We start from the raw sequence: 57,671 nt of genomic DNA, 5'->3' as shown, positions 1-57,671 counted from the left end.
TCGTGGCCTTTGTCGTGGGTGGCTCCAATTCGGTCGTGGGACCGGTGGTTGGGTCACGCATGGCCACGGCGACGCCGGAGCAGCGGGCAGCCTATTACGGGGTGATGAACACGCTGGCCCGGTCCGGCAAGGGCGCAATGGCGACCCTTCTCATCACCGGGCCGCTGGTCATGTTTCTCAAATATGGCGGGCTCGACGGCGCTTCGATCTGGTTCTGGATCAAGATGGTGCTGGTGGCCGTGATGCTGGCGAGCATCATCTATGGCGGCATCCAGTCCAAGAAGTCTTTCGCCGGCGATGTGGCAGCGGGGCAGAAGGCGGGCGTGGCGCATCGCATCACCGGCCTTGCCTTCCTCGGCGTGTTGCTCTCGGCGGTGTTGGCGTTCAACTGAACGCTGCCCGCCGCACAGTGGAAGAAAAGTAACGCAATTTGCCCCTTCGGTCTTGCACCGGGGGGCAGATTCGCGCATTGTTTGTGACATCGACCAGCGTACCAGAGCGTACTCATGCAGCGCCGCCGCGCCCAAGCCATTGCGATTGCACAGACTCAGGAGCGGAACCGCGCCCTGATGATTGCTGCTGGCCTGCTGCTGCTTCCGGCCGCTCTTCTTCTCCTTCTTATCAGCCCCTGATCACCGGCAGCTCGAACAGTCGAGCGGGTCGTCAGGGGAATGCGCCATAAACCGAACAAAGTGATTGTCCGGTCCAGCGAGCCATTGCCTCGGGGCCGATAGGAAAAGAACCAAATGTCTGCTTCTGCCACCAATTCCAACAAAGAACGCGTCTTCATCTTTGACACCACGCTGCGTGACGGCGAGCAATCGCCCGGCGCCACGATGACGCTCGAGGAAAAACTGCAGGTTGCCGAGACGCTGGACGAAATGGGCGTCGACATCATCGAGGCCGGCTTCCCCATTGCTTCCAACGGTGACTTCGAGGCCGTGGTCGCGGTGGCCAAGCAGGTCAAGAACGCCACCGTGGCGGGCCTGGCCCGTGCCATCAGCGCTGATATCGACCGCGCCGGCGAGGCGGTGCGCCATGCTCGCAAGGGCCGCATCCATACCTTCGTTTCGACCTCGCCGATCCATCTGGCCCACCAGATGAAGAAGACCGAGGACGAGGTGATCGAGATCATCGCCCGCACCGTGGCGCAGGCGCGCAACCTCGTCGACGACGTCGAATGGTCGGCCATGGACGCCACCCGCACGCCGCTGGAATTCTTGAAGCGCTGCGTCGATACCGCCATCAAGGCCGGTGCGACCACGATCAACCTGCCCGATACGGTCGGCTATGCCGTGCCGGAAGAGCATTTCCGCATGTTCAAGACCATTATCGAGAGCGTGCCAAACGCCGATAAGGCGATCTTCTCGGTGCATTGCCACGATGACCTGGGCATGGCCGTGGCCAATTCGCTGGCCGGCGTGGCCGGCGGCGCACGGCAGATCGAGTGCACGATCAATGGCCTGGGGGAACGCGCTGGCAATGCGGCGCTGGAAGAAGTGGTGATGGCGCTGCGCACGCGTGGCGATGCCATGCCCTATTTCACCGAGATCGACTCGACCCAGCTCAGCCGCGCCAGCCGCGTAGTCTCGGCAGCGTCGAACTTCCCGGTGCAGTACAACAAGGCCATCGTGGGCAAGAATGCCTTCGCCCATGAAAGCGGCATCCATCAGGACGGCATGCTCAAAAATGCCGAGACCTATGAAATCATGACCCCGGCCAGCGTCGGCATCAAGGAAACCACCCTGGTCATGGGCAAGCATTCGGGCCGCGCCGCCTTCAAGGACAAGCTCAAGGAACTGGGCTACGAATTGGGCGACAACGCTTTCCAGGAAGCCTTCCAGCGCTTCAAGGACCTGGCCGACCGCAAGAAGCACGTCTACGACGCCGACATTATCGCGCTGGTCGATGACGAAGTCGGTTCGGTGGGCGATCGCATCCGGCTGGTGGACATGGAAGTCGTTTCCAAGACCGGCGGGGTGCACAAATGCAACCTGGTGGTGACCATCGATGGCGAGGAAACCAGCGTGTCCTATGAGGGGACCGGCTCTGTTGACGCCATTTTCAACGCCATCAAGGCGGCCTCGGGCCAGGACCCGCATCTGGTGCTCTATGCTGTGGACGGTGTGACCGGTGGTACCGACGCCCAGGCGAGCGCCCACGTGCGTCTGGAAATGAACGGCCGCATCGCTTCGGGCAATGCCGCCGAGCCCGATACGCTGGTGGCCTCGGCCCGTGCCTATCTCAACGCCCTCAATCGCGTGATGATCGAACGCGGCGCCTCGGCACAGGGTGCGCTGGCCGGCTAAGAGTGGGACTGAAGCCAGGCGGTCTTTGGCCGCCTGACACGCTTGCGACAGGTCTGGGGGGCGGATGCAGTACGAGCTGATTGAAGTTACCGAGCCTTCGGACTGGGCCAGTTTTCACGCCATTCGACGCGCCGAGCTGTTCGAGGCGAAGGGGCGGTTCGGGATCTACAACGACAATCACCCGGATGACGTCGCCGATTGGGCGCACCCGTTTCTTCTGAGAGGTGACGGGCGTCCTCTCGGCACCAGTCGTCTTGATGATTTCGGCGATGGCCGCGGGGCCATTCGGCTCGTTGCCATCACCGCTCGTGAGCAACGCCACGGCCATGGCCGTGTCATGGAGGATATGGTCAGCGCGCGGGCGCGAGCCATCGGGTTGCACACTCTGCTGGTCAATGCAGCCGAAGACGCCGTCGGGTTTTACGAGAGGACAGGCTGGGAAGTCTTCGAGTGGGATCGTGCCGAACTCGTGAATATCGCCCAGTCTTGCATCCAGATGCGTAAGCTGCTCTAGCCTAGCCCGTCTCGTGGGGGCGCAGCATGGTGAGTTGGGGTGAATTTCGCGGAGTACTTCTGGCGGCGAGCGGGGGGCTCCTGCTCGTCTTTGCCGTGATTGCCCTGCAGCTCAACCTGCCCGGTGCGCAACTCCTGCAATCCCTCAGATTTCACTTCATTGCCGCTGGCTTTGTTCTGGCGGTGCTGTTGGCACTGAGCGGGGCGCGATGGCGGGGTTTGGCCATGGGCGTGCTCGTCATCGGGATGGCGGCCCATTCGGCAACCTATCTCGTCGAGTTCCAGCAGCGGCGCGTGGATCATGCCGCTGCGCCACTGGCTCAGTTCCGCTTCCTCAGCTTCAATGTGCTCAATGGCAATCGGCGCATTGAGGAACTGGTGGAGACTGTCATCGCCGATCCGCCCGATATTGCCCTGTTCATGGAGAGCCGGGCCATCCAGCCCTACCTCGACCGGCTGGCCGAGGTGTTCCCGTATCGCCTTGGCTGCGAAAGTACGGGGCCCTGCGACACATCCCTGCATTCGCGTTTTCCCCTGGAGGACGGCGAACTGGCGGTGCTCTCGCCCCTGTGGGCAAACCGGTATGTCTCGGCGCGGGTGACGGTGGACGGCCAGAAGGTCAACATAGTCGGCCTGCACCTGGCCAAGCCCTATTATGATGACCTGGCGCAGTGGGAGCTTTGGTCAATCAGCCAGCGGATGAGCAGAATGGAAGGACCGGTCGTGGTGGCGGGCGATTTCAATGCTGCCTCCTGGTCCGACCCGGTCGCTGAATTCGGCCGCGTCCAGAACCTCGCACCCGGCCCTACACAACCGGCCACCTGGCCGGTTCGTCTCAATGCACTGGGCGTGCCGATCGACAATGTCTTCACGCGCGGCAGTGCGCAGATCATGAGCCTGGAGGCAGGCGACAATCTGGGCTCGAACCACCGGCCGCTCTGGGCCGAGATCGGCCTTTACGGCTTGGACTGAACCGCTTTCAGGGCGCGCGGCAGGGCGTCTTCGAGAATGTCGAGTGCAGCGTCTGGCCCGGCGCTGATCCTTATATGCTGGTCGAGCCCCGGTGCAGCCGGCTTGCGCACGAATACGCCCTCTTCAGCCAGCGCCCCGAGCAGCGCAACGGCATAGGCGCCGTCGCGTCCGCAATCGACTGCCACGAAATTGGTGGCCGAGGGCAGGGCGCGCAGGCCATTGGCCTCCACGATGCGGGAAATGCGCTGGCGGGCAGCGGCGATGGCCGCGACGGCCTCTGCCAGATAGGCCTGATCGCGAAGGGCAGCGAGCGCCGCGACCTGGCCTGCCTTGTTGACCCCGAAATGGTTCCGCACGCGGTTGAAGGCGCCGATCAGCCTGTGGTGGCCGATGGCGTAGCCGCAGCGCAGGCCCGCCAGCCCATAGGCCTTGGAGAAGGTGCGCAGGCGCAGCAGGTTGGGGCGTGTCGTGTCGAGGGGCAGCGGGGTATCGGGGGCGGTCTCCAGATAGGCTTCGTCGAGCACGATCAGGCAGGTTTCCGGCACGGCATCAATAAAACGCGCTATGTCTTCCGCCGGCCAGAAAGAGCCCATCGGATTGTCCGGATTGGCGAGATAGACCATTTTTGCATTGGTCTCGCGCGCCTTGGCCGCCAGGGCGACAGGGTCCTCGTGGACGCCGGCATAGGGCACGAAGCGCAGGTCGCCACCGAAACCGACCACGTGATAGTTGAAAGTGGGATAGGCCCCGAGCGAAGTCACGACAATGTCGCCCGGTGCGATGAACAGGCGCACCATCAGGCCCATGAGGCCGTCGATACCTTCGCTGATGGTCACCTCGTCCATGCCGATGCCGAGATGGGTGGCCAAAGCTTGCCGCAGGTCGTGGTTTTCCGGGTCCGGATAGGTCCAGAATTCGGGTGCAGCCTGGCGCAGGGCGGCGATGACCTTTGGACTGGGGCCGAATCCCGACTCGTTGGCGCCGATCCGTGCCCTGGTCGCGATGCCCGTGCGCCTCTCGATGGCCTCGGGGCCGACGAAGGGCACGGTTTCGGGCAAGGCGTCGACAATCGGGGTGAATGACGGGTGAGACACGGGTGGGCCCTGGCTGGATGATTCCTGGCGATAGTAGCCGGATGGAGTGTGCATGACAGCCCAAAGCGAACCGGTGCCGGACCCTGCAAAAGCTGTTTTGCACAGCCCCCAGTTTCATCCCGGTGCGCGGAGACCAGCGTATCCGGCCCTTTCCGGGCGCCCCGCCGGCCTGCGCAATTTGAAGCAAATGCCGGTCAAGCCGGCAAGGTGTCGAGAACTACGACAGAGCACCTTGGGGATGCGCCGACATCAGGCGATTCTGCGATCACCCTCACTCAAGGAGACAGCGCGTGCCCCCTACCTACGTGCTTGCGCGTGACCATCTGCAACGTGCCGCGACCATACTTCAGGGATCGGACCAGCGATCGCGCCAACTGCGTCACATCATCGAGCGGACGATCGGGCTGATGGATGAAGCTCGCGCCGAACCATCCCCGCCGCCCACCAATGTCGTGGAGCTCGCCGACTACCGGCACAGATAGCGACTTGTGACGCCCGGCCCCGGCCGGGCGCTCGCTCGTTGTTTTCCTGGCCTCTCGCCAAAGTTATCCACATAAAGTGACTTTGGGTGCTGGACAGCGGAAAATCCCCCGGGTATAGAGGCGCCACTTTGGTGACGGCGGTTCACGAACCGCCCTCGGGTGCATAGCTCAGATGGTAGAGCAGCTGACTCTTAATCAGCGGGTCCAAGGTTCGAGCCCTTGTGCACCCACCAAAGTCTTCCAATTAAATCAGTGATTTAAAGGCCTTACCGTATGGTATGGTTTTGCGCGTTTTAGGCGCAGTTCAGCTCGGTATTGGCTGTGTAGGTGCGGACATGGCGGCCGCCGCAGGGGCGGCTTTCGCTGCCGGTCTGGTGCCACTCTCGTCTCCCAGAACCCTGCGCGTAAAGGCGTTGAATGACATGGACAGCATGGCTTCCATAGTCAGGTAGGCGCGGATCATCCGGAAGACGATGTAGCTCGGCAGGTAGAGCAGGGCTTCGAAGCGCAGGTTCACCAGAATGGCTATGACCGCTGTGACAAGCGGCGCACCCAGCAGCAGGGCCAGCACGGCGGCGAGCCTGATGGCGCTGTTGGGGTCCGGATCGACGAGCATGAAGTTCAGGGCAAACAGCAGCATCGGCACGGTCATGGCGCGGCGAACGGTATTGGCCAGCATGAAGGGCACGATGACCCGCCCGCGCACGGATCGGGCGCCGGGCCGGGTGATATGCCTGTTGCGTGCGGTGGCGTGAAAGATCGAGCGGAACCAGCGCAGGCGCTGTTCACGCAGATGCGCGAAGTTGCGGGGCACTTCGGAGACAAAGGTCGCGTCCGGATCGACCATCACGCGGTAGCCCGCCTCGCCGATCCTGAGGGCAACGTCGGTATCCTCACCGTTCATGCCATGGGCGAACCCGCCGACTTCCCGCACCGCTTCGGTCCGATAGCAGGCGAACATGCCGGGCACGCCAAAGATGATGTCGCAGGCCCCGAAGGCGACCTGGTCGTAACCGAGCTTAAGGACGATCTCGATGTAGCGTGGTCCGTCAAATGTGCCGCCGCCCGGTGGCAGGGCGACCCCGCCGACGGCTCCGACATGCTCATGCCCGAAATGCCGAAAGGCAAGACGGAGGGCATCCTTGTTGAGCAGCGTGTCGGCGTCGACGCGGGCGAAGAATTCTGTCTGCACTTCCGCCAGTCCCCGGTTGAGAGCCCAGGACTTTCCGGCCTTCTGTTCCTCGACGATCCGGCACGTCATGTGCTTGCAATCGGCAAAGGCCGCCCGGGCCCGCTCCACGGTGGCGTCGGTGGAGTTGTTGTCGATAACGAGCAACGTGACTGTCCCCCCATAGGCGACAGAAGCGTCATCTATTGCCTCGATATTGGCGGCGATTGAACGCTCCTCGTTATAGGCGGGGATGATGACCGTGATATCGGGTGCGAAGTGCGGCACGCGCCGGAACAGGGCCTGTATTGCCGCGTATATGTTGAGCAGGAAGAACAGCAAGGGAACGAGCAGGAAGACCCCGACGCTGACACCACCCAGAAGGGCCATGTTGCGCATCTGGCTGACAACGCTCAAGTGCATATGGCCGATCCAGATCGCCAGGGCGGCCGAAACGGCTATGGCCGTGGCAACGGTCAGGAGAGAGACGACCTTGTAGCGCCCGCGCATCGGACTGCCTTGGGCTTTGGGCATGTCGGCGCAGCGAAGCAGCCCAGAGGCGAAAATCATGAACCCCGCCAGCCCGGAAACGATGTCCATGACGTGGAGGGGGACCGACATGCCCGTGGTCCAGATCAGAAGCGAGTTGCACAGATCGGTCATGGCGCAGAACAACAGAAAGCGAATCAGCAGATCCGCGGCAAAGCACAGGCGCACAAGCCAGGGTGCGGCGATCGCCGAGGCAAAGGCGATGAAGAAACTCATGACCATAATGCGCAGTGGCAGCACGTAAACGCCTGTATAGTCGGAGAAATAGAGGTCGTGCTCGGGCATGGCAGCGACCACCGTCGGAAGATAATTGAAGAGCAGGAGGAGGCCGAAGGACACGACCGAAAAGACCGCGATCACCTGCGCCCCCGGCGCAAAGCCCAGGAAGTGGGACAGAGCGGGCGGACTGGAGTCGGCGGAGACGAATTGATCCGGATTCAGCTCGCCCTGCAGCACGTCGCGATGGTCAGCGGCTACCATGAGACGGCCAGCCCCACGGTTTCACCTGCAGGCAGTACAAGGCCATCCGATCCGGCAGCCAGGACAAGCGGGTCGCCCGTGTCGTCGGCGCCTGGGAAGATATAGTGGGTGTTCCCACCCGGCGTGGCCCCTGCCAGGTTCTGCGCCTCGACGATCCTGATCGTGGCATCCCCGGCCTCCGTGAAGCTGACCGGAACGTCGAGGGGAAGGATCAGGTCGAGCAGGCCCTCGCCACGCGTGGTCGCCGAGATGCCTTGCTCGGTTTCAGCGCTGATGCCGATCGTATTGGCAGCGGCGAGTGCAGCCACGATGGTCTGTTCTTCAGTCATGGGCGCCGAGGCTGCCAACAGCTCCGACTCTGGCAGCAATTGGGCTGCAGCTTCCGGGCCGGCGCGACAGATGCCCTGGTTGGGCGAATTGTCCACCAGCGTGATCGTCAGCATGTTGACCAGTCCCTGGGCTTCTATCGGCAAGTCGATGTCGAGCACGAGGCTGTCGGACGTGCCGGGATAGTACGCAGAATGGATCATCTGACCATTGAGCAGCACGCGCAGTGTCCATTGATTCCCGCCCATCAATTGGCTGGTACGCAAGGCCAGGTGCAGTTGCTGCGGCGGCAGCCCGTCCGGCAGGTCAGCCAGCTTGTAGGACAAATCCCAGTGCGTTGATCCGCGAAAGGTATGGGTGAGGGTATCTGTTGTCAGGGCTCCAACCGGTAACGGCCAATCGTAGCTATAGGGAGCGGGCAGGGTGGCGGACTTCAGACGGCCGATCTCGGCAACGCCGCCAATGCCGCCAACTACGATCTGTCCGGAGGCCGAGACGTCGAGTGGTGTCGTTTCATCGGGCACGAGCAGCATGGTCTGGCTGAGCTCGGGCGGCGTCGGTTCGGCGGTAACGTCCTGCCGCGAGAGGAACTGGGTCGCCCAGGCAGAAAGGGCAATGTCGGTCGTGCCATCGAGGGGCAGGGGATCAGGCTCCAGCACCACGCGCGCGTCGATATCCGACAGCGGCTCACTCAATTGCAGCATGACCGCGCTGGTGGGCAGGATTTCCACTGCGGCACCCAGATTGGTGACGTTGTTGGGACAAACCTGCCCGGAATTGGTCGTGCCATTGCCCACGAGATTCACCGTGACTGCACCCAGGGCCAAGTCAGAGGGCAGGAGGTCATAGGTCAGGAGGTGCTCTGTTTCGCCGGTCTCGAGGACAATGGCATCCCGTTTGCGATTGTTGATCAGGATCTCGACCAGGCCATCGCCATGATCGATGAGATCGGTCGCAAGATTGAGCTGTAACTGCCCGCCGGTGACCTTCGCTGTGGGCGGAATTGGGAAGACCATGCTGGCCTGCGAGGGAAAGCCCTCAAGGCCGATCCAAGTCCCGAGGTGAGGCCTGAAGATCTGAACGACAGTTTCGCTCTCCTCGATGCGTGGCACGGCGGCGTCGGCATCGGGCGGTATCAGTCCCAGCGCGCGCCCGACCCCTTCTGAAAATTGGGGGTTGCTGAACAGCAGCGCCAGGAAGGTGATGCCAAAGGTGACGATGGCGAAGGCGATGAGCCGAATGACTTCACGCATCATGGAAGTCCTTTACGACGCCAGGCCGGTTCTGCCGCGTCCAGGTGGAACGGGCGGCAACCACGGCCGGATTGTAGCGGTCCTTGAAGCGCTCGACGATTTCCATCGTCTCGTTGAACAGCTGGTGGTCCAGGAGAATGGGCGAGAGGCCCAGGGCCCTGAAGGCAGCGTTGGAGACGGTGAGATCGTTCTCGGCGGCTTCCTTGCGCGGATTGTCGACATTGGCGATACAGGCGCCGGTCATGGCCGCGATCATCTCGGCCAGATCGCGCACGCGCCGGGTTTCGGCAATCTGGTTGAAGATCTTCACCCGTTCACCGCGCTGAGGTGGATTCTCGATGGCGAGGCGGATGCAGCGCACCGTGTCCTGAATGTTGATGAAGGCGCGGGTCTGCCCACCGGTGCCATGTACGGTCAGCGCGTGGCCCACCACAGCCTGCACCAGAAATCGATTGAGTACGGTGCCGTAGTCGCCATCGTAATCGAAACGATTGATCAGGGCAGGGTGGAGGCGGGTTTCCTCGGTCTGCGTACCCCAGACGATGCCCTGATGCAGGTCGGTTATGCGCAGCTCGTCATTGCGCGCATAGAACTGGAACATCAGCTGATCCATGGATTTGGTCATGTGGTAGACCGATCCGGGAGCAGTGGGAAAGAGGATGGAACGCGGATATTCCTCGCCATCAGGACCTTTCACGGTGACGTCCAGATAACCTTCCGGGATTTCGAGGCCTGAGCCGTCATAGCCATAGACGCCCATGGTGCCGAGATGGACCACGTGGATGTCGCGGTTGAGCTCGACGATGGCGACCAGCAGATTGTGCGTACCGCGGATATTGTTGTCGACCGTGTAGCGCTTGTGGGTCGGGTTGGTCATCGAATAGGGCGCGGCGCGCTGTTCGGCAAAATGGACGATGGCGTCCGGGCCAAAGGCATGGATGGCGTCGCGCAGGTCCGCATATTCGTTGGCAATGTCGAGATGGAAGTGGTCGATGGTCTGGCCGGTGACTTCGTTCCAGGCCTGAATGCGCTCTGCGATGGACACGATCGGCGTCAGGCTCGCGGCGCCCATTTCATCATCAATGTGTCGCCGCGAGAGGTTGTCGATAATTCCGACACGATACCCATTGGCTGCCAGATGCAGGGTGGTTGGCCAGCCGCAAAAGCCGTCACCGCCCAGAATGAGGACAGATTTCATGCACGTCTCTCCTGCTCGGAAAGAAATGCCGCGTTTGGCAACGCCGTAGGGGAGATGAGGTTGCATGAACGCTCAGAAGTGACCTGACCAATTTGTCACCTGGTGGATGTGATCCGGAGAGGTTGGCCGGAATATTGAGGACGCGTTCCGCCGAGAGTATCTTGAGGCTGGTTCCACTCTGAATGCCCCATCAGAAAGGGAAACCCGTTTGACCCACCATCACGACGATGATCATGCCCATGATCTGGGCTTTGCCCATGACCTGCCCAGAATGCTGGGCAGGCGAAAATTGCTGGCCCTGATGGGCGGCGTCGGTCTTGTCTCCCTCACAGGCGGAGCGGCTGCGGCACTCGAATGCGTCGCCTTGCCCTGGGAAACAGCCGGACCCTATCCGGCCGATGGCAGCAATGTGAAGGACGGCCAGGTCGTCAATGCGCTGACGCAGGAAGGGGTCATAAGGCAGGATCTTCGGACTTCGTTCGGCACGCTGACCCCGATGGCGGATGGATTGCAGCTGGATCTGGAGCTGACTCTCGTCAATGCCGATGGCTGTACGCCGCTGGCCAGCCACGCCATCTACCTCTGGCACTGCGACACGGTGGGCAAATACTCGCTTTATGACCTGACCGAGGCCAACTACCTGCGCGGCGTTGGCGTCGCGGATGCAGACGGGAAAGTGACCTTCACCACCATTTTCCCGGGTTGCTATGACGGGCGTTGGCCGCATATCCATTTCGAGGTTTTCGAGAGCGTCGAGGCGGCGGTGAGCGGGGAGGCGTCGATACTCACCGCCCAGATCGCGCTGCCGGAGGCGGAGAGTGCTGCCGTCTATGCAGCCGATGCCCGCTATTCGAACGGCACCCAGAATCTGGGCCGCATCACCATCGCGACCGACAATGTGTTTGCGGACAATAGCGACGAAGAGATCGCCCAGCAGACGCTGGCCCTGAGCGGCGATCCGGCATCGGGCTATGTCGGGACCGTGACCATCGCTGTCGACCTCACGGCCGAGCGGAGTGCCGGTGGCATGATGGCGCCGCCCGATGGCATGGGGCCGGGTGGGCCGCCTCCGGGCGGACTCCCGCCGGGCGGGGAGCCGCCGGCGCAACCACCACAGACCTGATCGGGCTGGAAGGGGCGACCGCCGGGCGGCCCCTTTGCTGCCAGCCTGGCGCCAATCTGGCGCAAGCGAGGTTCAGGCCCCACGAAACTGGAACTTTCGGCAAGTTTGATGTCTTGCCCCCTTGATGTGCCTCACGGGCAGCAGTAGCAGCGTCTTCACGACTTCGTTATGCGCATGCGCAAGGACTGCTCCCATGTTCGGCATAGATCCGAGTTTCTTCTCTTCCCTCCTTCAGGTCATCATGATTGACCTCGTGCTGGCGGGCGACAATGCCGTGGTCATCGGCCTTGCCGCGGCGGGTCTGGCGCCCGACCTGCGCCGACGCGCCATTCTCATCGGCATCCTGGCGGCGACTGTGCTGCGCATCTGCTTTGCGCTGGTCACCACGCAGCTGCTCTCGCTCGGCGGCGGCCTCCTGATCGCGGGCGGCCTGCTGCTGCTCTGGGTCTGCTGGAAGATGTATCGCGAGCTGACCGTCAGCCACGAGGAAGAGGAAGAGGCCACCGAGGCCCTGTCCGATGCAGATCACAATGCCGACGGCACGGTGGCTGGCAAGGCCCCGAAGAAAACACTCCGCCAGGCCGTTACCCAGATCATCATCGCCGACGTGTCGATGTCGCTGGACAATGTGCTGGCCGTGGCCGGTGCGGCGCAGCACCATTTCGAGGCGCTGGTATTCGGCCTGGCCCTGTCGGTCGTGCTGATGGGCGTCGCGGCAACCTTCATTGCCCGTCTGCTGCACCGCTACCGCTGGATTGCCTGGATCGGGCTCATCATGATCCTCTTCGTGGCCATCCGCATGTTCCTCGAGGGTCTGGGCGCCTTCGTCGCCATCCCGGAAATTCCATTCCTCTACACGCCGCATGTGGCAGCGGAAGCCGCTGCCGCGGCCCACTAGGCGTTCGATCAGGTTTCCCGCGAAGCTCCAACATCGCGGGGAACCGGGCCTGGCGGCACAAACTTTTGGTAACCAAGGCCGAAGGTTTGCGGACACGCCAGCGGTCGGGATAGGGATTTGCTCACTTCACGTGATTAGTTTTCGGCCAAGCGTATCCAGCCGGAAGCATGTCCATGTCCGCCACCGCAGGATTTTCCATCACCGCAGCGAGCGTCTCTTCGCCCACAGGCCGCAGCGTCGCGCCGGCACTGATCGCGCGCAAGGTTGACGGGCAGGAATGGGATACAGTCGTCTCCCGCTTTGACGGCGTCTGCCAGGAACAACTCTTCGCCTTTGCCACCATTCGCTGGCCGGGGGTACAACCCGAGCCGCGGCTGTTCGAACGCCAGGGGCGGTTTGTCGGCGGGGCACTGGTCATGGTGCAGCGCCTGCCGCTGGGGCTGACGAGCATCGCGGTCATCAAATGGGGCCCGATCCTCGCCGATGCCAGGGCGCCGGATGCGGCTGCTCTGCACGCCGGCATGATCGAAGCGCTGGTGGCCGAATATGCCATCGAACGCGGCATGATGCTCTCGGTGCTGCCGCATGCTGCGCCCAGCGAGCATAATCAGGACTATCTGACCCTGCGGGCGCGCGGGTTCAAGCGCGGTGCCGTGCTCCGCTTTCCGAGCCGCTACATGGTCAACCTGCGCCTGTCCGACGACGCGCAGCGCAAGAGCTTTGATCAGACCTGGCGCCGGCAACTGGGCAAGGCTGAGAAAGCCGAGCTTTCCTTTGAACATGCGGGAGCCGAGCGCATCGGCGAGTTCAAGACGCTCTATGCCGCCATGAGCGACCGCAAGAACTTCCCCGACCATTCGGCCTTCGAGACGCTGGACGCCCTGATGGCACTGGACCAGCCCTTGCGGCCGGAGCTGTTCTTCGTGCGCCATGCCGGCGAGGTGGTCGCCGGGGCTGTAGTCTTCAAGGCCGGCGACCGGACCGTTTACCTCTATGGGGCGACCAATGACCGGGCCCTGCCACTGCGGGCCGGCTATTTCATGCACTGGCACATCATTCGCTGGCTGCGTGATCATACCAGCGCGAGCTGGTACGATCTGGGCGGAACTGACGGGTTCCAGGGGCTGCACCAGTTCAAGAAGGGCATGGTGGGGACCAAGGGCCAGATTCGCCCGGTGCCGCCGGTGGCCAATTATGCGACTCGCCCGCTGGCCTTCCTGCTGGGTTCTGCCGCCTTCGCGGCCCGCGAGCTACTGGCCGACCTGCGTCGCCGCATCGATGCCGTGCGTCCGTCCCGCGCGAAGCCCGATCAGACGCCGATCCCGCTGCCGCGGGACTTTCAATGAGTTTCGCGCGACGCCTGGCATCGCAATCGACCGTCATTTTCGCCGGCCGCCTGTTTGGCGCTGGCCTCATCTTCCTCGCGCAGGCCTTCATCGCCCAGGCATGGGGGCCTTCCATCCTGGGCGACTATCTGATCGTCGTCGCCACGGTGAACCTGATTGCGCTGGCCATGCCGCTGGGCTTCCAGACCATCGGCACCTATTTTGCCGCCGAGTACCGCGCGCGCGGTGATCGACGCCAGCTCAAGGCTTTCCTGACCCGCGCCTATGGTCATGTCGGATTGGTCTTTGTCGTGACGCTGGCGGCCGGCCCACTTGTGCTCGGGGCTCTTGGTCAGGACGGGCAGGTGCTGTCGGTCTATTTCATTCCGGTGGCGCTGCTCGCGCTGGCGACGGCCCTGGTCTATGTCAATGGCGCGGTTCTGGTGGGGCTCAAGCGCCCGTTTGCGGGCTTCTTTGCCGACGGGATCTTCAGGCCAATGTTGGTTCTGGCAACGGTCCTCGGCTGTGCGGCGCTGATGGGCGCGCCCGAGGCGGCTTTCGGCGGCATGCTTTGGATCACGGCCGCCGGCTATGTTGTCATCGCGCTGGTGCATCTGGGCCTTGTGCTGTTCACGCTGCCGCGTGTCGAGGACACGGCCAAGGCACGCGTGGCAGATGTGCCGCGCTGGTGGCGCTTTGCGGCGCCGTGGGTGCTGATCACGCTCGCCACCGACTTCTTCTTCGACATTGACCTGTTGTTGCTTGCCAACCTGCTAAACCGCGAGGAGCTGGCGATCTTTGGCGTGTGCACGCGCATCTTCGCGCTGGTGTCCTTCGGCGTTGCTGCCGTCTATGCGGTGATCCTGCCAGACATGTTCGAGAGCGAAGCCAAGGCCGACCGCGCCGCCTTCCATCGCAAAGTGGGCGAGGCCAATCTGGCGGCGAGCCTGGTGTCGGTTGCGCTGTTTGCCATCGTCGCAGTGGGCGCGCCCTTCGCGCTCCTGCTCTTCGGCCCGAGCTTTACGGCGGGGGCGCTGCCGCTGGCCATCCTGTGTCTGGCGCTGGTGGTTCGCTCAGCCATGGGTCCGGCCTCCATGGTGCTGTCCATTCATGATCGGCCCTGGGCCAGCCTGCCAGCTGTTCTGTTGGCGGTCGCTGCGCTGGTTGCTGGCAATGTGCTGCTGGTGCCGATGCTGCATCTGGTGGGCGCGGCCCTGTCGGCGCTCATCGCCATCACCGTATGGTCCGGCGGCCTCTGGCTGATCGCCCTGCGCAGGACCGGCGTCGATGTGTCGATCCTGCAGTGGTTCAAGACCAGGAGGCTGGTGCCGGCGGAGTAGGGGATCAGACCCCCACCAGCTCCTTCAGCCGGTTCTTGAACCGACCGAGGCGGCCGACATAGCCGCTGTCATAAGCTACGTCGGGTCGCGTGTAGAACTTCTCGATGAGCAGGTAGTCCTGGCCGAAAATGTGCTGCTCCAGCAGCGCCGTCTCGCGATAGCCGTAGCGCTTGAGCAGCATGCGGGCCACGTCGTTTTCGGGGCGCACAAAGGTATAGGCCTTGTGGAAGCGGGTATTGTCCCAATGCTCGTCGAACTGGCGCATGCCATACATGCCCAGCTTGGTCTGGCGGTGGCTGGGGAACACCCAGCTCCAGTAGCGGAAGATGGCGCCGCATTCAGGGCCGGACACCATGGCGCCGCCCGGCACGCCATCGGCGCACATCAGCATGATATGCCAGGAATCAATGGCCATGAGACCCTTGAGAAAGGCTTTGTTGAGCCGCTCGGATTCGTGCTGCTTGAAGCGATCATTATAGTGGGGCGAGTTGAGAATGACGTCGCTCAACTCGCGGTGGACAAGGTCGAGATCGGCGGGCGTTGCCGCCCGAATGGTCATTTCCGCCATGATGCGATGCTCCTCGCGAGCGTTTTGCACAGGCAAATCCTAGCGGAATCGAGTTAACGGGCGGTGCCCTGCCATTTGGGCAATCGCCCTTGCCGGAAATGCAACCGAGTTGGGGAAGGCGGCACTTGCCGCCGTGGGACCGGAACACTAGAACGGTTCCTGGGAGAGATAAGGGAGGATGACGATGAGCGAACAGCTCACATTCCAGCCAAGCGCGGCCGCGATCGCGCACACCCATACGACGGCTGAGCAGTATGACGCGCTTTATCAGCGCTCGATCAAGGACCCGGATGGGTTCTGGGCGGAACAGGCCAAGCGCCTCGACTGGGTGACGTTCCCCACCAAGATCAAGAACACCACGTTTGCTTACCCCGATGTCTCGATCAAATGGTTCGAGGACGGTGTGCTCAACGTGGCCGCCAACTGCATCGACCGGCACCTCGCCGAGCGTGGCGATGACATTGCCATCATATGGGAACCCGACAATCCCAACGACAAGGCCGAATACATCTCCTATCGCACCTTGCACGAAAAGGTGTGCCGCTGCGCCAATGTGCTGAAGTCGCTGGGCGTGCGGAAGGGCGACCGCGTCACCATCTACCTGCCCATGATTCCCCAGGCTGCCTATGCCATGCTCGCCTGCGCCCGTATCGGCGCGGTGCATTCGGTGGTGTTTGGCGGCTTCTCGCCCGACTCGCTGGCGGGCCGCATCAATGACTGCGACTCGGCCGTGGTCATCACCGCCGACGAAGGTCGTCGCGGCGGCAAGACCGTGCCGCTCAAGGCCAATGTCGACAAGGCGCTGGAAGATTGTCCGGGCGTGCAGAAGGTGCTCGTCGTACACAATACCGGTGCTGACGTCGCCATGAAGGGCAGCCGCGACGTGTGGTGGCACGAGGTCGCCGCGGGCGTCGAGCCGTTCAACGACCCCGAGCCGATGAATGCGGAAGACCCGCTGTTCATCCTCTATACGTCCGGCTCAACCGGCAAGCCCAAGGGCGTGCTGCATACCCAGGGCGGCTATCTCACCTACGCTTCGCTGACGCACGAACTGAGCTTCGACTACCGCAGGGGCGAGGTGTTCTGGTGTACGGCCGACGTGGGCTGGATCACCGGCCACAGCTATATCGTCTACGGGCCGCTGGCCAATGGCGCGACCACGGTCATGTTCGAGGGTATTCCCTCCTGGCCCGACGCCAGCCGCTTCTGGCAGGTGGTGGAACGCCACAAGGTCAACATCTTCCACACTGCCCCCACCGCGATCCGCTCGCTGATGGGTGCGGGCCCGGAATTCGTCGACAAGCATGACATGCCCTCGCTGCGCCTGCTGGGCACCGTGGGCGAGCCGATCAATCCCGAAGCGTGGATGTGGTATCACACCAAGGTGGGCAAGGGCCGTTGCGGTATTGTCGATGCCTGGTGGCAGACCGAGACGGGCGGCCACATGATCGCGCCATTCCCCGGCGCCATTCCGACCAAGCCGGGCTCGGCGACCAAGCCTTTCTTCGGCATCCAGCCCGAAGTGCTCTCGCCCGAAGGCAAGGTCCAGGAGCAGACCAAGGCCGAAGGCGTGCTCGTCATCAAGGACAGCTGGCCGGCCCAGGCGCGCACCATCTGGGGCGACCATGGCCGGTTCGTCTCGACCTATTTCGAGACCTACAAGGGCAACTATTTCACTGGCGACGGCTGCCGTCGCGATGAGGACGGCTATTACTGGATTACCGGCCGTGTCGACGACGTGCTCAACGTATCCGGTCATCGCCTGGGCACGGCCGAGGTCGAGAGCGCTCTGGTGGCCCATCCAAAAGTGTCCGAGGCGGCGGTCGTCGGCTTTCCGCACGACATCAAGGGGCAGGGCATCTATTGCTACGTCACCCTGATGGCCGGCGAGACCTATGACGATGCGCTGCGCGGTGAGCTGCGCAACTGGGTCCGCAAGGAAATCGGCCCCATTGCCTCGCCGGATTTCATCCAGTGGGCGCCGGGCCTGCCCAAGACCCGTTCCGGCAAGATCATGCGGCGCATCCTGCGCAAGGTGGCCGAGAACGATTTTGCTGCGCTGGGCGACACCTCGACCCTGGCCGATCCGGCGGTGGTCGATGACCTCATCGCCAACCGGCAGAACAAGCCGGCTTGAGGCCGCTGCACGAGCGAGCAGAAAAAACGGGCGGTGGCACCACGGTTCCACCGCCCGTCAAGTTTGGTGAGGGCGCTGACGAAGGTTGAAGACGCCGCGCCCATGCTCACCATTGCCGCAGATTTGCGCAGCAACCGGTGTCCCGCATGACGCATTTGGGTCATGAATCATTGTCTCGCCGCGTTTTGATGGTCTAGTGGCCGTTCCGCTTCACATCGCTGGGTGTTCGCTTGCTTCGATTTGCGCTGATTTCCGCCGCTACAATTCTGTCCGTCACCACGCTTCAGGCCCAGACTCTGGAGGAAAAGGCGGGGCAGATGATCATCGTCGGGTTCGAAGGCGACAGCACGGGCGATGCCGGGGTCAAGGCAGTGACCGAGGACCTTGCTGCCGGGCGACTGGGGGGCGTGATGTTCCTCAAGAAGAACGTTGCCAGCCTCGATGCGGTCCGTAGCCTCAATGCGCAGTTCCAGGAGGCGAGCCCGGACCTGCCGCCCTTCATCACCATCGACCAGGAAGGCGGCGCCGTCGAACGGCTGACCAAGGATGTCGGCTTTTCCGAGGTTCCCAGTGCCGCCAGCATTGCCAGTCGCAATAGCCCCGAAGAGGCTGAGGCGATCTACGCCAATATGGCTGCGGGGCTGGCTGATAATGGCTTCACCGTCAATTTCGGACCGGTTGCGGACCTCAACACCAACCCTGACAACCAGATCATTGCAAGGTTCGGCCGCTCCTATTCGGCCGACCCGGCCGAGGTCACCGCCTTTGACACTGCCTTTATCGAAGGTCATCGCGCCGCCGGAGTTGCCACGTCGCTCAAGCATTTTCCTGGCCATGGTTCATCCACGGCCGACAGCCATGAGGGCTTTGTCGACATCACCGATACCTGGGATGCGGTGGAACTGGAGCCCTACAAGGCGCTTGTTGATGCCGACATGGTCGACATGGTGATGGTGGGGCACCTCTTCCACTCGGACTATACCGACGCGGACGAGCAGACCCCCGCATCCCTCTCCCCGCAATGGATCGACGGCGTGCTGCGCACGGACCTCGGCTATGACGGCGTGGTCATCAGCGACGACCTCGAAATGGGCGCTATCCGCGAGCATTTCGACCTAGAGCAAACTGTCACCAAGGCGGTACGGGCAGGCATGGATATCCTGCTCTTCTCCAACACGGCCGACTACCGGACCAGTCTGGCTGACGAAGTCCTTGCCATCCTGCTGGCCGAGGCAGAGGCCGATCCGGCTTTCGCCGCCCGCATCGAGGAGAGCTACGAGCGGATCGTGGCCCTCAAGTCGCGGCTGGACTGATCCGGCTTTCCCCGGCTTTCTTGGGTCCGATATTTCCTAAGCTGCGCTTGGCAGATAAGATGCGCGCCTGGAGCGGGTGATTACTCGATTGAGTGATCATCGCGCTCTATCTGTTTGTCGAGCCTGTTCTTTTCAGAAATCCGGTGGCTGAAGCCCCGGATCATGCTCAAGTCGGAGGCCGAAGGCTGATGTCGGAAGACCGCGAAGTGCGGCGCGTTCGGGCGCTGTTCCTGTCCGACGTGCATCTGGGCATGAAGCCGGTCCGTAGCGCCCAGCTGGCCGATTTCCTCCGGTCCCACGACGCCGACACCATCTACCTGGTAGGCGACATCCTCGATGGCTGGCGCCTCGCCAAGCAGTGGCACTGGCCGGCCCAATATAACGAACTCATCCAGCTCATGCTGGACAAGGCCGCTGCCGGCACACGCATTGTCTATCTGCCGGGCAATCACGACGAGTTTCTGCGCGAGTATCTGGGCACCTATTTCGGCGAGATCGAGCTGGTGGATCGCACCATCCACACCTCGGCGACCGGCAAGACCTATCTCGTGATCCATGGCGACCAGTTCGACGTCGTGGTCATGAATGCCAAGTGGCTCGCCCATGTGGGGGACTGGGCCTACAACGCCGCCCTGCGCGTCAATATCGCAATCAACTGGGTGCGCCGCCGCGTCGGCCTGCAGTACTGGTCGCTGAGCGCCTGGGCCAAGCAGAAGGTCAAGAATGCGGTATCGGTGATCGGCCGCTTCGAGGAGGCGCTGGTGCATGAGGCCAAGGAAGTGGGGGTGGATGGCGTCATCTGCGGCCATATCCACTTTGCCGACATCCACGACCGGCTGGGCATCCAGTACATCAATACCGGCGACTGGGTGGAGAGCTGCACGGCCATTGCCGAGAATTATGATGGCCACTTCGAGCTGATCAAGTGGACCGAAATGGTCACAGCCGAGCCGCGCAAGTCCAAATTGCGCCGTGCAGCCGAGCAGTAAAGTCGTCGGCTGAGTGACGCCACCGGCGTAGCGCGCCAGGGAAACCACCGCGCTGCAGTCCGTTTCCGAGCGGGTTCCTGCAACGTTGCGGCAACGCCGATCGGCAAAAGCATTCCAGGGGCATAATTACCCTTGCTTCGGTCGCAATTGCGAGTCAGTGGAAGGAACGCGGCGCGCTTCCCTGCGCCGGGAGTCCTTTTCAATGCCACCGGCCTTGTCGCGCTTGGATACACCCGAGCGGCGCGCTTCCCTTTACCAGTTCACGGTCTACCTTCCCGGTGGCGTCGCCTCGGTCTTCCTCGGAATCTGGCTGAGCGAGCATGGCATTCCGGCCGATCAGATCGGTATCATCAACGCTCTGCCGACCCTGGCCTTGCTGCTGCTCAACATGATCGTCGGTCGTGTCGCCGACCGCGCCGATGACTGGCGCAGCGCGCTCATCGTCATTTCCATCATTTCCGCACTGGCACCGCTGCCGCTGTACTTCGTATCGGAGTTCTGGGGCATCCTGCTGATCTGGTGCTTGTGCGCCACCAGCAATGGCCTCGTGGCGCCAGTCATCGACGCCGCCACGGTTCGCATGACCCGGCGCAATGGCACCGATTTCGGCGTCATCCGTGCCTGGGCAACGGTGGGCTATATCGTGGGGGCGGGTGGCCTGGGGCTCTTCCTCAACTTCCTCGGTTCGGCGGCATTCGTTTCACTCTATGTCGCCATGGTGGTGCTGCGGGCGGCGCTGGCATTCCTGCTGCCGCGCTTCCGCGCCCCGTCGCCGCAGGTCACCCTGGCCGATGTGGCCCCGGAATCGGCTGCGCCAAGCAAGCTGCGCGACGCGCTCAAGCCCTGGTTCGTGCTGCCGCTGCTGGCCTTTGCGCTGGTCAATTCGTCCAATGCCATCATCGGAAGCTTTGGCGCGCTTCTCTGGCATGCCAATGGCATTCCCAACTACTTCCTCGGACCCTTGCTGGGCTTTGCCGCCGTCGGGGAGGCGGTGCTGATGTTTGCCTGGCGGCGCTTCGGCGGGAGGGTCACGGCGCGCAACATGATTTTGGCCGGGGCGATCGCGGGGCTCATCCGCTTCACCATCATGGCCTTCAATCCGCCCGTGGAAGTGTTGTTCATGACCCAGCTGTTGCATGCTTTCAGCTTCGGCATGGGCTATTTCGGCGTGGTGCACTTCATCGCCAACTGGACCAACGAAGCCAATGCCGCCGAGGCGCAGGGCTTTGCCAACATGCTCAACCAGGCCATGGCGATGACCGCACTGGTTGTGTTCGGCGTCCTGGTGGAGTTTTTCGGTGCACAAGCCTTCTACTATTCCACCGTGACGTCGCTCCTCGCGGTGGGCTGCGTGCTGCTCTCGCTCAAGCTCCGGCCGCCCAAGGCTCTCACCTAGATGCGTTATCCGGGCGCCGCAGGCCGGCCCCGACTGTTTCCCGAGGGCATTTTCATGTCTCTGGCCGCACTTGCAAAGCCGACGCCAACGACGCGGGCGACCGCGTTCTACTTTACTTTTTTCATGGCGCCGGGCGCCTCGGTGGTTTTCCTGCCGATCTGGCTGAGCGAAAAGGGCATCACGCCCGAGCAGATCGGCATCATCAATGCCGTGCCGGTCTTCGTCATCCTACTGTTCAACCTGTTCATCGGCCGCATCGCCGACCGCGCCAGCGACTGGCGGCAGGTTATCCTCATCGGCGCGCTGATCGGCGGTATCGTCCCGATCGGCCTGTTCTTCGTCAATGAATTCTGGGGCATCCTGCTGTTCTGGACGCTAACGGCCCTGCCGGGCGGGGCCATCGGGCCGGTGCTGGATGCAGCCTGCATGCGGCTCGCAAAGCGCACCGGCGGCGACTACGGCTTCATGCGGGCCTTTGGCACCGTTGGCTACATGGTGTTCAATGGCCTCACCGGCTTTCTCGTCGTCTGGTTCGGCTCTGCGATTTTCGTGCCGCTGTTTGTCGGCCTCGCCGTGTTGCGCGCCCTCGTTGCCCTGCAATTGCCACCCTTCCGGGCACCTGCCGAGCAGGTCACGATTGCAGCAGCGACCGCGTCACGCGCCGCCACTTCGCTCAAGGACATCGCCAAGCCCTGGTTCATCCTGCCCCTGTTCGGCTTCTGCATGGTGTTCGGCACCCATTTCGTGCTGAACGCCTTCGCTCCGCTCTTCTGGAAGCAGCAGGACATTTCCGAAGCGATCATCGGTCCCCTGATTGCCCTCGGCGCTTTCTCCGAGGCCTTCATCATGTTCGTGTGGCGGCGCTTCGGCGGGCGGGTGACGGCGCGCAACCTGATCCTGGTCTCGGCGCTGGTGTCGGTGCTGCGCTGGTTCGCGATGGGCTTTGCGCCTGACGTGGCCATGCTGGTCCTGCTACAGGCCACGCATGGCGTCACCTTTGCCCTCGGCTTCATGGGCTGCGTGCACTTCATCGCCAACTGGACCGACGAGGCCATTGCCGCCGAAACGCAGAGCCTCTTCGTGGTGGGTCAGCAGGTGCTGTCGATCATCGCGGTGACCGGGTTTGGCTGGCTGGTGCCCATCATGGGCGAGAAGGGCTATTTCGTTTCCTCGGCCTTCGCGCTCCTGGGGGCCTTCTGCATCTGGCTCTCGCTGCGGATGCAGCCGCCGAAGGCCGGCTGAGGTCAGACAGATCGGACTTCGGCCAGCCGGGCGACGGCATAATCATCCTTCCAGCAGACGGCGGCTTCCCAGGCGGCCGCGGCCTGCTCGGCGCTGTCACGGGCTTCGCCCGCGAGCCTGGCTGCATTGTGGGGCAGGGCGAGGTCGAGAGCAGGCACATCCACATGGGCCTCGTCCCAGTCGATCAGCGTGACGCGATCGGCCGTCATGATGATATTGGCCGGGTTTGCCGGATTCCCATGCACCACGGCTTGGTCGTGGCCGGCGAGCCGGGCCCAGGCGTTGCGGCAGCGCGCGACGGCCTCTGATGGCATGGCGGTGAGGTCGATCCGTGTGCCCTTGTCCTCGGTGAGCAGATCGGTCGAGGCGCGCCAGCCGGGGCGCTGCGGCCAGCCCCGTGTCAGGCGATGCAGCTCCCGCAGGGTTTTTGCCACGCGCTGCCAGTCGGCTGCGGTGTCGGGAGGATGGCCTTCGACAAAGGACATGACCACGATGCCGCCGGCGAACAGCCTGCCATCCAGGGTTGGAATCGGTCTCGGCACAGGAAAGCCCTGGCGGTCGAGATAAGTGAGCAGGTCGGTCTCCCAGGCAAGGTCCGCGTCGCTGCGCGTGCCACGGCGCGCCACGGCTATTTTCCCGTTGAGGCGTATGCTCCACACGTCATTGGAGGAGCCGCCCGTCAGCCTGTCGATGCGGGTGACATCCGTGCCCCAATGGCCAAGTGTTTCCCATCCCATGCCTAAACTCCCGCCGCATTGCGGATTAGCCTAGCGTCGCCTGCGACAGGCCACAACGGCGCAATGCAAAAGGCCCCGGATCGCTCCGGGGCCTTTGGTTGTCGTCAGTTTTCGATCAGCTCAGGCGGCCGCTGGCATGGGCCAGGGTCGTGTAGACCTTGCCCTTGTCGGAGAGCAGATATTCGCGAGTTTCGCCGGCCGGGTTGGGACCCGCGGCGGCGCGCTTCAGCAACTGCTCGAACTCGGCCATATAGGCCTGGGCGGTACGGGCGAAGTCGGGTTCGCGCTGGATGCGCTTGCGCACTTCGTCATAGGTGCCCTGGCCGGTGAGCGTGTAGATGCGGCGGGTGAAGACATTGCTCTCGCCAGCCTGATAGCGGGCCCAGGCTTCGCCCAGGGCTGCGTCGTCGATGGCGCGGGCAATCTCTTCGCTGAGGCCGGACAGGGCCGGTGGCTGGGCCCCACCGGCCTGCTTGGCCGAAGCATTGCGCAGCACGTCGCGCAGCCAGCCGCTGCCATCGGCTTCCGCCGGCTGGCGCGGGGCAGGGGCAGGAGCGGCGGCCTGCACCGGTGCCGGCGCGGGGGCGCGGGCAGGGGCGGGCTGTTCGGCTACAGGGGCGCTGCGGATCGGATCGACCAGGGTCTGGCGGGCCGGCTCGGGGCGATAGGCTTCCCGTGCGGGTTCGGCACGCTGTTCCTGGCGCGGCGGCTGGTAGGCTGGCGGCTCAGGCTGGCGCGGCGCGCGCTGCGGCGCACGGCGGTCGGTAAGGTCGTGGCTCGCCGGCTGCGAGCGCACGATGGCGTTGAGCTCGGAGAGGGCCTCGATCTGCTCGGCCACGACGCGGCGCATGGCGGCGGCGCTGGCGCGGGTCTCTTCAGGCAGCTCGTTGACGCCACGAGCCAGTTCGGCGCGGGTGGCTTCGAGTTCGCTGCCCACTTCCCGAGCCGTCTCGCGCATGGCGCGGGCGGTGTCGGCGAAGCGCTGGGTGGCTTCCTCGATGGCACGCTGCATTTCCATGGCCATGCGCTGCTGGGCATCCTGCAGGGCCTGGCTGGCCCGGCGGCCTTCGGCATCGGCGGTCTCGTGGAATTCGCCGAGCTTGCCGGTAACTTCCCCGGTGGTCTCGTCGAGGGCACGGCGCAGCTGGCCGGTATTGGAGGCAATGGCGCTGCGCACCGAGCTGGTCGAGTCTGAAATGGTGTCGGCCAGCGAGCTGGTGGTGGAGGTCAGCACGTCGGTGACGCTGCCGGCGGTAGACGACAGCACTTCGCTGACGCGGGCGGCATTGTCTTCGAGGGCCGAATTGACCTGCTCGGTCTGGTCGGAAAGCGCCATTCGCACCTGGGCCGATGTCTGGCTGAGGGCTGCCGCGGCGGCATCGGCCGCGCGCTGAACGACATTGTCCATCTGCGAGACATTGCTGTTGAGCGCCGTGGCGAAGCGCTCATTGGTGGCATAGAGCGCGTCGTTGACGCTCGAAGCGTTCTTTTCGAGGGCCTCGGTGACCGAATTGGTGGTGAGGGCCAGCGCGTCGGTGACAGTGTGGGTCGTGGCGTTGAGCGCCTCGTCCATGGCGCGGCGCGCACCGATCAGGCGGCGTTCGGTATCGTTGACGGTGTCGGCAATCGACTGGGCGAACAGGCGCATGCGGCCATCAATATCGTCGGCACGGGCGGCAAAGCTCTGGGCCAGCGCATCCATGGCATCACGACGGTCCTCGAGATTTTCGAGAGCGGTCGCGCTCGACGCGTCGAGCGACTGGGCAGCCTGGTTGAGGCCGGCAGCCTCGGTGTCGAGACGGCCGAGGATGGAACCGAATTCCTCGACCATGCTGCGGATCGAGCTCTGCAGCGCACCCACATGCTGGGTGACCATGGTGCCGGCCTGTTCGGTCTGGCCCATGGCTTCGCGCATGGTGTTCGAATAGGTGGCAGTCTGCTGGGCGACGCTGGTTTCCAGGCTCGCCAGGTTGGCGGTCGATGCGTCGAGGACGCGCTGCAGCAGCAGGTTCGAGTCGTTGAGCTTGTTGAGCGCGTTGGTGACGTCGGTGAGGATGCGGGTGGTCGAAACCGACATGATGGCTTCAGCCTCGCGAGCATTCTCGCCCAAGGCATCGCGCAGCAGGTTGCCATGGCTGGCCAGTGCCGTCTGCAGTTCCGTCGACTTGGACGTCACCAGTTCGGCGAACTGGCTGGTATGCTGTTCGACCGAGCGATTGATGGTTTCGAGGCGGCTCTCGATGGCGTCGGCGGCGTTGACGGCGCGGACCGAAACCAGCTGGTCGATATTGGTGGCAGCCAGGCGGATCTGTTCGAGCGCGCCGCGCACGGCCGCGTCCATGCGGTTTGCGGTGTTTTCGACATCAGCCGAGATGACACCGGTCGCAGCGGTGATGCGGGTGGCAATAGTTTCCTCGATGCGGTCAGCGCCCGCCTCGAGATCGGCCATGGACTGGGTGATCGAGGTGCTGATCGAGGCGTTGAGCGCGGCGAGACGCTCGGCGGTGATGTCGGCACGGGCGGTGATGGCCTCGGGCAGGGTGCCCAGGCGCTGGTCGACCATGTCGGCAATGGCCTTGCGGGCCGAATTGACGCCGGTCTCGATGAGTTCTGCAGCCTGGCGGGCGCTTTCACCAACGGTGAGGCTGGCGCTTTCAATGCGGGCGGCGACGCCGGCTTCGGCATCGGAAATGCGGGCAATGGCGTTGTCGAGGCCGACCCCGAGCGTCTCGTTGACGTCGCCAACCTTGCCGGCAACGCGGAGCGACATGTCGTCGAGCCGGGCTTCCATATTGGTGGTGACCTGGCGCAGCGAGGCTTCGATGCTGTCGCGGGCGCGGGAGCCGTGCTGATCGAGGGTCTCGGCCAGTTCGTTGGTATGCAGGCTGATGGTTTCGCCCATCGATGTCGTGTGCGTGGCCAGGGTATCGGACAGGGCCTGGGTGCGGGCGCCCAGGGCTTCGGACAGCTGCTGGGTGCGGGTGTTGACCGCCATGGCCAGTTCCTGCGTCCGCGCATCGAGCTGGTTGACCAGGTCGCCGCCAGTGGTCTCGATCTGGCTGGCGAGAGCAGCCGAGCGCTCGTCGAGCTGGCCCGACAGGGTCGCAGTGCGGTCGTCGATCTGGCTCGAGAGGTTCAGGGTGCGCTCGTCCAGTGCATTGGCGAGGAAGCTGGTGCGTTCTTCGAGCACGCTGGTCAGCGTGCCAGTGCTCTCGGACAGGGTGCTGGCCAGGGTCGAGGTGCGCTCGTCGAGACGGCTTACTAGAGTGCCGGTGCGCTCGTCGATCTGGCTGGCGAAGTCACCGGTGCGGGTTTCCAGTTCCAGCGACAGGGCGTTGGTCCGCTCGGAAATCGTGTCCGCGAGGCGCTGGGTGCGCCCGGCAATGGCCTGGTCAAATGTCTGCGTGCCGGTGAGCAGTGTGTCGCCCAGTTCCTGCGACCGCAGGCGAATGGCTTCGCCCAGCTCGGCGCCGCGGATGGCGAGGGTTTCCTCCAGGGCGCCGGTGCGGCTGGTGATGGCCTCACCAACTTCCAGGGCGCGCATGGTCAGCATCTCATCGAGCTTGCTGGTGCGGCTGTCGAGAGCTTCGCTCAGCAAGTCGGCGTGACCGTCCAGGCTGTCGGAGATTTCCTGGCTGCGATTGGTCAGGGTTTCGGTGATGGCCTTGGTCTTGGCGCCGATCACGTCGCTCATCTCGCGGGTGCGCTCGGCCACGATGTCGTTGAAGCGGCCGGACTCTTCGTTGAGCGCCATTTCCAGGACGTTGGCGCGCGCTGCAAAGCTGACGCCCTGCTTGTCGAGGCGCTGGACCAGTTCTTCGCCCTTGTCGCCGATGACATTGTCAAGCGCATGCAGCTTGTCGTCGAGCAGGCCGGTGATTTCGGTCAGCCGCTGGTCGAAGAGGCTGAGCGAATCCTGGCCGGCGGTCGAGAGCGTCAGGCGGGCACGCTCGGACGTATCGTCGAGGGCGCCGTTGATTTCGATGATGGCCGACTGCAGGCGGCTGTCGAGAGCGTTGAGCTGGATCGATACCGACTCGTCAAGCTGGCGGGTGAGGGTTGCCAGCAGCAGTTCGGCTTCGGTGGAACGGCTGGAAATGTCGCCCGAGACACGTGCGCCGATAGCTTCCAGTGCTTCGCTGACTTCGAGGCCCCGATTGCGCAGCAGGTCGACGAGGTTGGTGCCGCCTTCCGAAAGGAGATTGGCCAGGGCCGAAGTGCGATCCTCAATGGCCGAGGACAGCGACAGGGTCTGGGATTCCAGCGTGCCGGTCATGCTGGCCGCCCGGCTGTCCAGAGCTGCGGTCAGGTCCGCCATGCGGCTGTCGATGGCCGAGGTGATTTCGAGGGTGCGGGTCTCGAAATTGCGGGCCGTGGTTGCGGCGTGATCTTCGAAGCCAAGCGACAGACGGCCAGCGCTTTCGTCCAGCGCACCGAGGAAGTCGCTGGTGCGGTTGTCAACGAGGCTGACGAAACCGTCGGCGCGCTCGGAGAAGCCTGTCGTCAGCGTGTTGCCCGCGGTTTCCAGCGCGCGGGTCAGGTTGCCGCCGCTCTCCACGATGGTGCCGGCAATGCGCTGGCTGATCATGTCGAGGTCGAAAACGAGACCCGTATGGCTTTCGGTGATCGCCTCGCGCACGCGTTCGGTATTGGTCAGTACGCTTTCGCGCTGGCTGGCCAGTTCGGCGATGAGCGCGCGCATGCGCGATTCATTGTCCGAATAGGTGCGTTCGAGCGCGGTGACCTCGTTGTGGATCATCACTTCGAGCTCGCCGGCGCGGGAGAGGGCGCGTTCGAGGCCATCGCCCAGGGCGTTGACTTCGCGACGGACCGCCTGGCCCACGGAGGCGACCTTGTCGGCGGCGGTCACTTCGGGCTCAGCCAGGCGAATGGCGGCCTGGGTGATGGACGATGCGGCATTGCGCAGGTCCTGGGCGCGGCGGAACAGGCTCGCCACGGCAAAGAAGCCGAGGACCGGGATGAACATGATGGCGAGGATCGCCACGAATTCGATGGATCCCATGAAGGGGCCAAAATTGGCCATCTGCGCGCCGAAGCGCATCCACGACACGATGCCGACGGCGGCAATCCAGACGACCGAGAGCAGCAGGGCCAGCCAGTTCGGGGCTGCCGACGAGCGGCCCTGGAGATTGTAGAGGAGCTTGGAGGTCGAGACGCGATCATCATTAGCGACCGCGCTGGCCTGCTGGGCAATGCGGTCGGCGGCGCGCAAGCGTTCGGAGCGCGCAGGGTCGGCCTTCTTTTCCTGCTTTTTGTCTTGCTTCTTGTCCTGGGCGGGCTGAGCCGGCGGGTCCAGATTGAACACCGAATCCTTCAGGGCATCCTCGACGGCCGAAAAGGCCAGGGCTGCCGGGTCATTCTGGGGGGTCGGATTCTTCGCCATACTCTTTACAACTCTCGCGTCGGCACAACAGCATCACGGCGGGCTTTACGAGTAGTCATGACTGCGCGGCCCTTTCCGGGCCTGCCGCCAAACTGGAACAATTCGATGCAAATGCGTCGCACCGTTCCCCCCAACCCTCGCCGCCGCGCGCTGGTCAAATCTCATCCTTACATTCAATTTTATGCAAACCGAACGGTTTCTTACCCAAAGGTTAATTTTTGGGTGGGAAACGTTAAGGAATTGACGGGCAAACAAAGGCGAAGATGTGGCTTAATCAGCTGTTCATGCCCTGGGCGCTAGGCTTGTACACAGGGTAGGTCCAGTGCCGTGCCCGGTGTTGTTAGGAGTAAGCCAGAATGGCGCAGAGTGCCTTCGTCCAAAACGCCCAGCCGGCCACCGACAAGCGGCCCATGCGTCCCGTGGATCTGGTGCACCTGGCCAAGCAGTGCCTGGGCGACGAAAATCTGGAACTGGAAATCCTGCGCCTCTTTGACACGACGATCTCGACCTATTTCGGCCGTCTCAAGCTCGCTACCGCCTTCGACGACCTCGCGCTCAACCTGCATTCGATCAAGGGCGCATCCGCAGGCGTCGGGGCCTGGGGGGTCTCGGACCTGGCCGGCGCACTCGAAAAGGACCTCAAGGCTGGTCGTCCCCTCGCGCCCGAGCGGATCGAAGACCTCGGCATGGCCGTCGAAGAAGTGCGCGACTTCATCGCGCGCATGCTGGCCAGCGAGCGGGATTAATTTCCAGTTCGGCCCCCAGCCCGCATTTAATCAGCCATTAAGCATAATCGCCCACAGTTCAGTCCATGAACTGGAGGTCATCATGCGTCGTTTTCTCGTAGGTGCCGCGCTCGTCATCGCTGCTACGCCGGTGATGGCTGCCGACTATATGTCGTACGAGCCTCTGCCCGCCTATGGTCACGCGCCCGCGCAGACCTGGTCTGGGCAGTATATTGGCGCCACGATTGGCGGATTGCGGCCGCGGATCGATGTGCCGACGCAAGGCGTGCTCGAAGGCAATGCGTTTGTCGGGGGCGTCTTTGCGGGCGTCAACTATCAGGAGCCGAACGGCCTGGTGCTGGGCGCTGAAGCCGATGCTGAATATTCCAGCTATCACGTGTCCACCGCCTGCACGGATGCCACCTGGACCTGTCGCGGCAATATCGGTTTCCAGGGGTCGCTGCGTGGGCGGCTTGGCTATGCGATGGATAGCTTCCTCGTCTACGGCACGGCTGGTCTGGCCGTCGCACATGTAGGGGGCTCGACCGTAAGTCCTGCCAATGTCGAATATAGCGACCACCATGTTCGCGTGGGTTGGACCGCCGGTTTGGGCGCCGAAGTGGCTTTCTCCGATGCCTGGTTCGCTCGCGCCGAGTATCGCTACACGGACCTTGGCGCCCAGGACATGAACTTTGACGTCGTCTATCCGGGCGTCAAGGTCACGTCCCATGCCGTGCGTGCGGGCATCGGCTATCGATTCTAGCTCTGGACAATCACTATCGGGCCTGCGCCGCACTCATCGAGAGTGGCGCGGGTCTGTTGGCATTCACCACACACCCGGCACCCACTTGAACGGCACGCGCAAGGCATATTCGGCGTAGCCGGGTAGCTCCTTCTGCAGCATCTGGTCCTCCGCATTGGTGCGTAGCCACAGCGCGACGATGGCGATCAGCGCCGGGATCAGCGCCACCAGCGAACCGAGCGATAGTGCTGTCGCTATGGCAAGCGCCGATCCGGATACGTAGCCGGGGTGGCGGATATACGCATAGGGGCCGATGTCGATGACCTTGTGTGCTCTGTCCGACTGGATGCGGGCGGCGGTCTCGAAGTGCGGGTTGACGGCCTGCGCCCACCATTGGGCACAAAGGCTGAGGACGAAGAGCACGCGACCGAACCAGACCAGACCCTCCGAGGCCTGGGCCCAGTCCCAGCGATAGTCCAGCCCAGCGACCAAGGGGACGTCGAAGAAGCCGCAGGCAATGATGACGAAGTAGATGTAGTCCCAGGGCTTGTGGCTCGGCTGGGTGGAGACGCGGGCCACAAACACCTCCGGATTGACCCGCCACAGCCCGATGACCGCGAAGATCAGCATGAACAGCGTGATGGCCAGGAACGCCCAGGCATTGGTCCAGTCGAGCGTGCCGGCGGACAGGAACAGCAGGGCGACCAGTAGCAGGAGACCCGCCGCGAGGGAAATGAGGACGCCGCGCAGCGCATATTCCTGCTCTTTTGTCGCCATGATGTGACCTCGCAAAATCTGCCTTGGTTTGACCGCAGCATTGTCAGCGCATATAGAGCGCCCCATATGAAGTCGGGTATCGTCGGGCCCTTAGCCCACGACAGCATTCAGCAGAATCAATGTCCATGTCCAATGTCGCCGCGGTCTCGCCCCGGCCCACCGCCGAACCGTTTCGCCTGCGTCGCACCTTCGCGATCATTTCGCACCCTGACGCCGGCAAGACCACGTTGACCGAGCGGCTGCTGGCCGCTGCGGGCGCGATCCAGCAGGCTGGCGCCGTGCGCGGCAAGGCCGGCCAGCGCTCGACCCGGTCCGACTGGATGGAAATGGAGCAGCAGCGCGGCATTTCGATCACCTCGTCGGTGATGACATTCGACTATGACGGGCTGACGCTCAACCTGCTCGACACCCCCGGCCACTCCGATTTCTCCGAGGATACTTACCGCACCCTGACCGCGGTGGACGCGGCCATCATGGTGATCGACGCTGCCAAGGGCATTGAAAGCCAGACGCTCAAGCTCTTCGAAGTCTGCCGTCTGCGCGACATCCCGATCATCACCTTCATCAACAAGGTGGACCGCGAAGGCCAGACGCCGCTGGACCTGATCGATGAAATCCAGTCCAAGCTGGCGCTCGACCTCACCCCGGTGCTCTGGCCCATCGGGCAGGGCGTCGATTTCGGCGGCTATATCGACCTCGTTGAAAAGCGCGTGCTCAATCCGCAGGGCAAGATCATTGCCGAATTCGAGAGCCTGGAAGACCTCCTGGATGTCGAGGAACTGGTCGATAATCCCGTCTTCATGACAGCGCTTGAAACGCTGGAAATGGCGCAGGCCATGCTGCCCGGCTTCGATCTCCAGACTTTCCATGAAGGGCATCTGAGCCCGGTCCTGTTCGGCTCGGCGCTCAAGGGCGTGTCGGTGGCCGAGCTGCTGCGCACGCTGGGCGACTGGGGTCCCGAACCGCGGCCGCAACCGGCGCTTCCGGCTCCCATTGAACCCAATGACAAGAAAGTCACCGGCTTCGTGTTCAAGGTGCAGGCGAATATGGACGCCAATCACCGCGACCGCATCGCCTTCGTGCGCCTCTGCTCGGGCAAGTTCGAGCGCGGCATGCGCTTGAAGAATGTCCGGTCGGGCAAGGACATGGCCGTTTCCAACCCGATGTTCTTCTTCGGGAATAACCGCGAACTGGCCGAGGAGGCCGTGGCGGGCGACATTGTCGGCATTCCCAATCACGGAACCCTGTCAGTGGGCGATACTCTCACCGAGGGCGCCAATATCAATGTCACCGGCATCCCGAACTTCGCGCCGGAAATCATCCGCCGTGTTCGTCTCACTGACGCGATGAAGACCAAGCAGATGTCCAAGGCGCTCTCGGACCTGGCCGAGGAAGGCGTCACCCAGGTGTTCCGCCGCATGGTGGGCGCCGACTGGATCGTGGGTGTCGTCGGCCAGCTGCAGCTCGAAGTGCTGGCGGCGCGCGTCGCTGGCGAATATGGCGTGCCGATCACCTTTGAAAGCATGGGCTTTGAAGTGGCGCGCTGGGTGGAAAGCGACGACCCGGATGAATTGAAGCGCTTCATCACCGCCCAGAAGGTCAACATGGCCGAGGATCGCGCCGAGGCGCCGGTTTTCCTGGCGCAGAATGCGTGGTGGGCGGATCGCGCCAAGCAGGACTGGCCAAAAATCCGCTTCCTCACCACCAAGGAACGGCATTGAGCGCGCCGGACCGCATTGCCGAGTTCGTGACAGCCTTCGGCGATGCTTTCGCTGATGGCTCCATTGTGCGGCTCAAGCTCGGCGGCTATCACGGGCCGGAAGCCGATCTCAAATCGGTCGAGGGGCGCAAGATCGCCATCAAGGCGGGAGAGCGGCTGAGTCTTGTGCTCCGCTACAAGACGCGCGACATCACCAAAAATCTCACGCTCGACGAAGCCGTGGTCTTCCTCACGCAGGGGCTGGCAGAACACTATCGCAGCGCGCGGCTCGAAACGACCGGGTTTGACCTGCAGTTTGAGCGGCAGGGCGACAAGCTGCGGTTGAAGCGCAGTGAAGTTGCTGGCCGAGAAGTGGTCGAGACCGGACACGACCGCGCGAAAAATCGGGCGCTCACAGACACATCGTCTGTGTGGCTGCGCGAGTTGGGCATCACCGGCAAGGACGGGCAGGTCCGCAACGACGCACAGGACAAGTTCCGCCAGATCAACAAGATGGTCGAAATCTTTGCCCCGCTGATTCAGCAGCTTAAGGCAAAGAATCCGCGCATTCTCGATATGGGCGCGGGCAAGGGTTATCTCGATTTCGCGCTCTACGACTATCTCGCCAACCGGGCGGGGGCGCAGGCCGAGATCATCGGCGTCGAGCTGCGCCCGGCGCTGGTGGCATCGGGCAATGCGCTGGCGAAAGACAGTGGCTTTGAAGGCCTGCGCTTCGAGGCCGGATCCATCCTCGACTATGACGCCAGTGGTGCCGATGCGGTCATCGCGCTTCATGCCTGCGATACCGCGACCGATGACGCCATCTACCAGGGCATCAAGGCCGGGGCAGGACTCATTGCCGTGGCGCCCTGCTGCCACAAGCAGATTCGTCGCCAGATCGAAGCCGGCAAGCCGGACGCCAACCTGGACTTCCTGCTGCGCCATGGCACGTTCATGGAAAAGCAGGCCGAGATGGTCACCGATGGCCTGCGGGCGCTCCTCCTGGAGGCCAGCGGCTATCGCACGAAAGTCTTCGAATTCGTCTCGGACGCCCATACGCCCAAGAACAACCTGATCGTCGCCCAAAATGGCAATGCAGGGTCGCGCCAGGCAGCGCTTGACCGGATAGAGGCGGTCAAGGCTATGTTTGGCATCGAAAAGCACTATTTAGAAGGTCTACTGGACCTTTGATCTGACTGTTACAGGCCCCCCCATGACCAAGATTACCTACGTCACCAGTTCGGGTGAACGCATTGAAACCGACGGGCAGAATGGCTCGACGGTGATGGAAACCGCGATCATGAATGCCGTCCCCGGCATCGTCGCCGAATGCGGTGGCGCCTGCACCTGCGCGACCTGCCATGTCTATGTCGATGATGCCTGGCGCGAGGCCGTGGGCGGTCCCTCGATGATGGAAGAAGACATGCTCGACTTTGCCTTCGACGTGAAGGACTCGAGCCGCCTCAGCTGCCAGATCAAGGTGCGCGACGCGCTGGATGGTCTGGTCGTGCATGTGCCGACCCGGCAGGGGTGAAGGACTTTCACTGAACAATCCATATCCGAAATGTTTATCGCCGGCGGGCCGCGTCCTCATTCACAACGGTTGTAGACATAGGGCGCCGACCAGTCCGGCTCACCCTCGGCGACTGCGTCATAGAGATAGAAGCTGTCCGGCGTGACCCAGACGGTGAAGAAGGCAGGGCCGCCGGCAATCGGCTTCCAGTCGGCGCCATCACCCGCGGCGATGAGTTCAATGGCGGCGTCTGCCTCGACCTCATTGGGACCGAGATAGAAGATGTGAGTTTCATCAGCCTCCTCGATGCGCACCGGCAGCGCGCAGGTGGCCAGTTCGGTGTCCCCGTCGCTAACGTCCCGCGCGGGCAGGACAAGCGACCACGATCCAACAAAGGGCTCCGCTTTGCCCGGCATAATTTCGCGGTTTACCTCAGGCCTGGACATCGGCGCCATGGCTGTCGCCGGCACCACGAAGAGGGCCAGGACGAGGAGCGGGACCGCCACGTTTCGGGTGATGAAATGTGGCATCAAGGCGGTCCTCCCGATCATGGCGACAGCGCGCGATGGCGCCGCTCTGGGCAAAATATTCTATCCCTTGCACCGGCACAGATTCATTTGGCGGCAGGGGTGGCAAAAGCGTCGTGCGGTTTCCACGCGCGGCGTCCGTAGAGAAATATAAAAGCGATTGATTTTCAACGTCTTGTTGCGATGGGGCGGATTAGATTATTTTGCCCCATCTGTGGAACAGGACGACTATGGGCTCTCTCAACACTTTTCCGTTGAGCTTTAAGGTCAAGGGCAAGCGTATCATCATCGTCGGCGGTACCGACGAGGCCCTGAACAAGGTCCGGTTGGTTGCTAAGACGACAAGTTCTATAGAGATTTACTCCCGCCAGATTGAAGCCGATTTTTCAGCATTTCCGGTGAGCCTTTTCGAGCGCGCCCTGCGGGCAGAAGACATCGCCGATGCGGCGCTGGTTTTCGTCGCTGAAGAGGGCGCCGATGCCGAGCTCGCCAAGGCCGAGGCACGGCGGCTGGGCATTCCGCTCAATGTCGTTGACGTGCCCGACGAATGCGACTTCTACACCCCCTCGATTGTCGAGCGCGCACCGCTGACCGTGGCGATCTCGACCGAGGGCGATGCGCCGGTGCTGGCGCGGCTGGTGCGGGCGCAGATCGAGGCGCTGCTGTCGCCAGGGCTTGGCAAAATTGCGAGTCTGGCCGGTGGCTTGCGTCAGCGCGTTGAAAGCCTGATTCACGATGGCGCTGCCCGTCGGCGGTTCTACGAAGATCTCGTCACGCGCCCCGGCATGGATCGCGAAAGTGCCGAGGCGCTACTGGACCAGCATGTGGCGGATGGCGCGGGGCAGGGCGTCGTCTGGCTGATTGGTGCCGGTCCCGGTGCCGAAGACCTGCTCACCCTCAGGGCCCAGCGACTGCTGCAGCAGGCCGACGTGATCGTTCACGACCAGCTGGTGCCGTCAGCCGTGGTCGAGATGGGTCGCCGCGATGCCGAGCAGATTTGCGTCGGCAAGGCGCGCGGTCATCATTCCTTCAGCCAGGCGCAGATCAACACGCTGATCGTGCGGCTGGCGAGCGAAGGCAAGCGCGTGGCGCGGCTCAAGTCCGGCGATCCGATGATCTTCGGTCGTGCGGGCGAGGAAATCGCCGCCCTGCGCAAAGCGGGCATTGCCTACGAGATCGTGCCCGGCGTCAGCGCCGCGCTGGCCGCTGCCGCGGATACGGCGACGCCGGTGACCCTGCGCAAGGTGTCGAGTGGCTTCGTCGTGGCCACCGCCCATGGTGCCGAAGACAGTGACCTGGCCCATTGGGCGTCGCTGGCCCAATCCGGCCTGACGCTGGCGCTCTATATGGGCAAGGCGATTGCCGCCGAGGTTGCGGCGCGTCTGGTCGCCCATGGCGCTCCGGCTGACCTGCCGGTGGGTATCGTGGTCAATGCCGGCCGCACCGACAGCACATCCTACGCCGGCACGCTGGGCGCATTGGCCAATGGCGCTGTCGACTTTGTTGATGGTCCGGCCGTCATTCTCATTGGTCATGCTGTCGCCCAGGGCGACTGGACCGGGGCTGCTGCGGCGGCCACCCAATCTTTCAAGGTAGCTTAGTCATGGAAATCCTCACCGGCAACGAACTGACCTCGGGCGCCACCGTCTATCTCGACGCGGCTGGTCGCTGGGTCGAGGACTTGCAGGCATCGCGCCTGTTTTCCAAGGATGAGCATGCCGAGCGCGATGGCGCGCTGGCGGCGACCAAGGCCACGGGCCGGGTCATCAGCCTTGAAATCGAAGAAGTCGAGCAGGTGGAGGGCCGCATCGTGCCCAAGCGTCTGCGCGAACGCATCAGGGCGGCGGGCCCCACCGCTCCCCTCTCTCTCAACGGGCAGGCGTATGATCGCCAGCACTTAGGTGAAGACGGGCATGTATCGATATGACGAATTCGACGCCGCTTTCGTAGCGGGTCGCACGGCACAGTTTGCAGACCAGGTGAAGCGCCGCCTTTCCGGCGAGCTCACCGAGGACCAGTTCCGGCCATTGCGGCTGATGAACGGGCTCTATCTGCAATTGCACGCCTATATGCTGCGCGTTGCCGTGCCCTATGGCACGCTGTCGAGCCGTCAGATGCGCAAGCTTGCCCACATCGCGCGCACCTATGACCGTGGCTACGGGCATTTCACCACCCGTCAGAACATCCAGTACAACTGGCCCAAGCTCAAGGACATCCCGGTCATCCTCGAAGAGCTTGCCAGCGTCGAGATGCACGCCATCCAGACCTCGGGCAACTGCATCCGCAACGTCACCACCGACCAGTTTGCCGGGGCCGCTGCCGACGAGATCATCGATCCGCGTCCGGTTGCCGAAATCCTGCGCCAGTGGTCGAGCCTGCATCCGGAATTCTCGTACCTCCCGCGCAAGTTCAAGATCGCCATTACCGGCGCCCCGCATGATCGCGCGGCCATCCGTTTCCACGATATTGGTCTGCAGGCAGCGGTGAACGCCTCGGGCGAGATCGGCTGGGAAGTCTGGGTTGGTGGTGGTCTCGGCCGCACGCCGATGATCGCCAAGCTGATCAACAGTTTTGTGCCCAACGAGCACCTGCTGGCTTACCTCGAATCCATCATGCGCGTCTACAATCGCTATGGCCGCCGGGATAACAAGTACAAGGCCCGCATCAAGATCCTGGTGCACGAGGAAGGTCTCGAAAGCATCAAGGGACAGGTGGAAGCCGAGTTCGCCGAGGTGCGCGGCGGCGTGCTTACCCTGCCCAGCGCGGAAGTCGATCGCATCAGCGCCTATTTTGCCGCGCCGGCCTTTGTGCCGCAGAGCGTCACGAAAATCGACGTAGCCTATGAATCCATCATCGATCCCGCCTATGGCCGCTGGCTTGACAACAATATCAACGCCCATGCCCAGCCCGGCTATGCCTCGGTGACGATTTCATTGAAGCCGGTCGGCGGTGCCCCGGGCGATGCTACCGACGTGCAGATGGAGGTCGTAGCCGACCTCGCCGAGAAGTATTCGTTCGACGAACTGCGCGTGACCCATGAGCAGAACCTGGTTCTGCCCCATGTCGCACTGGCCGATCTGCGCACGGTCTATGATGCGCTGGTGGCTTCGGAACTGGCCGAGGGCAACAACAACCTCATCACCGACATGATCTGCTGCCCGGGCCTCGATTTCTGCGCCCTGGCCAATGCCCGTTCGATCCCGATCGCGCAGGAAATCTCGCGCAAGTTCGCCGAACCGGCTCGCCAGAAGGACATCGGCGATCTCAAGATCAAGATTTCCGGCTGCATCAATGCCTGCGGGCACCACCATGTGGGCCATATCGGCATTCTGGGCGTCGAGAAGAAGGGCGGCGAGCTCTATCAGATCACCCTGGGTGGCGACGCCACCGAGCATGCCTCGGTGGGCAAGATCATCGGCCCCGGCTTCGAGGCCGACGACGTGCCTGGCGCCATCGAAAAGCTGGTCGATTTCTACATCGCCCAGCGGCAGACAACCGACGAGACCTTCATCCAGGCCTATCGACGACTGGGCGAAGCGCCGTTCAAGGAGGCGCTCTATGGCAATGCCTAAAATCGCTGCCACACCCGTCGCCAATGACAAGCTGCGGTCGCTGGGCATCCTCGCGCTTAACGGCATGTTCGACGAAATGGACGCGGTGGGTGTGCTCCGCTACGCCATCACCGAAGTCCTGCCCGGGGACCTGGCCATTGTCTCGTCCTTTGGCGCCGACTCGGCCGTGCTGCTGCACATGGTGGCGCAGGCCGATCCGTCGCTGCCAGTCTATTTCCTCGAGACGGGCAAGCATTTCCCCGAGACGCTGGCCTATGTCGAGACGCTGAAGAAGCAGTTCGGCCTTATCAACGTTCACGCCATCCACCCCAATCAGGACGACGTGAAGCGCTTCGATCCCAATGGCGACCTGTGGGAGACCGACCCGGATTCGTGCTGCCACATCCGCAAGACCGAGCCATTGGAGCCGATCACCGAGCAGTATGGGGGCTGGGTCACCGGCCGCAAGCGCTACCAGACGGTCGAGCGCGGGGTGCTGCCGCATTTCGAATTGACCAGCGACGATCGCATCAAGGTCAATCCGTTGGCCTATTTCTCCGACGCCGACGTGATCGAGTACCGGCAGGCGCATAACTTGCCCGAGCATCCGCTCTATGCCAAAGGCTACAAGTCGATTGGCTGCGCGCCCTGCACCTCGGTTGTTGCCGAGGGTGAAGATCCGCGTGCCGGACGGTGGCGCGGCCTCAACAAGAAGGAATGCGGCATCCATTATGACTTCAGTGGAGCGATCGCGAATCCGATGACTGCCGCAGCCCGCCATACCCTCTGGAAAGATGGGGCCTTCATCGCCGATCCGTTCAAGGACTGGGTCGAGGGGACCATTCCGTCCGAGGCGCGCTATGTCCATGTGCCGCTGCCCGAGTTCCTCGCGCATCGCGCCGAGTACCTTGCCAATCCGCATCCGCTGGGCCTTCTGGTCGCGCCGGGCGAAAAGATCGAGGATGTCGCGGACGACCTGACACGCTTCGCCTCGGTGGCCATCCGCTTCCCCGCCTTTTCGGACGGGCGCGGTTATTCCACTGCGCGGCTTCTCGTCGAGCGGTTGAAATATGCTGGTGAAGTCAGGGCTGTAGGCGATGTTCTGCAGGATCAGATTCCGCATATGCGCCGCTGCGGCTTCAACGCCCTGGTGGTGACACACGAGCCGACCCGCCAGGCGCTGATCGAAAACCGCCTGCCCGAAATGGCGCTGTTCTATCAGCCCGTCGGCGTCACCGAAGTGCCGGTCGGCACTCGGCCCTTCCTTCGCCGCGTCTCCTGATATAAGTGGAGCGGATAAGTCGCCTTTAGGCAAAAGCCGGGGCCGCTGGTGACAGCGGCGGTTCCCATAAAGCAGAGCGGGGCATGTGCCCCGATGGGACCAATTCCGTGGCCAACCGGCTGCGGGTTCGAATGGACTTGATACATGAGCACTGAGATCACCACCGATGTTGCCGTCATTGGCGCGGGCCCCTGCGGGCTGTTCGCGGCCTTCGAACTCGGGCTCCTGGATATCAAATGTCACTTCATCGACATTCTCGACCGTCCCGGCGGGCAGTGCGCCGAGCTTTATCCTGAAAAGCCGATCTATGACATTCCGGGCTTCCCCGTCGTCACCGGCCAGCAGCTGACGGACAACCTGATGGCGCAGATCGCGCCGTTCTCACCCGAGTTTCACTTCTCGCGTATGGTCAATTCCATCGAGAAGCTGGCTGACGGCTCCTTCAAGCTCCAGACTGATGCCGACGAGACCTTCTTCACCAAGGTCGTGGTGATCGCGGCTGGCGGCGGCTCGTTCCAGCCCAAGCGTCCGCCGGTGGACGGCATCGAGCAGTATGAGAACAAGTCGGTCTTCTATGCCGTACGCAAGATGGAAGATTTCCGCGACCAGGACGTGGTCATCGTCGGCGGCGGTGACTCGGCCCTCGACTGGACCCTCAACCTCGCGCCCATCGTGCGCACACTGACCCTCGTGCACCGTCGCGATGCCTTCAAGGCCGCCCCCGCTTCGGTCAACAAGATGCGGGAACTGGTGGCTGACGGGAAGATCAACTTCCAGCTCGGCCAGATCGCCAAGCTCGACGGCGAAGATGGCCAGATCAACCACGTGCACCTGACCACCGATGCCGGTGACCTGTCGATCCCGGCGACGCGTCTGCTGCCCTTCTTCGGTCTCACCATGAAGCTGGGCCCGGTCGCCGACTGGGGCCTCGAGCTCAACGACAACACCATCGTCGTCGATACCGAGAAGTTCGAGACCTCGGTGCCCGGCATCTATGCCATCGGCGACATCAACTCCTATCCGGGCAAGCTCAAGCTGATCCTTTCGGGCTTCCACGAGGCCGCCTTGATGGCCCAGGCCGCCAAGGCCGTCATCTCGCCTGGCGAGCGCGTGGTGTTCCAGTACACGACCAGCTCCACCAAGCTGCAGAAGAAGCTCGGCGTCGCCTGATTCCGGCCTTGCACCCTCGTCATTGCCGGGCTTGTCCCGGCAATCCATCTCGCACCTGCATGGACCACCGGGACAAGCCCGGTGGTGACGGCAGACGAAAGTTCCAAGTCGCCAGACTTGCGCACCAGGCCCATTGGGCGCTAAGCACGCCCCGCTGTTGAGGAGCGCCCCATGAAGATCACCGTTACCGACCAGGCTGGCGACGTGCACGAGCTCGAAGGGCTCGAGGGCTGGCGCGTCATGGAGGTCATCCGCGACTGGGGCCTCAACATCAAGGCGGAGTGCGGCGGCGCGCTGAGCTGCGCCACCTGCCACTGCTATGTGGACGCCGAATGGCTCGATGCCGTCGGCGCCCCCAGCGAAGACGAAGAAGACATGCTCGACAGCGTCGGCGACGTGAAGAGCAATTCGCGCCTCTCCTGCCAGATCCTCTGCTCGGACGCGCTGGATGGTCTGAAGCTGACGCTGGCCCCCAGCGCGGCCAAAGACTAAGCTTCGATCAGGACAGCAATTTTTAAGGCCTTGGGGGTACTTTGGTTTCAGCGTCACCGTTGAACCCCCCTCAGGAACTTAGAAAAGTCCCATGTCTGTCGGTTGTGTTGGTTGTCGCAATGCGGACGCGAATGCGTTCGAAATCCCTTTCACCATGGCTTTCCAGCCTATCATCGATGTCTCTGCCCAGAAAATCTGGGGCTATGAGGCACTGGTGCGTGGCGTCGGTGGCCAGGGCGCCTTTGAAGTCCTGAGCCAGGTTACGGAAGCCAATCGTTACGCTTTCGACCAGGCCTGCCGCGTCAAGGCTATCGAGCTGGCGGGCAGCCGCATCGGCGGCACCGAAGCCAAGCTGAGCATCAATTTCATGCCCAATGCAGTTTATGAGCCCAAGGCCTGCATTCGCGCCACGCTTGATGCCGCCAGCCGCACGCAGTTCGATCCGAAGCGGCTGATGTTCGAGTTCACCGAGAATGAGCGCATCAGCGACGCGGCTCATGTCAGCAATATTGTCCACGAATATCGGCGTATGGGTTTCACCACTGCACTCGATGATTTTGGCGCCGGCTACGCGGGGTTGTCGCTCCTGGCGCGGTTTCAGACCGATCTGATCAAGCTCGACATGGATCTTCTCCGGGGCATCGAGGCGAGCCAGGTCAAGCAGGCGATCGTCCGCGGCCTTGTCGGTATTGCGCGGGAACTCGACATTACGCTTCTGGCTGAAGGTATCGAGACCGAAGCTGAATTGCTGGTCATCAAGGCCATGGGTATTCGCCTGTTCCAAGGCTACTATTTTGCCCGTCCGCAAGTCGAAACATTCCAGAGCCTTGCGGACATCGCGAGAGCTGCCTGACGCTCAACTGCGCGGCGTGTCGGCCATGACCTTGGTGAGTTCGGGAATGAAATCCCGAACCGTAGGTTGTGACAGCACCTCGAAGGGCAGGGGGCGCACCACGCGCATTGCCGCAATGCCGACCCGGACGGTCATCAGGCCATTGACCACGCCTTCGCCCAGCCGCGCCGAGAGCTTTGCGGCAAGGCCCTGACCCACCAGCTGCTCGACCACGCCATCGGTCAGCACAAGGCCGCCGGTAACGGCCAGATGCGCCAGGACTGACCCTGCGAGCCGCCAGAAGCCAAAGAAGCCTGGGCGGGCTCCGTAGAGCGTGGCAATGGCGCCGGCGAGGCGCACGCTTTCATAGATGACGAAAGCAATATCGATCAGCGCGCGCGGCGACACGGCCGTCACCAGCGCCACCCGCCTCGCGGAAGCCGCCACCAGCGCCTTCGAGCGTGCATCGAGCGGTGCCATGAGGCTGCGTTCGGCCAGTGCGATGACTTCATGACCATCGAACAGACTGCCCACATGGCTATTGAGCGTTTCGCGGGCGCGGGCCAGGTCGGGCCGGTCGGCATAGACGCCGTTGAGGTGGTCCACGATCGTTCCGGCGAGTTTGCGATCGTTGTCGGCATGCGCACGCGCTGCCTCGGCGCGCATGGCGTCCAGCACGGAGAGCCGCCGCAGGGCCAGTATTTCGCGAATGAAGAGGGCGACGACGGCAACAAGGAAGGCGCCCAGCACGCCGAGGCCGATCCAGCCCAGCCATTCCTGGGTGGCGAACAGATCGCGGATCAACCGGTCAGCGGCGAGGCCCAGGCCAGCCGAAATGAGAATGCCACCACTGGTCCAGGCCAGTTTCGACAGGAAGCTTATACGGCGTGGCAAGGGGGCAACGAGGTCCGGCTCGGCCTCCGGCTCGAAGGCAACTTCGACGATTTCCGCCCTGTCCGGGGTGAAGGCGCGGGGCGCGCGGAAGGCTTCAGCCGGCGTTTCGACCTTGTCGACGGGGCGAGCTACGGGACGCTTCATGCCATCCAGTCTCCAATGAGATAGTCAAGGGCGCGATCCAGACGGATATGGGGCAGGACCAGATCGCCATTGGCATTGCGTTCAAGCTTCTGGGGCGGGGTGAAGCGCAGGAAATTGAGCGCCACCGGCTTGCCATCCTCGAACAGAGAATCCGGCCGCTCCGGCAAGTCACCGGGAAACAAGGCGATTTCCGATTTGCCGTCATAGGTGACGCCGTCCAGTACCTCTCCCGCCAACGGCGTGCCGATCAGCGTTGGCAGGGTTTCCCCGCCCTCGCGGATCGTGCCCTCGCTGGTGGCGCGGATGCCGGCCATGGCGATGGATTTTGTCTCCGCCCCAGCAAAACTGGCGCGCTTGCGGGCATTGGCGACGAGCCGGTTGAGAATGGCCTCCAGCCGATCGTGGCTGGTGTGGTGCACATGATCGGCCTTGGTCGCGGCGAAGAGGATGCGGTCAATGTTGCGGGTGAAGGGCCGCAGCAGCGGATTGGCCTCGCCCTGCCGGAAGCAGGAGAGCACCGAGGTCAGCGCGGTCTCGAGGTCGTTGACCGCCTCGGGTCCGGTATTGAGCGCGCGCAGCGTATCGACCAGCACGACCTGCCGGTCGAGCCGGGCAAAGTGATCGCGGAAGAAGGGGCGGATCACCTGCGCCTTATAGGCCTCGTAGCGGTGCTCCAGCATGGCGTAGAGGCTGCCATGGCGCACCGCGCCTGAGGGAGGCGGTAGCGGCGCGAAGGTCAGCGCGGGTGAGCCTTCCAGATCGCCGGGCAGCAGGAAACGGCCGGGCGGCAGGGTGGAAAGCGCTCCATGCTCGCGGCTGCGCCGCAGATAGGTTGTGAAGGTCTGCGCCAGGTGCTCGGCGGCGAGGTCGCTGGCATCCTGGCTCACATCCATGCTGCCCAGCGCCGCGAGAAAGTCGCCGGCCTCTTTTTCGTGGCCGGGCAGGCGCGCCCGGCTCAGCGCATCGGCGCTCCATTCGGCAAAGCTGAGGCCAAGGAGCGGCAGGTCGAGCAGCCATTCCCCCGGATAGTCGACAATATCGAGGTTGAGCGTGGCTGGCCCGCGCAGGCCGGCCCACCACTTGGCCGACTGGAATTTCAGCACCAGCCGCAATTGTGAAATGCGACGCGTGCCATCGGGCCAGATGGGTGGATGACCAGTCAGCGCCGCCAGGTGCTGCTCATAAGCGAAACGCGGAATGGTCGCGTCGGGATATTCGGCGAGCCGCGCCCCGATGAACCGCCCGTCGGCCAGCGGCGCAAAGCCGGGCAGGCGGCCTTGCGTCAACAGGTTGTGCACCAGCGCAGTGATGAAAATGGTCTTGCCGGCGCGGCTGAGGCCGGTCACGCCGAGCCGCAATGTGGGCGTCAGTACCCCGGTTGCGCTGTCGGCGAGGTTGGAAAGGGCAATGCCCAGTTCGTCGGTGATGGTCGTCGGCGGCTGCGGCAATGCGGATGTCCCCGTGATGATTGCAAGTTAGGGGCTGGAGAGGTGTTTACAAGGGCCGGCGGCGTCGCTGCATATGAAAACGGGGCCTAGCGGCCCCGTCCGTCATTTTCCAATCTCTTCAAGCCGATACGGCGTCGTCTGGTAGATCTCGTTGATCCAGTTCTGGAACAAGAGATGCGCATGACTGCGCCAGCGGTTTTCAGGCTCGGCGCTGGTGTCGCCATTGGGGAACAGGTTCACCGGTGGCGGGGTGTCGAGCCCTGCCTTGACGTCACGCTCGTATTCGTCGGCCAGCGAGCGATTGTCATATTCGAGGTGATTGAGGAAATAGACCGACCGGCCGTTCCTGTCCTCGAGCATGCACAAGCCCAGATCCTCATTGTCGATCAGGATGTCGAGCCCGTCGCCCAGCGTCGTGCGGTCGATGTCGTTGTAGCGCGACACCGGCACCATCGGATTGTCAGACATGCCGCGCAGCCAGGGCGAGCCTGGCTTGACTATCCTGTGCCGGAAGACGCCAAAGGCCTTCTCATTCATGCGGTAGCGCTTGGCGTCATGGAAATGGTGCAGGGCGGCTTGCGCACCCCAGCAGATGAACATGGTGTGGTGCACATTGGTGCGCGTCCATTCCATGATTTCGAGCATTTCCGGCCAGTATCGGACCTCTTCGAAGGGCATATTGGCAATCGGTGCGCCGGTGACGATGAAGCCGTCGAACTTGCGCTCCTTCACCTCCTCCCAGGTCTGGTAGAAGGTGTTGAGGTAGTCCTCGGACGTGTTCTTGGACTGGTGGTCGGTCACCCGCACCAGGCTCAGGTTGATCTGCAGCGGCGTGGCGCCGATCAACCGGGTGAACTGGGTCTCCGTCCGCTCCTTGTTGGGCATCAGGTTGAGCAGGCCGAACTCGAGCGGGCGGATGTCCTGCCGCGCGGCGCGGCTGGAATCCATCACATAGACGCCCTCGGCCTCGAGGGTCTTGCGCGCGGGCAGGTTGTCGGGAATTCGGATAGGCATATCAGCCTCTTATCTGGATAAAGCGAGAAGGCGATTCAAGCCGTCGCGTTGCAGAACGCGCGGTCCGGTCTGCGCGCTCCTGGATCGGGATGGTGCCGGGCACCGCCCCGAGGAGCGCGCTAGCGCATTCGCTTCTCGATAGCGGCGGCCACCAGGTCGACAAATTCGTCGCCGTCGCGCACCGTGGCCAGGTCACTGGCCTCCACGACATAACCGAAATTGTCGGCCAGCGCCTGGTAGCGCGGCAGGCGGTCATGCAGCAGAGCTTCAAAGCCCCATGCGCCGAAGCCGGCCGGGTCGACGTCGCAGTCGTCCAGGATGCCGTTTATCAACTTGTACTCGGCCCATTTTTCCACGAGGAAATGGGGGCGATAATACATCGGCTTGGGCGACTTCTTGAACCGCTTGACCAGTTCCGTGGCGTCCTTCTCGGTGCCGCGGATATAGATCAGGGCGGTGCTTGCCGCGAGCGCCTTCACCACCGGGTCGTCCGCATTTGTGGGGTCTATGACCTCGATCAGCGAGCCGCCGGTATCGGCGATGAAATCGTCATAGCCGTAGAGCGTTTTGGCGCGCTCGATGAAATAGGGCAGGTCGCAGAGCGCGGCGATTTCGGCCACGCGATGCTGCTCCTGGCGACGCTGGTATTCCTCAAGCGGCAGGCCGCCACGATTGGGGTCGCCGGGCGTGCTGAGATAGGTCGAGAGCGGGTCCAGATTGTCGAAGGTGATATTGGACGAGATATAGATCGAATCCGTGCGCAGAAGCTGCGCCAGGAAGGGCACCTTCATGGCTTCGCGCTTGAAGTTGTCGACGATGAACTCGCCCATATAGCGCGTGCCGATGCGGTAATCGGCCGAGTAGTGGAACCAGTGATTGGCGCGCAGGATGTTGGAGAGCCTCGTCTTGCCGACGCCGGCCATGCCAAACACGGTCACGGCGCGACGCGGGGCCTTCACGAACTCATCGACGCTGGAAAACAGCATATTGGCGCAGAACGACCGTCGTCGCCCCTTCTCCGGGTCATTCCCGCGAAAGCGGGAACCTCCGTTTTGTGTCGAATTCTTTCAACAGGGTTTCCCGCTTTCGCGGGGAATGACCCTGAGTGCTGAAGAGGATGTAGCGGAAGCGCCTCAGTTTCACAAGCAACCGGCAAAAACTGCCGTGAGGTCGGACTCAATTGCCGCTTTGCCGCCGCATTTATTCTGACCGGAGCCGAAAAACGCAACGAAATCAACGACTCCGCCACTTGGCATCGCGTTTGCATTGTTGGCTGTGAACGCGCCTTGCGGTGCAACGGGGATTACGGAGTTACAGATGGGTATCTATGGGGCTCTTTCCAGTGCGGTGACCGGCCTGCGGGCGCAGTCGCATGCGCTGGAGAACATTTCGGGCAATATCGCCAATTCGCAGACCACCGGTTACAAGCGCATGGAGACGAGTTTCCTCGATCTCATCCCCGATGCGCCGCTGAAGTCGCAGGTGCCGGGTGCGGTGCTGGCGCAGTCGCGCGCCACCAACAATATCCAGGGCGATATCCAGACCAGCTCCAACGAGACCTATATCGCGCTCAATTCCACCGGTTTCTTCGTCGTGGAACCCAAGGTCGGCCAGTCGGACGGCAATTCGGTGTTTGCCGGCTCGAACTACTTCACCCGCCGCGGCGACTTCGAGATCGACAAGGATGGTCTCCTGGTCAACGGCGCCGGCTATTACCTCAAGGGTCTGCCGATCGATCCGGCCACGGGCAACATTTCGGGCTCCGTGCCGGAAGTGATCCAGCTGTCGAACGCCTTCCTGCCGGCCAACCGCACGACCACCATCAACTATCAGTCGAACCTGCCGCAGCTCCCCAAGACGGCCAGCTACAAGGCAAACGTCTATAACAGCGAATTGCTCGGCGCCGAGAACTTCGGTGCAACCAAGGCGACCGCCAGCCTGACCGGCGCAGTCGCTGCCCCGGGCATTGACGGGACCGCTCCCGGCATCGGCATGTTCACGCCGGGCAGCGAAATGACCATGACCGTCAACGGCGTGGCGGTGAACTTCAAGTTCTACGACAGCACTGTCGTGCCCTCGACCCTGCCCGCTGATGGCGTCGCCATCGACGTGGCTGCGCCCAACGACATCGATGACGTGCTGGCCAGCATGCAGACCGAGCTTCGCGACTTCGGCGGCGGCGCGGCTGGTTCGGCGACCGTGAAGCTGACCGGCGGGCAGTTCGAGGTGACCCTGGGCCAGGACTATCACGCCAGCTTCGCCATTACCGGCACCACGGTTGCGCTTGCAAACGCACTGGGTATCGATCCGGTGAACGAAGCATCGTCCGACCCGACCCTCGGGACGGTCAACACGATTTCGGCCGATGATGCCGATGACTTCGTTGCCAATACCATTTCCGGCGGCGCCATCACCGTCTATGCCAGCAATGGTGCACCGGTGAACGTGCAGCTGCGCTGGGCCAAGGTTGACAGCGCCGCCTCGGGCGGCACGGACAAGTGGAACCTGTTCTATCTCTCGGACAGTAAAGCTGTCGGCGGCTCGCCGGCCTGGACCAATATCGGCCAGGAATATGAGTTCAACAGCAATGGCTCGCTCTCCACCAGCGTGCCGCAGGCCACCATTTCCGGCCTGCGCGTCAATGGCGTGATGATCGGCGACGTGGTGCTGGCGCACGACACCAATGGTGTCTCCCAGTTTGCCGACGTCAACGGCACGGTGACGGTTTCGACCCTCAACCAGAACGGCTACGGCGCCGGTGAATTCCTGTCCGTTGCCATCACCGATAGCGGCCGCGTCGTGGCGACCTATTCCAATGGCGAGCGTATCGAAATGGCGCAGGTGGTGACGGCGCAGTTTAACGGCGTCAACTCGCTCAAGCGCCTCGATGGCGGCGTCTACGAAGCGACGTCGGAATCGGGCGAGCCGATCTTCGATCTCTCCGGCTCGGGCATTATCGGCGGCGCTCTCGAAGCGTCCAATACCGACATTTCCGACGAGTTCACCAAGTTGATCATCACCCAGCAGGCCTACTCGGCCGGCACCCGCATCGTCTCGACTGCCGACGAGATGCTGCAGGAAGCCCTGAACATGATCCGCTGAGGCGGACGCTGAATACACGGTCCGGGGCTTAAGGCTCCGGGCCAGTTTCCTGTTTGAGGGCCACCGTCATGGGTCTGATTTCGTCGCTTTCCAACGCTGTCTCGGGTCTCAGGACCAGCCAGGATTCAATTACGATCCTGAGCCGCAACGTCGCCAATGCCGGCACGCCCGGATATCACCGGCAGTCGTTGAACATCATCGACTATTCGTCGATCAACTCGACGTATGCGCGCTCCGCCGGTGTCGACCGGGCCTTCAACCTCAGCCTTCAGACCTATTACAACCGTCAGGTATCGGATACCGCCTCTTCCAATGTGATGGGCGACTATCTCAACAAGCTCCAGGGCTATCTCGGCAAGCCCGGCTCTGCAGGCTCGCTTGATACCATGTTCGGCTCGTTCAAGAATTCACTCCAGGCGCTGGCCACCAGCCCCGATGACTATCCGACGCGCGCGAATGTCGTGGCCGAGGCCCAGGCCATGGCGCAGCGGCTCAATTCGCTGTCCAGCACCATCCAGGAGCTGCGCCAGGAGACCGAGACGCGCATCGCCAATGACGTGTCCGAAGTCAATGCCATGCTCATCTCGCTCAACGAGGTGAACAACCGCATGCTCGACCTGGGCATGACCGATACGGCCCGTGCCGCGCTCTATGACCAGCGCGACCGCCTCGTGGCCTCGGTTGCCGAAGTCATCGACGTGCAGGCGGAATATCGCCCCAATGGCACCGTTGCATTGATGACCCGGTCCGGCGTCGGCCTGCTCGACAATGGTTTTTCCACATTCAAGTTCACCACGGCAGGCGCGCTGTCGCCGACGGCGCAGGCCAATATCGATCCCGACAAGAGCAAGGTCGGTGTGCTGTCGCTGACGACGCCCTCGGGCCTGACGATCGACCTCGTGCAACAGGGTGTGCTGCAGGGCGGGGAACTTGCCGGTCTCGTGAACCTGCGCGACAAGATCCTGGTCGAGGCGCAGAACCAGCTCGACGAGATTGCTGCCGGCCTTGCCGCGGCGTTCAATACCATCACTACCCAGGGCACTGCTGCCACGGGGGCAGGCGGAGCCGAAGGGCTCGTGGCCGATGTCTCCCATCTCAAGCCTGGCAACGACATCCTGCTCAACTATACGCAGAACGGTGCCAATCAGCGCGTCCGCATCATCAACAGCACCAATGGCGAGGATTTCATCGATGCCAGCGGGCAGCGGGTGATCTCGGTCGACCTGTCCGACACGACGGCGGCAGCGGCCATCCTGCAGGGCAAGCTGCCCGGCCTGGCCATCAGCAGCCCCAGCGCCGGCAAGCTGCAGGTGCTCGACGACGGCAATCCTGGTGGCACGCGCGACATTACCGGCCTCACGACGAGGGCGTCGGCCAGCGGCACCCAGCAGGGTGAAATGGCCATGGCCCTGTTCGTTGACCAGGGCAATTCGGCCTTTACCGACAATCTCGATACCGACCCGCCGCAGATCGTGGGCTTTGCCGCCCGCATTTCCGTCAATCCTGCGGTGATTTCGGACAATCGGCTCCTGGTGCAGTTCGACATTGACGGCACGCTCGGCGATGCGGCGCGGCCCGAATACCTGCTCAACCAGCTCAAGTCGATGAACTTTGTCTCCGGCAGCTCGCCGGCGGCCAATGAAGGTCGGCACCAGCTCAATGGCACGGTCGAACAGCTGATTGAACAGGTGCTCAACTATCAGGGCACGACCATCGGTTCGGCCCTCACCGCCCGGGACAGTCGTCAGCTGACGCTCGACACCATCACTACCCAGATGGAAAGCGAGTACGGCGTCAACATGGACGAGGAAATGGCGCGCCTGACCGAGCTCCAGAGCGCCTATGCGGCCAATGCCCGTGTTGTGTCGGTGGTCAAGGAACTGCTCGATACGCTGTTTGCGTCGACCTGAGGGAGTAACGCGTCATGATCGTCAACAAGTCGATGTTCCCATTGCAGACCGGGTTCGGCGTCATCTCCAAGATGCAGGACAAGTTCGCCCTGCTCCAGATGCAGCTCGGTACCGGCGAGAAAGCGCAGACCCTGGCCGATGTGGGGCGAGACCTGCCGGTCTCCCTTTCGGTACGCTCGCGCCTCAACACCATCGCCGGCTACAATGCCAGCATCGAGCAGGTCGACCTGCGCCTGAGCTTTTACGACAACGCCCTTACCCGCCTGGACAAGATCGAAGGCGAGGCCCGCAACTCTGCAGTGCAGGGCCAGTATGGTTCGAGCAATATCAATATGGCGACCATTTCCGCGCTCTCCAGGGCGCGTCTCGACGAAATGGTGACGCTGCTCAATTCCGATGTTGGCGGTCGCTACCTGTTTGGTGGCTCGATTACCGACCGGGCGCCTTTGCCGACGACAACAGAGCTGCTGGAAGGGTCGGGAAGTCGGGTTGGTTTCAAGACCGTCGTCAATCAGCAGGTCATGGCCGACCTGGGAAGCAACGGAACGGGCCGACTCAACCTTGCCAGCGATGTGGTGACCCCGGTCGATCCGGCACTGCCAGTCACGGTGACGCTGTCCGAAGATGGTCCCCACCAATTCGGCTTCAAGCTTACCGACGACACCAGCGTCAGCGGCAGCAATATCACGATGAACGCGCTCGGCCTGGAAAGCGACCCGGCTGAGGTGTCGTTCACTTTCCCCGCCCCGCCCGATGCGGTCGCGCCAGGGGATACGGTCAGCCTGCGCCTCACCTTGCCCGACGGCGAGTCGGTCAGCATTACGGTCAAGGCGGTTGCCAAACCCGACGATCCGGCCACTGCTCCGCCACTGGGGGTGAACGAGTACTATATCGAAGACAATGCCGCCGGCACGAGCGACAACTTCATGTCCGCCCTTGAAGCCACGCTGCAGCGGGCTGCAGGTGCTGAGTTGAAGGCTGCCTCCACCTTCGTGGCGGCAGAAAACTTCTTCAATGCGGCAGGAGAACCCGTCCTGCGGGTCGATGATGGCGGCACGGGCGACTTCTATAACGCGACCAGCATGCGGGTTGCCACCAAGACTGATACGGTGATGTGGTATAGCGGGCAGACGGCCTCTGTCTCTGCCATTGGAATGGGCCGCCTGACTGCCGGTCGGGATGACGAGACGGTCACCCTGACCCAGAAAATGCCGGCTTCAAGCGCCCACGGCTTCCAGATTACCAATGCGACGTCGTCGCGTCCTGCGGCGATTACCGCCGTGCGCAATGCAGGGCCGCCTGTCGACATGACTGTCAACGTTGTCGACAACACAGCGGTGGTGCCCAACGACACGATCACCTTCACCTTGACCGAGCCAGACGGCAAGGTGCGCAACGTGACGCTCACTGCCGTTGCCGGCAAGGCCGGCCCCGGCCAGTTCACCATTGGTGCCGATGCAGCCGAGACTGCAGCCAATTTCGAGAAGGCCATGACCCGGTCGGTCACCGAGGCCGCAGCCGATGCCGAGGGCAATCCGCGGCAGTCGGTTACGGCGGCAGTCGAGGATTCCGGGCGCGTCGCCTATGGCATGCAGGCCAATGAGAGCGGGTACCTCCGCATGATCCGCTCGATGGCGGCAATGACGGTCGAGACTTATCCCGAGATCGCCAATGCGGCCGATCCCAATTCGATCGACCTCAACCCCGCCAAGCTGCGGTTCGACGCCATGGCGCGCCGCCAGCAACTGGAACTGTCCGAGAGCCGGAACTCCGAGCGCGGCTCGATCGAACTGATCACCATGGAACTGGGCGTTGCCCGCGCGGGCCTCAAGGCGGCAGGCGACCGCCATACCAACTACAAGGCCCAGCTGGACAATCTCCTCAGCGATGTCGAGACGGTCAGCAAGGAGGACGTGGCGATGGAAATCCTGGCGCTGCAGACCCGGCTCACCGCCAGCTACCAGATGACTGCGATGGTCAGCAAACTGAGCCTGGTGAACTACCTTTAGAGGGTAGGGAGCCCGCCACACCGCTCCGTCCTCGGGCCTGACCCGGGGCTACTCGGAACACAGGCGCACTGGACCTGTTCTGCGACGTCATCCCCGCGAAAGCGGGGATCTCTGTTTGGGGGCGCCCTTCCGGGGTTCTTGCTTTTGCGGGAATGACCCCGAATTGTCTGCTGGTTCTGCCAGCCACATTCTACTTTGTCCTACCGCGCCGCCTTCGGGCCACCCAGAACGGGCACAATATGCCGGCGGAAACCGGTCCTCGGGTCAAGCCCGAGGACGGCATTGTGTTCGTAGAGGTTGCCAGGCCGCCCGGACCATCGCCTCAAAAAAGAAAAGCCCCGCAGCGATGCGGGGCTTTTCTTTGGTCATGACCCAGAGGCTTACATGCCGCGCAGGCCCGCCGCAATCTGTCGGTTGAGCTGCACCAGCACGGTCAGCTGTTCGGCCTGGGGAACGCCCTCGTAGAGAATTTCACGGGTCTGGTTCATCACGAACATGCCCAGGTTGGCGATGTTCTGCTTGATCTCGCTGGGCAGCGGGCTGTCGTCCTGGGTCACCGCGGACATGAAGATGGTCCAGAGCTTGCGGTTGAACGTCAGGGCCGAGCGCAGTTCCTCCTGGGTCGAGGTATCCCATTCATCCTTGACCCTCTGAAGGCCGGCAGCGGCCTTCATCAGGAGCGCAGATTCACGCTGGCGCGGGGATTCGACGACTTTGGCAGTCTGATTATACGCTTGGGCGCCGGTTTGATGCATGATTCAGCAGGTCCTGTTCGTACTCGATAAGCTTCTGCGACGCTTTCAAAGCCTTGTACAAGGACCCGGTTAATATCTCGTTATTGATTTGGTCGACAATCGGTAGAGAACTGGGCACTGCGGCCACAAAGTCTCTCGACATTTCATTGTAGGTTTCCTGAGCCTTGGCCATGTCCTCATCGATATACATGAGCTGTACCGCCAAATAGATGCGTTTGGCGGGCGTATTGGCGGTTTCGGAGGTCAGGATGTCCTTCTCACGCAGGATCGGGGCATTGCCGTCGATAAACAGGCGCGTCCGCTGGTCGGAATTGGTGATGATGCAGTTGCCCACCAGCAGTTTTTCGCCGGGTTTGAGTTCGACCTTGAGCGCCATTTCGGCATTGCCCCCGACTGAAAATGTGATCCGATCTGTCTAGCGTGAGATTGCGGCGAAAACAACGAAGGCGGGCTTTGGGCCCGCCTTCTAAAATTATGCTTGGTAACCGATTTACTGCAACAGCTGCAGGATCGACTGATCGGCCTGGCTGGCCAGCGACAGCGAGTTCTGCGAGAGCTGCTGGCGGGTCTGGAGCGCCAGCAGGTTCGCGGCTTCCGTGTTCATGTCAGCCAGGGTCAGGTTGCCGGCGCCAGTTTCCAGCGTGTTGATCATCGCCTCGGTGAACGACTTGCGGTTCTGCACGATCGACAGGTTCGAACCGAAGGTCGACGCCTGCGAGCGGACTTCGTCCAGGGCGGCCTTCAGGCCGGTCAGCAGCTCATCAATGGTGACGTCGCTATCGAGCTGCTCCTCCTTCAACTCAGTCGGGACGCCCAGGTTCAGCGCATTGACGGTCTCGCCTTCCTTGGTCTGGATGTCGATGGCCGAGGTGCCGGTCTCGTTGAAGGTGATGGTCAGCTTGTCGCCGCGCAGCAGGTTGATGCCGTTGAACGAAGCGTCATCGGAGAGCTTATCGAGCTGGTCACGCAGTTCGTTGAACTGAGTGGTCAGGCCAGCGCGGACGGCGTTGCCATCGATGGTGCGGCGCAGGGCTTCGTCAGCAATGCTCACGCCATCGGCGACGCCCGCCGAATTGACGCCGTTGATCGACAGTTCCTGGGTAGACTGGTTCTCGATGCGCAGCTTGCCATTGTCGTTGGAGGCACGGATCCTGCCCTTGAGCGGATTGTCATCGCCATTGGCAAGCGTCTTGGCATTGATCTCGGTGACCAGCTCGTCAACAGTCTTGGTAGCGCCACCGGTCTGGGAGGCCAGCTTGGTGTCGCGCTGGGCGACAGTACCGAAAACGGCATCGCCACCGGCGGACATCGTGATGTTAGGGCCGGTCCCATCCGGGGCGCCGGTCAGAACTAGACGGCCGTTTTCAACACTTGCAGTCAGAGTGACGCGTTCATCTGCATCAAGAGCATCGTTCGCAATCTTGATCTGCTTGTTGATTTCCGCAGCAGCCTTTTCCGGCGTGTTGTGATCGTTGCCGTTGAGGTTGATGGTAGCGGTCGTCATATCACCGGCGGTGATAGTGAAGCTTGCCGTGCCAGCAGCCACAGAGGCCGTGGTGGTGAGAGTGCCAAGGCCGGTGTCGGTGTTGCTCAGGTCCGAAGTCGTCGTTGCTGTGCCAGGATAGGTCGGCGCAGTGATGGCGACTTGCGAATCGTGCCCTTCAACGGCCGACTTCAGGGTGATGTCCTGACCGGATGCGGTGAGTTCGTAACCTGCCGGATCGAAGCCGGCCTCGGTCATCGCAGCCTTCATGGCTTCAACGAATTTGGCGCCAGTTTCCAGAATGCCGTCTGGGTCGACAGCCAACGCCATTTCTTGGTTGATGGTGACAGTCTTCGTCTCGCCGTTCAGCGCGAGAGTGAACGACACGGCGTCGGCAGCTTCGTCGAAGTCCACGCCGGCAGCGTTGATGGAGAAACCCTGAGCAGCAACGTTGCCGCCAAGGTTGAAGTCAGCACCGCCGGTGATCTTGGCAGGCTGGGCCTTAGTCAGAGCGATGGAGGAAGTACCGTCGAGGGCGCCGCCGGCAAACGACAGGCTGCCCGTAGCATTGGTCGGAACCGTGTAGGAGGCGGTCTGGAAGGACTTGTCCTGACGGGCCTGACGCAGGGTCGACTGCATCGATTCCAGGGTCTTGGTCATGGCCGAGAGACCATTGTCCGCAGCCTGCAGCGTCTGAATGCCGTTGGCCATGGAGTCGATTAGCGCGCCAAGGTCGCTTGCGCGATTGGTGAGGCCCTTGGCTGTGAACCAGCTGGAGGGATTATCCAGAGCCGAGTTCACCTTGTTGCCGGTGGCGAGACGATTCTGTGTCGTCGCCATCATGTCGGCGGTGCCTTTGAGCGAGAGAAGATTGGCCCGCACGGCCTTTGAGAGAGAGATGTCCGCCATCTATTGCAATCCTTGCCTCAGGCCGTTCCGGCCCCTTGGTCAAAAGAGTTAACCGCAGTTTCTTAAAGGGGCGTTAACCATGCGGATTGACGTATCATAAACCATGAAATTCCGCGGAAATGCTGGCGAAATAGGGAAGGGGCGGGTCTTTCGACCCGCCCCCTTTTTGGTTGAACTGCGATTCTTCCGATTAACGGATGAGCTGCAGGATCGACTGGTCGGCCTGGCTCGCCAGCGAGAGCGAGTTCTGCGACAGGGACTGACGGGTCTGCAGAGCCAGCAGGTTCGCAGCTTCCGTGTTCATGTCGGCCAGGGTGAGGTCGCCGGCGCCGTCTTCCAGGGTGTTGATCATCGCCTTGGTGAAGGTCTGGCGATTCTCGACGATCGACAGGTTCGAACCGAAGGTCGAGGCCTGCGAGCGGACTTCGTTCAGAGCCGACTTGAGCTTGCCCAGCTCTTCGTCGATCTTGGAGTCGCTGTCGAGGTCGGCCTTGTCCAGGGTGGTGGACACACCCAGGTTCGACGAGTTGATCGTGTCACCGTCCTTGGTCTGGATGTCGATGGACGACGTACCAGTCTCGTTGAAGGTGATGGCCAGCTTGTCGCCGCGCAGCAGGTTGATGCCGTTGAACGAAGCGTCGTCGGCAAGCTTGTCGAGCTGGTCACGCAGTTCGTTGAACTGATCAGCCAGGCCGGCACGGACCGAATTGCCGTCGATCGAGGCGCGCAGGGTCTCATCGGCAATGCTGACACCGTCAGCAGCACCCGACGAGTTGATGCCATTGATTGTCAGTTCCGACGTGGACTGATTCTCGATGCGCAGCTTGCCGTTGTCGTTCGAAGCACGGATCGCGCCCTTGAGCGGATTGTCATCGCCATTGGCAAGCGTCTTGGCGTTGATCTCAGCCACGAGTTCGTCAACAGTCTTGGTGGCACCACCGGTCTGGGAGGCCAGCTTGGTGTCGCGCTGGGCGACAGTACCGAACACGTCGTCGCCACCGGCAGACATCGTGATGTCAGGGCCGGTGCCATCCGGGGCGCCGGTCAGAACCAGACGGCCGTTTTCAACACTTGCAGTCAGAGTGACGCGTTCATCTGCATCAAGAGCATCGTTCGCAATCTTGATCTGCTTGTTGATTTCCGCAGCAGCCTTTTCCGGCGTGTTGTGATCGTTGCCGTTGAGGTTGATGGTAGCGGTCGTCATATCACCGGCGGTGATAGTGAAGCTCGCAGTGCCGGCAGTCACGGCGGCAGTGGTCACGAGGGTGCCAAGGCCGGTGTCGGTGTTGCTCAGGTCCGTAGTGGTCGTGGCGGCGCCAGGATAGGTCGGTGCCGAGATGGTAGCTTCCGAATCGTGACCTTCAACGGTCGACTTCAGGGTGATGTCCTGACCGGATGCGGTGAGTTCGTAACCTGCCGGATCGAAGCCGGCCTCGGTCATCGCAGCCTTCATGGCTTCAACGAACTTGGCACCAGTCTCCAGAACGCCGTCCGGGTCAACAGCCAACGCCATTTCTTGGTTGATGGTGACAGTCTTCGTCTCGCCGTTCAGCGCGAGAGTGAACGACACGGCGTCGGCAGCTTCGTCGAATTCCACGCCACCAGCAGCGATGCTGAAGCCATGAGCAGCAACGTCGCCGCCAAGGTCGAAGTCAGCACCGCCGGTGATCTTGGCAGGCTGGGCCTTAGTCAGAGCGATAGAGGAAGTACTGTCGAGGGCGCCGCCGGTAAACGACAGGCTGCCCGTGGCATTGGTCGGAACCGTGTAGGAGGCGGTCTGGAAGGACTTGTCCTGACGGGCCTGACGCAGGGTCGACTGCATCGACTCCAGGGTCTTGGTCATGGCCGAGAGACCATTGTCCGCAGCCTGGAGAGT

The 57,671-nt window shown here is 62.7% G+C and carries 46 protein-coding genes and 1 tRNA gene (2 of these 47 only partly in view); 30 read left to right on the top strand and 17 right to left on the bottom strand.

Annotation, left to right across the window (positions count from 1 at the left end; all coding sequences use genetic code 11):
* The 4 genes from MQW79_RS05545 to MQW79_RS05530 form a co-directional block, all read left to right on the top strand.
* On the top strand, positions 1–392 hold the 3' portion of the coding sequence (locus tag MQW79_RS05545) for a hypothetical protein (RefSeq protein WP_476587311.1). It extends 37 nt beyond the left edge of the window; 392 of the gene's 429 nt are visible here — the last part of the coding sequence; the start codon falls outside the window, past its left edge; the stop codon is at positions 390–392.
* A gap of 354 nt (positions 393–746) precedes the next feature.
* Complete coding sequence (locus tag MQW79_RS05540; protein ID WP_476587309.1) at positions 747–2,309, top strand: 2-isopropylmalate synthase; 1,563 nt, start codon at positions 747–749, stop codon at positions 2,307–2,309.
* 64 nt (positions 2,310–2,373) lie between these two features.
* Positions 2,374–2,823, top strand: coding sequence for a GNAT family N-acetyltransferase (locus MQW79_RS05535; RefSeq protein ID WP_476587308.1), 450 nt, complete (start codon positions 2,374–2,376; stop codon positions 2,821–2,823).
* Positions 2,824–2,849: 26 nt separating this feature from the next.
* Positions 2,850–3,794 carry an endonuclease/exonuclease/phosphatase family protein gene (locus MQW79_RS05530; RefSeq protein ID WP_476587306.1) on the top strand — a complete coding sequence of 315 codons (945 nt, stop codon included), beginning with the start codon at positions 2,850–2,852 and terminating at the stop codon, positions 3,792–3,794.
* On the opposite strand, the gene MQW79_RS05525 is transcribed toward MQW79_RS05530, so the two are convergent.
* Positions 3,779–4,942 (bottom strand): pyridoxal phosphate-dependent aminotransferase, encoded by a 1,164-nt coding sequence (locus MQW79_RS05525; RefSeq protein WP_476587305.1) that lies wholly within the window; start codon positions 4,940–4,942, stop codon positions 3,779–3,781. The genes MQW79_RS05530 and MQW79_RS05525 overlap by 16 nt on opposite strands.
* Before the next feature lie 236 nt (positions 4,943–5,178).
* Between MQW79_RS05525 and MQW79_RS05520 the strand changes: the two genes are divergently transcribed.
* Both MQW79_RS05520 and MQW79_RS05515 read left to right on the top strand, forming a co-directional pair.
* The gene (locus MQW79_RS05520; protein ID WP_476587304.1) at positions 5,179–5,370 is read left to right on the top strand and encodes a hypothetical protein; all 192 of its coding nucleotides are present in this window, start codon (positions 5,179–5,181) and stop codon (positions 5,368–5,370) included.
* Positions 5,371–5,527: 157 nt separating this feature from the next.
* A tRNA-Lys gene (locus MQW79_RS05515) sits at positions 5,528–5,603 on the top strand.
* 71 nt (positions 5,604–5,674) lie between these two features.
* Here MQW79_RS05515 and MQW79_RS05510 read toward each other — a convergent pair.
* From MQW79_RS05510 to MQW79_RS05500, 3 genes are read right to left on the bottom strand one after another with little or no spacing between them, the layout of a single operon-like run.
* On the bottom strand, positions 5,675–7,567 hold the full coding sequence (locus MQW79_RS05510) for a glycosyltransferase family 2 protein (protein WP_476587303.1): 1,893 nt from the start codon (positions 7,565–7,567) through the stop codon (positions 5,675–5,677).
* Complete coding sequence (locus tag MQW79_RS05505; protein ID WP_476587302.1) at positions 7,561–9,147, bottom strand: hypothetical protein; 1,587 nt, start codon at positions 9,145–9,147, stop codon at positions 7,561–7,563. The genes MQW79_RS05510 and MQW79_RS05505 overlap by 7 nt, the downstream gene beginning before the upstream one ends.
* Positions 9,140–10,345, bottom strand: a complete 1,206-nt coding sequence (locus tag MQW79_RS05500) for an NAD-dependent epimerase/dehydratase family protein (RefSeq protein WP_476587301.1) — start codon at positions 10,343–10,345, stop codon at positions 9,140–9,142. Before MQW79_RS05500 ends, MQW79_RS05505 begins: the two co-directional genes overlap by 8 nt.
* Before the next feature lie 208 nt (positions 10,346–10,553).
* On the opposite strand from MQW79_RS05500, the gene MQW79_RS05495 reads away from it, so the two are divergent.
* From MQW79_RS05495 to MQW79_RS05480, 4 genes are all read left to right on the top strand, one after another.
* Entirely contained in the window at positions 10,554–11,468 is a 915-nt protein-coding gene (locus MQW79_RS05495; RefSeq protein WP_476587299.1) for a dioxygenase family protein, read from the top strand.
* Positions 11,469–11,661: 193 nt separating this feature from the next.
* Positions 11,662–12,366 (top strand): YjbE family putative metal transport protein, encoded by a 705-nt coding sequence (locus MQW79_RS05490; RefSeq protein ID WP_476587297.1) that lies wholly within the window; start codon positions 11,662–11,664, stop codon positions 12,364–12,366.
* A 173-nt stretch (positions 12,367–12,539) separates the two neighbouring features.
* Positions 12,540–13,712, top strand: a complete 1,173-nt coding sequence (locus MQW79_RS05485) for a lipid II:glycine glycyltransferase FemX (protein ID WP_476587296.1) — start codon at positions 12,540–12,542, stop codon at positions 13,710–13,712.
* Positions 13,709–15,031, top strand: coding sequence for a lipopolysaccharide biosynthesis protein (locus tag MQW79_RS05480; protein WP_476587295.1), 1,323 nt, complete (start codon positions 13,709–13,711; stop codon positions 15,029–15,031). The genes MQW79_RS05485 and MQW79_RS05480 overlap by 4 nt, the downstream gene beginning before the upstream one ends.
* Before the next feature lie 4 nt (positions 15,032–15,035).
* On the opposite strand, the gene MQW79_RS05475 is transcribed toward MQW79_RS05480, so the two are convergent.
* Positions 15,036–15,629, bottom strand: coding sequence for a hypothetical protein (locus tag MQW79_RS05475; RefSeq protein ID WP_476587294.1), 594 nt, complete (start codon positions 15,627–15,629; stop codon positions 15,036–15,038).
* 154 nt (positions 15,630–15,783) lie between these two features.
* On the opposite strand from MQW79_RS05475, the gene acs reads away from it, so the two are divergent.
* The 5 genes from acs (at position 15,784) to MQW79_RS05450 (ending at position 22,676) form a co-directional block, all read left to right on the top strand.
* Positions 15,784–17,736, top strand: coding sequence for an acetate--CoA ligase (gene acs / locus MQW79_RS05470; protein WP_476587293.1), 1,953 nt, complete (start codon positions 15,784–15,786; stop codon positions 17,734–17,736).
* A gap of 230 nt (positions 17,737–17,966) precedes the next feature.
* The gene (locus tag MQW79_RS05465; protein WP_476587292.1) at positions 17,967–19,049 is read left to right on the top strand and encodes a glycoside hydrolase family 3 protein; all 1,083 of its coding nucleotides are present in this window, start codon (positions 17,967–17,969) and stop codon (positions 19,047–19,049) included.
* Positions 19,050–19,237: 188 nt separating this feature from the next.
* Positions 19,238–20,038, top strand: coding sequence for a UDP-2,3-diacylglucosamine diphosphatase (locus MQW79_RS05460; RefSeq protein ID WP_476587291.1), 801 nt, complete (start codon positions 19,238–19,240; stop codon positions 20,036–20,038).
* Between the two features lie 202 nt (positions 20,039–20,240).
* Positions 20,241–21,434 (top strand): MFS transporter, encoded by a 1,194-nt coding sequence (locus MQW79_RS05455; RefSeq protein ID WP_476587290.1) that lies wholly within the window; start codon positions 20,241–20,243, stop codon positions 21,432–21,434.
* A 54-nt stretch (positions 21,435–21,488) separates the two neighbouring features.
* Entirely contained in the window at positions 21,489–22,676 is a 1,188-nt protein-coding gene (locus tag MQW79_RS05450; RefSeq protein ID WP_476587289.1) for an MFS transporter, read from the top strand.
* Between the two features lie 2 nt (positions 22,677–22,678).
* On the opposite strand, the gene MQW79_RS05445 is transcribed toward MQW79_RS05450, so the two are convergent.
* Together MQW79_RS05445 and MQW79_RS05440 are read right to left on the bottom strand one after the other, a co-directional pair.
* Positions 22,679–23,413, bottom strand: coding sequence for a phosphotransferase enzyme family protein (locus tag MQW79_RS05445; protein ID WP_476587288.1), 735 nt, complete (start codon positions 23,411–23,413; stop codon positions 22,679–22,681).
* Between the two features lie 115 nt (positions 23,414–23,528).
* Positions 23,529–28,817 (bottom strand): apolipoprotein A-IV repeat region-like domain-containing protein, encoded by a 5,289-nt coding sequence (locus tag MQW79_RS05440; RefSeq protein ID WP_476587286.1) that lies wholly within the window; start codon positions 28,815–28,817, stop codon positions 23,529–23,531.
* Positions 28,818–29,173: 356 nt separating this feature from the next.
* Between MQW79_RS05440 and MQW79_RS05435 the strand changes: the two genes are divergently transcribed.
* Positions 29,174–29,563: an Hpt domain-containing protein gene (locus tag MQW79_RS05435; RefSeq protein ID WP_476587285.1), complete on the top strand. Its 390-nt coding sequence runs from the start codon at positions 29,174–29,176 to the stop codon at positions 29,561–29,563.
* 82 nt (positions 29,564–29,645) lie between these two features.
* Positions 29,646–30,305, top strand: coding sequence for an outer membrane protein (locus MQW79_RS05430; protein WP_476587284.1), 660 nt, complete (start codon positions 29,646–29,648; stop codon positions 30,303–30,305).
* A 63-nt stretch (positions 30,306–30,368) separates the two neighbouring features.
* Here MQW79_RS05430 and MQW79_RS05425 read toward each other — a convergent pair whose 3' ends face one another.
* Entirely contained in the window at positions 30,369–31,061 is a 693-nt protein-coding gene (locus tag MQW79_RS05425; protein WP_476587283.1) for a methyltransferase family protein, read from the bottom strand.
* Positions 31,062–31,186: 125 nt separating this feature from the next.
* Between MQW79_RS05425 and MQW79_RS05420 the strand changes: the two genes are divergently transcribed.
* Genes MQW79_RS05420 through MQW79_RS05410 form a run of 3 tightly spaced genes read left to right on the top strand, consistent with a single transcriptional unit; the run spans position 31,187 to position 34,294 of the window.
* Complete coding sequence (locus tag MQW79_RS05420) at positions 31,187–32,782, top strand: peptide chain release factor 3 (RefSeq protein WP_476588189.1); 1,596 nt, start codon at positions 31,187–31,189, stop codon at positions 32,780–32,782.
* Positions 32,779–33,951, top strand: a complete 1,173-nt coding sequence (locus tag MQW79_RS05415; protein WP_476587282.1) for a class I SAM-dependent methyltransferase — start codon at positions 32,779–32,781, stop codon at positions 33,949–33,951. Before MQW79_RS05420 ends, MQW79_RS05415 begins: the two co-directional genes overlap by 4 nt.
* Before the next feature lie 22 nt (positions 33,952–33,973).
* Positions 33,974–34,294, top strand: coding sequence for a 2Fe-2S iron-sulfur cluster-binding protein (locus MQW79_RS05410; RefSeq protein WP_476587281.1), 321 nt, complete (start codon positions 33,974–33,976; stop codon positions 34,292–34,294).
* A 56-nt stretch (positions 34,295–34,350) separates the two neighbouring features.
* Here the strand turns inward: MQW79_RS05410 and MQW79_RS05405 are convergent, their stop codons facing one another.
* The gene (locus MQW79_RS05405; protein ID WP_476587280.1) at positions 34,351–34,803 is read right to left on the bottom strand and encodes a hypothetical protein; all 453 of its coding nucleotides are present in this window, start codon (positions 34,801–34,803) and stop codon (positions 34,351–34,353) included.
* A gap of 227 nt (positions 34,804–35,030) precedes the next feature.
* On the opposite strand from MQW79_RS05405, the gene cysG reads away from it, so the two are divergent.
* The 7 genes from cysG to MQW79_RS05370 all read left to right on the top strand — a co-directional run bounded on the left by cysG (position 35,031) and on the right by MQW79_RS05370 (position 42,148).
* The gene (cysG, locus tag MQW79_RS05400) at positions 35,031–36,401 is read left to right on the top strand and encodes a siroheme synthase CysG (protein WP_476587279.1); all 1,371 of its coding nucleotides are present in this window, start codon (positions 35,031–35,033) and stop codon (positions 36,399–36,401) included.
* 2 nt (positions 36,402–36,403) lie between these two features.
* Positions 36,404–36,727, top strand: coding sequence for a DUF2849 domain-containing protein (locus MQW79_RS05395; protein WP_476587278.1), 324 nt, complete (start codon positions 36,404–36,406; stop codon positions 36,725–36,727).
* Positions 36,714–38,372, top strand: coding sequence for a nitrite/sulfite reductase (locus MQW79_RS05390; RefSeq protein WP_476587277.1), 1,659 nt, complete (start codon positions 36,714–36,716; stop codon positions 38,370–38,372). The genes MQW79_RS05395 and MQW79_RS05390 overlap by 14 nt, the downstream gene beginning before the upstream one ends.
* A complete protein-coding gene (locus MQW79_RS05385) occupies positions 38,359–39,633 on the top strand; it encodes a phosphoadenylyl-sulfate reductase (RefSeq protein WP_476587276.1) in 1,275 nt (424 codons plus the stop codon). The genes MQW79_RS05390 and MQW79_RS05385 overlap by 14 nt, the downstream gene beginning before the upstream one ends.
* Positions 39,634–39,777: 144 nt before the next feature.
* Positions 39,778–40,803 (top strand): NAD(P)/FAD-dependent oxidoreductase, encoded by a 1,026-nt coding sequence (locus tag MQW79_RS05380; protein WP_476587275.1) that lies wholly within the window; start codon positions 39,778–39,780, stop codon positions 40,801–40,803.
* Between the two features lie 171 nt (positions 40,804–40,974).
* On the top strand, positions 40,975–41,295 hold the full coding sequence (locus MQW79_RS05375) for a 2Fe-2S iron-sulfur cluster-binding protein (RefSeq protein ID WP_476587274.1): 321 nt from the start codon (positions 40,975–40,977) through the stop codon (positions 41,293–41,295).
* Between the two features lie 91 nt (positions 41,296–41,386).
* Complete coding sequence (locus MQW79_RS05370) at positions 41,387–42,148, top strand: EAL domain-containing protein (protein WP_476587273.1); 762 nt, start codon at positions 41,387–41,389, stop codon at positions 42,146–42,148.
* A gap of 3 nt (positions 42,149–42,151) precedes the next feature.
* Here MQW79_RS05370 and MQW79_RS05365 read toward each other — a convergent pair whose 3' ends face one another.
* From MQW79_RS05365 to MQW79_RS05350, 4 genes are all read right to left on the bottom strand, one after another.
* Positions 42,152–43,165 carry a YcjF family protein gene (locus tag MQW79_RS05365; RefSeq protein ID WP_476587272.1) on the bottom strand — a complete coding sequence of 338 codons (1,014 nt, stop codon included), beginning with the start codon at positions 43,163–43,165 and terminating at the stop codon, positions 42,152–42,154.
* Positions 43,162–44,613 carry a YcjX family GTP-binding protein gene (locus tag MQW79_RS05360; protein ID WP_476587271.1) on the bottom strand — a complete coding sequence of 484 codons (1,452 nt, stop codon included), beginning with the start codon at positions 44,611–44,613 and terminating at the stop codon, positions 43,162–43,164. Before MQW79_RS05360 ends, MQW79_RS05365 begins: the two co-directional genes overlap by 4 nt.
* Before the next feature lie 102 nt (positions 44,614–44,715).
* Complete coding sequence (locus MQW79_RS05355; RefSeq protein WP_476587269.1) at positions 44,716–45,627, bottom strand: homoserine O-succinyltransferase; 912 nt, start codon at positions 45,625–45,627, stop codon at positions 44,716–44,718.
* A gap of 119 nt (positions 45,628–45,746) precedes the next feature.
* Positions 45,747–46,613 (bottom strand): ATPase, encoded by an 867-nt coding sequence (locus tag MQW79_RS05350; protein WP_476587268.1) that lies wholly within the window; start codon positions 46,611–46,613, stop codon positions 45,747–45,749.
* A 331-nt stretch (positions 46,614–46,944) separates the two neighbouring features.
* Between MQW79_RS05350 and MQW79_RS05345 the strand changes: the two genes are divergently transcribed.
* From MQW79_RS05345 to MQW79_RS05335, 3 genes are all read left to right on the top strand, one after another.
* Positions 46,945–48,729: a flagellar hook protein FlgE gene (locus tag MQW79_RS05345; protein ID WP_476587267.1), complete on the top strand. Its 1,785-nt coding sequence runs from the start codon at positions 46,945–46,947 to the stop codon at positions 48,727–48,729.
* 68 nt (positions 48,730–48,797) lie between these two features.
* Positions 48,798–50,639 carry a flagellar hook-associated protein FlgK gene (flgK, locus tag MQW79_RS05340; RefSeq protein WP_476587266.1) on the top strand — a complete coding sequence of 614 codons (1,842 nt, stop codon included), beginning with the start codon at positions 48,798–48,800 and terminating at the stop codon, positions 50,637–50,639.
* Positions 50,640–50,653: 14 nt separating this feature from the next.
* Positions 50,654–52,648: a hypothetical protein gene (locus MQW79_RS05335; RefSeq protein ID WP_476587264.1), complete on the top strand. Its 1,995-nt coding sequence runs from the start codon at positions 50,654–50,656 to the stop codon at positions 52,646–52,648.
* A gap of 380 nt (positions 52,649–53,028) precedes the next feature.
* Here MQW79_RS05335 and flaF read toward each other — a convergent pair whose 3' ends face one another.
* The 4 genes from flaF to MQW79_RS05315 all read right to left on the bottom strand — a co-directional run.
* Positions 53,029–53,403, bottom strand: coding sequence for a flagellar biosynthesis regulator FlaF (flaF, locus tag MQW79_RS05330; protein WP_476587263.1), 375 nt, complete (start codon positions 53,401–53,403; stop codon positions 53,029–53,031).
* Positions 53,375–53,779 carry a flagellar biosynthesis repressor FlbT gene (gene flbT, locus MQW79_RS05325; protein ID WP_476587262.1) on the bottom strand — a complete coding sequence of 135 codons (405 nt, stop codon included), beginning with the start codon at positions 53,777–53,779 and terminating at the stop codon, positions 53,375–53,377. Before flbT ends, flaF begins: the two co-directional genes overlap by 29 nt.
* Before the next feature lie 114 nt (positions 53,780–53,893).
* A complete protein-coding gene (locus MQW79_RS05320) occupies positions 53,894–55,795 on the bottom strand; it encodes a flagellin N-terminal helical domain-containing protein (RefSeq protein ID WP_476587261.1) in 1,902 nt (633 codons plus the stop codon).
* A 190-nt stretch (positions 55,796–55,985) separates the two neighbouring features.
* A protein-coding gene (locus MQW79_RS05315; protein WP_476587259.1) for a flagellin N-terminal helical domain-containing protein crosses the window boundary here: on the bottom strand, positions 55,986–57,671 show its 3' portion. It continues 216 nt past the right edge of the window; 1,686 of the gene's 1,902 nt are visible here — the last part of the coding sequence; its start codon lies beyond the right edge, outside the window; its stop codon occupies positions 55,986–55,988.

This window comes from Devosia sp. Micro-HW1, from assembly GCF_056341075.1.
This window is presented reverse-complemented; position numbering and strand designations above follow the sequence as displayed.

Bases quoted from the DNA above. Each gene is read 5' to 3' on its own strand.
- MQW79_RS05540 (WP_476587309.1), top strand. From the start codon at position 747: ATGTCTGCTTCTGCCACCAATTCCAACAAAGAACGCGTCTTCATCTTT.
- MQW79_RS05535 (WP_476587308.1), top strand. From the start codon at position 2,374: ATGCAGTACGAGCTGATTGAAGTTACCGAGCCTTCGGACTGGGCCAGT.
- MQW79_RS05530 (WP_476587306.1), top strand. From the start codon at position 2,850: ATGGTGAGTTGGGGTGAATTTCGCGGAGTACTTCTGGCGGCGAGCGGG.
- MQW79_RS05525 (WP_476587305.1), bottom strand. From the start codon at position 4,942: ATGCACACTCCATCCGGCTACTATCGCCAGGAATCATCCAGCCAGGGC.
- MQW79_RS05510 (WP_476587303.1), bottom strand. From the start codon at position 7,567: ATGGTAGCCGCTGACCATCGCGACGTGCTGCAGGGCGAGCTGAATCCG.
- MQW79_RS05505 (WP_476587302.1), bottom strand. From the start codon at position 9,147: ATGCGTGAAGTCATTCGGCTCATCGCCTTCGCCATCGTCACCTTTGGC.
- MQW79_RS05500 (WP_476587301.1), bottom strand. From the start codon at position 10,345: ATGAAATCTGTCCTCATTCTGGGCGGTGACGGCTTTTGCGGCTGGCCA.
- MQW79_RS05490 (WP_476587297.1), top strand. From the start codon at position 11,662: ATGTTCGGCATAGATCCGAGTTTCTTCTCTTCCCTCCTTCAGGTCATC.
- MQW79_RS05485 (WP_476587296.1), top strand. From the start codon at position 12,540: ATGTCCGCCACCGCAGGATTTTCCATCACCGCAGCGAGCGTCTCTTCG.
- MQW79_RS05480 (WP_476587295.1), top strand. From the start codon at position 13,709: ATGAGTTTCGCGCGACGCCTGGCATCGCAATCGACCGTCATTTTCGCC.
- acs (WP_476587293.1), top strand. From the start codon at position 15,784: ATGAGCGAACAGCTCACATTCCAGCCAAGCGCGGCCGCGATCGCGCAC.
- MQW79_RS05460 (WP_476587291.1), top strand. From the start codon at position 19,238: ATGTCGGAAGACCGCGAAGTGCGGCGCGTTCGGGCGCTGTTCCTGTCC.
- MQW79_RS05455 (WP_476587290.1), top strand. From the start codon at position 20,241: ATGCCACCGGCCTTGTCGCGCTTGGATACACCCGAGCGGCGCGCTTCC.
- MQW79_RS05450 (WP_476587289.1), top strand. From the start codon at position 21,489: ATGTCTCTGGCCGCACTTGCAAAGCCGACGCCAACGACGCGGGCGACC.
- MQW79_RS05445 (WP_476587288.1), bottom strand. From the start codon at position 23,413: ATGGGATGGGAAACACTTGGCCATTGGGGCACGGATGTCACCCGCATC.
- MQW79_RS05440 (WP_476587286.1), bottom strand. From the start codon at position 28,817: ATGGCGAAGAATCCGACCCCCCAGAATGACCCGGCAGCCCTGGCCTTT.
- MQW79_RS05435 (WP_476587285.1), top strand. From the start codon at position 29,174: ATGGCGCAGAGTGCCTTCGTCCAAAACGCCCAGCCGGCCACCGACAAG.
- MQW79_RS05430 (WP_476587284.1), top strand. From the start codon at position 29,646: ATGCGTCGTTTTCTCGTAGGTGCCGCGCTCGTCATCGCTGCTACGCCG.
- MQW79_RS05425 (WP_476587283.1), bottom strand. From the start codon at position 31,061: ATGGCGACAAAAGAGCAGGAATATGCGCTGCGCGGCGTCCTCATTTCC.
- MQW79_RS05420 (WP_476588189.1), top strand. From the start codon at position 31,187: ATGTCCAATGTCGCCGCGGTCTCGCCCCGGCCCACCGCCGAACCGTTT.
- MQW79_RS05410 (WP_476587281.1), top strand. From the start codon at position 33,974: ATGACCAAGATTACCTACGTCACCAGTTCGGGTGAACGCATTGAAACC.
- MQW79_RS05405 (WP_476587280.1), bottom strand. From the start codon at position 34,803: ATGCCACATTTCATCACCCGAAACGTGGCGGTCCCGCTCCTCGTCCTG.
- cysG (WP_476587279.1), top strand. From the start codon at position 35,031: ATGGGCTCTCTCAACACTTTTCCGTTGAGCTTTAAGGTCAAGGGCAAG.
- MQW79_RS05395 (WP_476587278.1), top strand. From the start codon at position 36,404: ATGGAAATCCTCACCGGCAACGAACTGACCTCGGGCGCCACCGTCTAT.
- MQW79_RS05390 (WP_476587277.1), top strand. From the start codon at position 36,714: ATGTATCGATATGACGAATTCGACGCCGCTTTCGTAGCGGGTCGCACG.
- MQW79_RS05385 (WP_476587276.1), top strand. From the start codon at position 38,359: ATGGCAATGCCTAAAATCGCTGCCACACCCGTCGCCAATGACAAGCTG.
- MQW79_RS05380 (WP_476587275.1), top strand. From the start codon at position 39,778: ATGAGCACTGAGATCACCACCGATGTTGCCGTCATTGGCGCGGGCCCC.
- MQW79_RS05375 (WP_476587274.1), top strand. From the start codon at position 40,975: ATGAAGATCACCGTTACCGACCAGGCTGGCGACGTGCACGAGCTCGAA.
- MQW79_RS05370 (WP_476587273.1), top strand. From the start codon at position 41,387: ATGTCTGTCGGTTGTGTTGGTTGTCGCAATGCGGACGCGAATGCGTTC.
- MQW79_RS05365 (WP_476587272.1), bottom strand. From the start codon at position 43,165: ATGAAGCGTCCCGTAGCTCGCCCCGTCGACAAGGTCGAAACGCCGGCT.
- MQW79_RS05355 (WP_476587269.1), bottom strand. From the start codon at position 45,627: ATGCCTATCCGAATTCCCGACAACCTGCCCGCGCGCAAGACCCTCGAG.
- MQW79_RS05350 (WP_476587268.1), bottom strand. From the start codon at position 46,613: ATGCTGTTTTCCAGCGTCGATGAGTTCGTGAAGGCCCCGCGTCGCGCC.
- MQW79_RS05345 (WP_476587267.1), top strand. From the start codon at position 46,945: ATGGGTATCTATGGGGCTCTTTCCAGTGCGGTGACCGGCCTGCGGGCG.
- flgK (WP_476587266.1), top strand. From the start codon at position 48,798: ATGGGTCTGATTTCGTCGCTTTCCAACGCTGTCTCGGGTCTCAGGACC.
- MQW79_RS05335 (WP_476587264.1), top strand. From the start codon at position 50,654: ATGATCGTCAACAAGTCGATGTTCCCATTGCAGACCGGGTTCGGCGTC.
- flaF (WP_476587263.1), bottom strand. From the start codon at position 53,403: ATGCATCAAACCGGCGCCCAAGCGTATAATCAGACTGCCAAAGTCGTC.
- flbT (WP_476587262.1), bottom strand. From the start codon at position 53,779: ATGGCGCTCAAGGTCGAACTCAAACCCGGCGAAAAACTGCTGGTGGGC.
- MQW79_RS05320 (WP_476587261.1), bottom strand. From the start codon at position 55,795: ATGGCGGACATCTCTCTCTCAAAGGCCGTGCGGGCCAATCTTCTCTCG.